Source organism: Ruegeria sp. HKCCD4315, from assembly GCF_013112245.1.
In the GTDB taxonomy this organism is placed as follows: Bacteria; Pseudomonadota; Alphaproteobacteria; order Rhodobacterales; family Rhodobacteraceae; genus Ruegeria.
The window spans coordinates 2,836,114-2,893,784 of record NZ_WVRN01000001.1 but is presented as its reverse complement, the minus strand read 5'-3'; the positions used below and the strand labels follow the sequence as shown (position 1 = coordinate 2,893,784).

At 54.9% G+C, this 57,671-nt stretch carries 44 protein-coding genes and 1 pseudogene (1 of these 45 running past the window's edge); 12 read left to right on the top strand and 33 right to left on the bottom strand.

What is annotated here, in order from left to right; genetic code table 11:
* Positions 1–431 precede the first annotated feature (431 nt).
* Genes argE through GS646_RS14295 form a run of 6 tightly spaced genes read right to left on the bottom strand, consistent with a single transcriptional unit; the run spans position 432 to position 5,937 of the window.
* On the bottom strand, positions 432–1,577 hold the full coding sequence (gene argE, locus GS646_RS14320; RefSeq protein ID WP_171186573.1) for an acetylornithine deacetylase: 1,146 nt from the start codon (positions 1,575–1,577) through the stop codon (positions 432–434).
* A complete protein-coding gene (locus GS646_RS14315; protein ID WP_171186571.1) occupies positions 1,574–2,509 on the bottom strand; it encodes a LysR family transcriptional regulator in 936 nt (311 codons plus the stop codon). The genes argE and GS646_RS14315 overlap by 4 nt, the downstream gene beginning before the upstream one ends.
* A gap of 54 nt (positions 2,510–2,563) precedes the next feature.
* Positions 2,564–3,673, bottom strand: a complete 1,110-nt coding sequence (locus GS646_RS14310; protein ID WP_171186569.1) for an aromatic ring-hydroxylating dioxygenase subunit alpha — start codon at positions 3,671–3,673, stop codon at positions 2,564–2,566.
* 23 nt (positions 3,674–3,696) lie between these two features.
* Positions 3,697–4,371 carry a DUF1028 domain-containing protein gene (locus tag GS646_RS14305; protein ID WP_171186567.1) on the bottom strand — a complete coding sequence of 225 codons (675 nt, stop codon included), beginning with the start codon at positions 4,369–4,371 and terminating at the stop codon, positions 3,697–3,699.
* 5 nt (positions 4,372–4,376) lie between these two features.
* On the bottom strand, positions 4,377–4,793 hold the full coding sequence (locus GS646_RS14300; RefSeq protein WP_171647745.1) for a RidA family protein: 417 nt from the start codon (positions 4,791–4,793) through the stop codon (positions 4,377–4,379).
* Positions 4,783–5,937, bottom strand: a complete 1,155-nt coding sequence (locus GS646_RS14295) for a Rieske 2Fe-2S domain-containing protein (RefSeq protein WP_171186563.1) — start codon at positions 5,935–5,937, stop codon at positions 4,783–4,785. The genes GS646_RS14300 and GS646_RS14295 overlap by 11 nt, the downstream gene beginning before the upstream one ends.
* Positions 5,938–6,141: 204 nt before the next feature.
* On the opposite strand from GS646_RS14295, the gene GS646_RS14290 reads away from it, so the two are divergent.
* A complete protein-coding gene (locus GS646_RS14290; RefSeq protein WP_171186560.1) occupies positions 6,142–7,389 on the top strand; it encodes an NAD(P)/FAD-dependent oxidoreductase in 1,248 nt (415 codons plus the stop codon).
* 750 nt (positions 7,390–8,139) lie between these two features.
* Here GS646_RS14290 and GS646_RS14285 read toward each other — a convergent pair.
* The 12 genes from GS646_RS14285 to GS646_RS14230 form a co-directional block, all read right to left on the bottom strand.
* Positions 8,140–9,084, bottom strand: coding sequence for a primase-helicase family protein (locus GS646_RS14285; RefSeq protein WP_171647747.1), 945 nt, complete (start codon positions 9,082–9,084; stop codon positions 8,140–8,142).
* Positions 9,085–9,186: 102 nt separating this feature from the next.
* On the bottom strand, positions 9,187–9,516 hold the full coding sequence (locus GS646_RS14280) for a hypothetical protein (RefSeq protein ID WP_171186555.1): 330 nt from the start codon (positions 9,514–9,516) through the stop codon (positions 9,187–9,189).
* Between the two features lie 1,054 nt (positions 9,517–10,570).
* Positions 10,571–11,725 carry a Gfo/Idh/MocA family protein gene (locus tag GS646_RS14275; protein ID WP_171186553.1) on the bottom strand — a complete coding sequence of 385 codons (1,155 nt, stop codon included), beginning with the start codon at positions 11,723–11,725 and terminating at the stop codon, positions 10,571–10,573.
* Positions 11,725–12,780, bottom strand: coding sequence for a sugar phosphate isomerase/epimerase (locus tag GS646_RS14270; protein ID WP_171186551.1), 1,056 nt, complete (start codon positions 12,778–12,780; stop codon positions 11,725–11,727). The genes GS646_RS14275 and GS646_RS14270 overlap by 1 nt, the downstream gene beginning before the upstream one ends.
* Before the next feature lie 27 nt (positions 12,781–12,807).
* Positions 12,808–13,866 carry a LacI family DNA-binding transcriptional regulator gene (locus GS646_RS14265; RefSeq protein WP_171186549.1) on the bottom strand — a complete coding sequence of 353 codons (1,059 nt, stop codon included), beginning with the start codon at positions 13,864–13,866 and terminating at the stop codon, positions 12,808–12,810.
* 7 nt (positions 13,867–13,873) lie between these two features.
* Positions 13,874–15,496 (bottom strand): dihydroxyacetone kinase subunit DhaK, encoded by a 1,623-nt coding sequence (locus tag GS646_RS14260; RefSeq protein ID WP_171186548.1) that lies wholly within the window; start codon positions 15,494–15,496, stop codon positions 13,874–13,876.
* An 11-nt stretch (positions 15,497–15,507) separates the two neighbouring features.
* Entirely contained in the window at positions 15,508–16,500 is a 993-nt protein-coding gene (locus tag GS646_RS14255; RefSeq protein ID WP_171186546.1) for an ABC transporter ATP-binding protein, read from the bottom strand.
* The gene (locus GS646_RS14250) at positions 16,493–17,590 is read right to left on the bottom strand and encodes an ABC transporter ATP-binding protein (RefSeq protein WP_171186545.1); all 1,098 of its coding nucleotides are present in this window, start codon (positions 17,588–17,590) and stop codon (positions 16,493–16,495) included. Before GS646_RS14250 ends, GS646_RS14255 begins: the two co-directional genes overlap by 8 nt.
* Before the next feature lie 2 nt (positions 17,591–17,592).
* Complete coding sequence (locus GS646_RS14245) at positions 17,593–17,781, bottom strand: hypothetical protein (RefSeq protein ID WP_155150119.1); 189 nt, start codon at positions 17,779–17,781, stop codon at positions 17,593–17,595.
* Positions 17,778–18,716 carry a carbohydrate ABC transporter permease gene (locus GS646_RS14240; RefSeq protein ID WP_010442361.1) on the bottom strand — a complete coding sequence of 313 codons (939 nt, stop codon included), beginning with the start codon at positions 18,714–18,716 and terminating at the stop codon, positions 17,778–17,780. Before GS646_RS14240 ends, GS646_RS14245 begins: the two co-directional genes overlap by 4 nt.
* Entirely contained in the window at positions 18,713–19,660 is a 948-nt protein-coding gene (locus GS646_RS14235; protein ID WP_093965437.1) for a carbohydrate ABC transporter permease, read from the bottom strand. The genes GS646_RS14240 and GS646_RS14235 overlap by 4 nt, the downstream gene beginning before the upstream one ends.
* Before the next feature lie 79 nt (positions 19,661–19,739).
* A complete protein-coding gene (locus tag GS646_RS14230; RefSeq protein ID WP_171186543.1) occupies positions 19,740–21,059 on the bottom strand; it encodes an ABC transporter substrate-binding protein in 1,320 nt (439 codons plus the stop codon).
* A 399-nt stretch (positions 21,060–21,458) separates the two neighbouring features.
* Between GS646_RS14230 and GS646_RS14225 the strand changes: the two genes are divergently transcribed.
* Entirely contained in the window at positions 21,459–22,238 is a 780-nt protein-coding gene (locus tag GS646_RS14225) for an MOSC domain-containing protein (RefSeq protein ID WP_171186541.1), read from the top strand.
* A 392-nt stretch (positions 22,239–22,630) separates the two neighbouring features.
* On the opposite strand, the gene GS646_RS14220 is transcribed toward GS646_RS14225, so the two are convergent.
* Positions 22,631–23,998 (bottom strand): sensor histidine kinase, encoded by a 1,368-nt coding sequence (locus GS646_RS14220; protein WP_371732087.1) that lies wholly within the window; start codon positions 23,996–23,998, stop codon positions 22,631–22,633.
* Positions 23,995–24,663, bottom strand: coding sequence for a response regulator transcription factor (locus GS646_RS14215; RefSeq protein WP_171186539.1), 669 nt, complete (start codon positions 24,661–24,663; stop codon positions 23,995–23,997). The genes GS646_RS14220 and GS646_RS14215 overlap by 4 nt, the downstream gene beginning before the upstream one ends.
* A gap of 139 nt (positions 24,664–24,802) precedes the next feature.
* On the opposite strand from GS646_RS14215, the gene GS646_RS14210 reads away from it, so the two are divergent.
* The 5 genes from GS646_RS14210 to GS646_RS14190 all read left to right on the top strand — a co-directional run bounded on the left by GS646_RS14210 (position 24,803) and on the right by GS646_RS14190 (position 30,445).
* Positions 24,803–25,891: a tricarboxylate transporter gene (locus GS646_RS14210; protein WP_171096714.1), complete on the top strand. Its 1,089-nt coding sequence runs from the start codon at positions 24,803–24,805 to the stop codon at positions 25,889–25,891.
* Between the two features lie 81 nt (positions 25,892–25,972).
* Positions 25,973–28,003: a tripartite tricarboxylate transporter permease gene (locus GS646_RS14205; RefSeq protein ID WP_171186537.1), complete on the top strand. Its 2,031-nt coding sequence runs from the start codon at positions 25,973–25,975 to the stop codon at positions 28,001–28,003.
* Positions 28,004–28,091: 88 nt separating this feature from the next.
* Positions 28,092–29,180 carry a 4-oxalomesaconate tautomerase gene (locus tag GS646_RS14200; RefSeq protein WP_171186535.1) on the top strand — a complete coding sequence of 363 codons (1,089 nt, stop codon included), beginning with the start codon at positions 28,092–28,094 and terminating at the stop codon, positions 29,178–29,180.
* 51 nt (positions 29,181–29,231) lie between these two features.
* Complete coding sequence (locus GS646_RS14195) at positions 29,232–29,468, top strand: hypothetical protein (RefSeq protein ID WP_171186533.1); 237 nt, start codon at positions 29,232–29,234, stop codon at positions 29,466–29,468.
* Complete coding sequence (locus tag GS646_RS14190) at positions 29,465–30,445, top strand: D-2-hydroxyacid dehydrogenase family protein (protein ID WP_171186531.1); 981 nt, start codon at positions 29,465–29,467, stop codon at positions 30,443–30,445. The genes GS646_RS14195 and GS646_RS14190 overlap by 4 nt, the downstream gene beginning before the upstream one ends.
* 382 nt (positions 30,446–30,827) lie before the next feature.
* Here the strand turns inward: GS646_RS14190 and glyA are convergent, their stop codons facing one another.
* Positions 30,828–32,138, bottom strand: coding sequence for a serine hydroxymethyltransferase (gene glyA / locus GS646_RS14185; protein ID WP_171647749.1), 1,311 nt, complete (start codon positions 32,136–32,138; stop codon positions 30,828–30,830).
* A 100-nt stretch (positions 32,139–32,238) separates the two neighbouring features.
* Here glyA and GS646_RS14180 point away from each other — a divergent pair, with 100 nt between their 5' ends.
* The gene (locus GS646_RS14180; RefSeq protein ID WP_171186527.1) at positions 32,239–33,126 is read left to right on the top strand and encodes a LysR family transcriptional regulator; all 888 of its coding nucleotides are present in this window, start codon (positions 32,239–32,241) and stop codon (positions 33,124–33,126) included.
* Between the two features lie 114 nt (positions 33,127–33,240).
* Here the strand turns inward: GS646_RS14180 and GS646_RS22925 are convergent.
* The 6 genes and pseudogenes from GS646_RS22925 to GS646_RS14155 all read right to left on the bottom strand — a co-directional run.
* A pseudogene (locus GS646_RS22925) lies at positions 33,241–33,573 on the bottom strand (integrase); the annotation flags it as partial.
* Between the two features lie 125 nt (positions 33,574–33,698).
* The gene (locus GS646_RS14175) at positions 33,699–37,073 is read right to left on the bottom strand and encodes a D-Ala-D-Ala carboxypeptidase family metallohydrolase (protein WP_171647751.1); all 3,375 of its coding nucleotides are present in this window, start codon (positions 37,071–37,073) and stop codon (positions 33,699–33,701) included.
* 30 nt (positions 37,074–37,103) lie between these two features.
* Positions 37,104–39,308, bottom strand: a complete 2,205-nt coding sequence (locus tag GS646_RS14170; RefSeq protein WP_171647753.1) for a C1 family peptidase — start codon at positions 39,306–39,308, stop codon at positions 37,104–37,106.
* A gap of 125 nt (positions 39,309–39,433) precedes the next feature.
* Positions 39,434–40,681, bottom strand: a complete 1,248-nt coding sequence (locus GS646_RS14165; RefSeq protein WP_171186522.1) for a hypothetical protein — start codon at positions 40,679–40,681, stop codon at positions 39,434–39,436.
* A complete protein-coding gene (locus tag GS646_RS14160) occupies positions 40,678–42,699 on the bottom strand; it encodes a hypothetical protein (protein WP_171186520.1) in 2,022 nt (673 codons plus the stop codon). Before GS646_RS14160 ends, GS646_RS14165 begins: the two co-directional genes overlap by 4 nt.
* Positions 42,700–43,565: 866 nt before the next feature.
* Positions 43,566–45,254, bottom strand: coding sequence for a winged helix-turn-helix domain-containing tetratricopeptide repeat protein (locus GS646_RS14155; RefSeq protein WP_171186518.1), 1,689 nt, complete (start codon positions 45,252–45,254; stop codon positions 43,566–43,568).
* Between the two features lie 93 nt (positions 45,255–45,347).
* On the opposite strand from GS646_RS14155, the gene GS646_RS14150 reads away from it, so the two are divergent.
* On the top strand, positions 45,348–45,821 hold the full coding sequence (locus tag GS646_RS14150) for an SRPBCC family protein (protein WP_171186516.1): 474 nt from the start codon (positions 45,348–45,350) through the stop codon (positions 45,819–45,821).
* A 565-nt stretch (positions 45,822–46,386) separates the two neighbouring features.
* On the opposite strand, the gene GS646_RS14145 is transcribed toward GS646_RS14150, so the two are convergent.
* Genes GS646_RS14145 through GS646_RS22840 form a run of 3 tightly spaced genes read right to left on the bottom strand, consistent with a single transcriptional unit; the run spans position 46,387 to position 49,071 of the window.
* Positions 46,387–47,715 (bottom strand): HAMP domain-containing sensor histidine kinase, encoded by a 1,329-nt coding sequence (locus GS646_RS14145; RefSeq protein ID WP_171647755.1) that lies wholly within the window; start codon positions 47,713–47,715, stop codon positions 46,387–46,389.
* Complete coding sequence (locus GS646_RS14140) at positions 47,715–48,374, bottom strand: response regulator transcription factor (protein WP_171186512.1); 660 nt, start codon at positions 48,372–48,374, stop codon at positions 47,715–47,717. The genes GS646_RS14145 and GS646_RS14140 overlap by 1 nt, the downstream gene beginning before the upstream one ends.
* A gap of 37 nt (positions 48,375–48,411) precedes the next feature.
* On the bottom strand, positions 48,412–49,071 hold the full coding sequence (locus tag GS646_RS22840) for a PepSY domain-containing protein (protein ID WP_216600450.1): 660 nt from the start codon (positions 49,069–49,071) through the stop codon (positions 48,412–48,414).
* A 192-nt stretch (positions 49,072–49,263) separates the two neighbouring features.
* Here GS646_RS22840 and GS646_RS14130 point away from each other — a divergent pair, with 192 nt between their 5' ends.
* On the top strand, positions 49,264–50,355 hold the full coding sequence (locus GS646_RS14130; RefSeq protein WP_171647757.1) for a hypothetical protein: 1,092 nt from the start codon (positions 49,264–49,266) through the stop codon (positions 50,353–50,355).
* Between the two features lie 231 nt (positions 50,356–50,586).
* Here GS646_RS14130 and GS646_RS14125 read toward each other — a convergent pair whose 3' ends face one another.
* From GS646_RS14125 to GS646_RS14115, 3 genes are all read right to left on the bottom strand, one after another.
* Positions 50,587–50,775 carry a hypothetical protein gene (locus GS646_RS14125; RefSeq protein WP_171186508.1) on the bottom strand — a complete coding sequence of 63 codons (189 nt, stop codon included), beginning with the start codon at positions 50,773–50,775 and terminating at the stop codon, positions 50,587–50,589.
* A 709-nt stretch (positions 50,776–51,484) separates the two neighbouring features.
* Positions 51,485–54,625 carry an efflux RND transporter permease subunit gene (locus tag GS646_RS14120; RefSeq protein WP_171186506.1) on the bottom strand — a complete coding sequence of 1,047 codons (3,141 nt, stop codon included), beginning with the start codon at positions 54,623–54,625 and terminating at the stop codon, positions 51,485–51,487.
* A gap of 4 nt (positions 54,626–54,629) precedes the next feature.
* Positions 54,630–55,730, bottom strand: a complete 1,101-nt coding sequence (locus tag GS646_RS14115) for an efflux RND transporter periplasmic adaptor subunit (RefSeq protein WP_171186504.1) — start codon at positions 55,728–55,730, stop codon at positions 54,630–54,632.
* Positions 55,731–56,138: 408 nt separating this feature from the next.
* On the opposite strand from GS646_RS14115, the gene GS646_RS14110 reads away from it, so the two are divergent.
* Complete coding sequence (locus GS646_RS14110; RefSeq protein ID WP_171186502.1) at positions 56,139–56,477, top strand: hypothetical protein; 339 nt, start codon at positions 56,139–56,141, stop codon at positions 56,475–56,477.
* Positions 56,470–57,671: the 5' portion of an HlyD family secretion protein gene (locus GS646_RS14105; protein WP_171186500.1), read on the top strand. Its footprint extends 25 nt past the window's final position; the window shows 1,202 of its 1,227 coding nt (coding positions 1–1,202); it begins with the start codon at positions 56,470–56,472; its stop codon lies off the right edge, out of view. The genes GS646_RS14110 and GS646_RS14105 overlap by 8 nt, the downstream gene beginning before the upstream one ends.

Below are 57,671 nucleotides of genomic sequence, written 5' to 3'. Positions count from 1 at the left end.
ATTGACAATCTCTTCATTGACCAAACAATAAATGACGGAGCATGCGAACCAAAAAAATTACTCATTAGTGTGCGGTACAACAATTCAGTGTTGGGCAGTCACGAAGTGGCTCTATAAGTTTTAGGCTGTTTTGTCCGCAGAGCTGCCTTTGTAGAAGCCTGCAGCCAATTACTACTTCGAGCCCATACCTACCAAATGCTGCAAACACCATGAACGGCAGCAACTCGCACAAAGCGTTCATCGGCATCAAAGCGTTATCGAAGACGTTTCAGTGAACCGCTACAATCGCTAAGAATGTATTGTGAGCTGTGTTGCTGGGATTATTGGCAACCAAAGTACTGACGCTTTGTGAATAGAAGTCGGCAAAAAATTTTGCTGAATCCTACTAGGGCGAAAATAATGGTTTTGTTGAGGTTAAACATGGCGCTGTTCTAACTTCTGTATAAAACTTGTTTAGCGCCATTTTGGAGCATGACGGAACAGGCATTCAGCTGAAGCATGGAAATGAACTCATCCGGCTTGTGCCCCTGTTCAGCCATTGAGCCAGGACCGCACACGACGGTTGGAATGCCCAGGCTGGAAAGAACGCCTGCCTCCGTGCCAAAGGCCACATGGGTCGTGTCGCCGCCGCACCAGGACCGCGCGAGCGAGACCACCGGGTCGGATGCTGCCATAGACAGGCCGGGATATCCCGCCAAAGCCTGAAGCGAGATTTGCGCGGCAGGCGGAAACTCAGCCGTGACCGCCTCTGCCGCCTGCCGAAGCTGCACTTCGATCTCCTCCGGGTCATCTTCGGCCAGATGTCTGAACTCACAGAGAAGCGTAGCTTTGTCGGGGACGAAGTTCAGCGCTGTTCCGCCGGACAGCTGACCGACATGGAATGTCGTGTAAGGCACGTCATAGGCCGCGTTGCGGGCTCCGGTATCGCGCGCGACCTTCTGCATGCCTCGCATCTTGCCAACAAAATCGACTGCCACATGCAGCGCGTTGACAAAAGTCGGTGCCAGCGCGGAATGACCGACCTCTCCCCGAATGTCCGCACGATAAGCGCGCTTGCCTTTGTGACCAATGGCCACCTGCATCTCGGTCGGCTCACCAACGATGGCCAGTCGCGGACGTCCCAGCAGCGGCGGCAGACGGTCCTTCATCCGCGTAATCCCGACGCAGCCAATCTCTTCGTCGTAGGACACTAAAAGCTTCAACGGCGCTTTCAGGTCTCGGGCGTGCACCGCATCTGCGACGGCCAGCATCTCTGCCAGAAACCCTTTCATATCGGTCGTGCCGCGCCCGAAAAGCCGCTCGCCTTGTCGGGTCAGCTTGAAGGGCGGGACGCTCCAGTCTTGACCTGTAACTGGCACCACATCGGAATGCGCCGACAGCAGCAGGCCGCCGTCAACCGATGGCCCGATCTCGGCAAAAAGGCCCGCTTTCTCCTCCTCCGCATCAACAATGCGCTGCACCCGGAACCCGCGAGAGCGCAGAAAATCCTCGACATAGACGATCATGGCAAGGTTCGAGCGATCGCTGACCGTGTTAAAAGCGACCAATCGCTCTAGCACCTCCAGTGACAGCGTCACGTCAGCGCCTCCCCACTAATGGCGTCGAACGCGCCGGAGCGTACCTGATCCCGCGCATAGTCGATAAACGCCTGCACCGTGCGGGATTTCTCCGCGCCATGCGTGGTCAAAAGGCCCATGCGCAGCGACCGGACGGGCCCCGAGATCGGCACGCAGACCAGCGGGCTGCCATCCGGTGATATATCGCTTTGCGGCCGCACATTCGCGATGGAGTAACCGAAAGCATTGCCCACCATCGACCGCATCACCGCCATGTCACGCGTCCGCTCCACGATGCGGGGCTGTTGTACTGTCGCCGAGAACAGCGACAAGAAGTAATCCGCGCTGATCGGCAGATCGAGCAGGACCATCGGCAACTCCGCCAAATCGGCAATCGACACGGACGCGCGTTCGGCCAGCTCATGCCCAGCATGCAACAAGGCAAACGGAGTGAGACGTACAAGCCCGATGAAGTTCAGATCCGTCGGGATATCCATGTCATAGGTCAGCGCGATATCGATTTCGGAGCGCTGCAAGGCGTGCAAGATTTCCGCTTGGTTCAATTCCTTCTGGACGACCCTGACATCGGGGTAACCGCTTTCAAACCCGCGTCTGAGCCGTGGCAACACGAGTTGCGCGAAGGTCAGTAAACACCCCACCGCCAATGGGCCCCGCGCAACGCCGGAGATGTCAGCGGCTATGTTCGCGATCTCGCGCGCGCCATTCAGGACTTGGCGCGCTTGGTCAGACACCCTCTGCCCGCCTTGGGTGAGCGAAAGGCCCTGAGCGTGCTGACGCACAAAAAGCAAAATGCCCAGTTCGTCCTCAAGCTGGGTGATAGCTGAAGAGATTGATGGCGGCGACACATTCAACCGGTCCGCCGCCCGCGCAATGCTGCCGGTTTCGCCAACGGCGACAAGATACTCTAACTGCCTGAGGGTCAGCCGCGACATGTCAGCGCTCCGGAAGGGTCGCTGGATGAGCGGGTGTCGAGACAGCGCACCCCGTCAAGCCGCGCTAAGGGCAGCATCTTGCCGGGCAAGCCATATCTGAAAGTCCCGGATAGTGCCTTCATAGTCATCCCCGGCCAGCGGACCTTCGATTGCATGGGCAGAATGCAGCGAGACCTGCATGCGCTCAAGCTTTTCCCGGTCCTCCCGATTGACCTCTTCCCAAAGCGCGATGCGCTGCTGGATCGTATCATGATCCAGATTGTCGCGATAAACGGACATGGTCCATTTGACGCGGATCAGGTTGGCGTGGATCGGGAAGATCGACAACGACACCAGCAGACTTGCGGCCTGGCTGGCGACTTGGGTCGGGAACTTGGCAAAAAGGGAAGACCTTTTGCGTTCCGCCTCACTCAGCCCCGGGGCCCCGTCCCCGCGCGGTGTAATGTTGTCGGGGTAATTTGCGGCATAAGACGTATAGCCATCCCCGCTTATCAGCTTGCGGGACAGCCCTGACGGCGTATAGCCATGAAGCGTTTGCGGATGGACCACGCTCAGGTGATAGCCCTCCATGAAGTTCTCAACGAGGCATTTCCAGTTGGTTTGCCAGTCTTCCTCGGCCACATGAACGAGGCGGAAGTCCGCCGTCTCGTAAGGCGCCAGCATGTCGTCGAGTTCGGCGTGCTCAAAAGGTTCCGCGCTTGCGTCAAGGTTCACGTAGATGAAGCCGTTCCAAAGCTGCACCGTGTGTTCCGGCAGCTTGCAGGACTTGGCATCGAATCCGGCATTTTCCATTCGCGGCGCGCGCAGCAGGCCGCCATCACGCCCATACGCCCATGCGTGATACGAGCAGACAAACCGCTTCGTGTTGCCACGCCCCTCCGCCAGCGGCATACCGCGGTGGCGGCAGACATTGGCCAGCACCCGAACGGCGCTGTCATCGCCGCGCACCACGAGCAACGGTTCATTTAAAATCTGCGCGGTAAAGAAGTCACCTGGCTCCGGGACTTCATCAACCCGGCCCAGACAATGCCAGCCGCTGCGCAAAACAGTGCGCGCCTCATGCTCGAACTGGTCCTGCGACGTGTAAAAGCCTCCGGGCATTCCCATAGGCCGGTCCGGAGGCAAAGCAGCCAGTGTTTGAAGTTTATCTCGCAGATAGGTCATACCATCCTCCTGTGTGCTGCTGTTCATGCGTCGCCCGGAACCCCGTAGGAAGGCGCCGCGCCGGGGTCCAGCGCGCGCCGCACGTAATCGTCCAGTTGCGGCTTGTACATATCCCAGGAGGTGGCCATCGCATCGATCGGGCACTGCTCCGTCCAGTCGCAGCGCAGATCGGCCACGGGCCACGCGACCTGATCAACCAGCAGCATGCCAGCAGAGTGCACCGGACCAGCCTCACCGCCTGCGTCGAGGCCTGCGCGCATCGCAGCAATCAGGCGGTCGCCCAGATGTCCGATCGAAGCCTCAAAAGCAGCAACGATTGCAGCCGGTACACCGTCATGGGCCAGCAGGTTACCGCCAGAGGCGACATTGATCCCCTGGGCCTCGTTCCAGTTGCCCAGAACGTTTTTTCCAGAATGAATGGCCGTGCTCCCGGCTGCATCAATTGCCAAGAGCTGTCGGTACTCGATATGCGCAGCTTCGCTTGTGACTGTATGTACCGCATCGGCTGCCGACGCGCCCTGTTCCATCAGATCCAGCGTCACCGGCCCAAGACGCGGGTCGGTCACGTTCTGGCTGGCAACGGCCCCAACGCCCGCGCGCGCATAGGCACAGCGCGCCGCCACGGCGGGCGAGGAGGAGGAAATTGCCATGCCAAACATCCCGGTTTTGGCGCAACGGGCCACGAGTGAAAAAGTCATTGCGCCTAATCCGGGATCACAGCGGTAGCATCAATCTCCACCAACCATTCGGGGCGCGCAAGCCCCTGCACGACAAGCCCCGTGGACACCGGATGCACGCCTTTAATGTATTCGCCCATCGTGCGATAGACCGCCTCGCGGTTCCGCACATCGGTGATGTAGACGACAACCTTGACCAGATGCGCCATCTCGCCACCGGCCTCTTCGATCAACTGCTGGATGTTTTGCATCACCTTGTGGGTCTGCTCCCTTGGGTCATGGCTGTCGATGTTCTTGGCGTCGTCCAGATTCTGCGGGCATTGCCCCCGCATCCAGACGGTGCGCCCGCCGCGTGTGACAACCGCCTGACAGAGATCGTTGTCGAGCGACTGTTCGGGATAGGTATCGGCGGCATTGAAACACCGGATTCGCTCATGAGCCATGTTGCGCCGCGCTCCCTGCATCAATCTTTGCCATCAGATATTGAGCGAAATCGTAATTGGGACGCTCCAGATGGCTGAGGTGTCCGGGCGTGGCGGCATCCGAGCACAGCCCGTTATAGACCTTCTCTGTGCATCCCCGATCCTCGACATTTACATCATCCAGCAGCGCTTTAAGCGCTGTGAAGTTCTCTTGTGCGTTCGGGTCATCAGCAAAATCGTTCGACATGCCGCCGCCAAAACGAATATGTACCTGACCAGGGCCTTTGGGGTGCAGAGACAGATACCAGAAATAGCCCGGTGTCAGCGTGATCATCAAGCTGGGATAGAGCGCCAGAAGGTAGGTCGTGCGCCGCTCATCGCCGTGGAGCCGGTCATTCTCCGGATGCGCCATCGCAATGCGCAACGATTCATCTTTTAGGATCGTATGATAATTGAACGCTGCATGGCCCGGCGGACAGATCATATCCTCTAACCGCGACAGGCCGCCAATCGTCCCGGCATGGCACACCGGCAGATGGTAGCTCTCCATGAAGTTTTCGGCTAGCACCTTCCAGTTCGTGTCCCAGACATGCTCTTCGTAAAACGCTTCCGAGTAGTTGGCCATGTCATAGCCTTCAATCATGCGGGCCACTTCGGACAGTTGCTCCGCCACTGGGGCGGCCTCGGGATCAAGGCAGACAAACACCCAACCCAGCCACTCTTCGCAGCGCACCTGCGGCAGCGCGTAGTGGTCTTTGCAAAACCCCTCGTTCTGGGCCATCGCAGGCGCGCCACGCAACTTGCCGTCAAGGTTGTACGTCCAGGCATGATAGGGGCACACGATCGTCTTGGCATTGCCACGCCCGTGCAAAAGCGTGGACATGCGGTGTAGGCAGACATTGCTCATGGCGCGCAATTCACCGTCGCGATCCCGAAGCACGACGATCGGCTGATCCGCCAATTCGCACGCGACGTAATCCCCCGGTGCCGCCAACGCGTCGGCGCGCCCTACGCAATACCAATCCTTGTGAAAGATATATTCGAGCTCTGCATCGACAAAGCTCTCCTCGGTATAAACCTCTGTTGGCATAGCGCGCGCGCGCTCAAACGGGACCGAGGTATTTTTCCTCAGGGCATCTATTGGATCCACATGGTCTTTCGGCATGAACACACTCCTGATCTGAGCCGTTGGCCAACGCTCCGCGCATAATTTAACGGCTGTGGCGGCAAACAAAGAACAAGTCCAGCTTATCGATGATTAGACAAAAACTAATCGACATAAGGCAAGAGAAAATCAATGTCTGTCCAGGGCGCATGGCGGGACAAGGTCAGCGCCCTAAGAGTGTTCAATGTGCGAAGGGTCTGTAGCATGGAAAAGTTCGACGCTGTTGTTATTGGCGCTGGCCAGGCGGGCATAGCAACCAGCGAACACCTGCGCGCTCAAGGCATTGAGCATGTCGTCTTGGAGCGCGGCCGTATCGCCGAGCGCTGGCGATCCGAAAGATGGGACTCGCTGGTTGCGAACGGTCCTGCCTGGCACGACCGTTTCCCCGGCATGGCTTTCAGCTGCGAAAGCGACAGCTTTCCTGACAAGGAAAGCGTCGCCCGTTACTTTGAAGATTATGCTCAGCTGATCGACGCGCCCGTGCGCACCGGTGTCACGGTGGAAAAAGCCCGCCCCCATGCTGATCGGCCGGGATTTCTGATCGAGACGTCGAGGGGTACACTCGAAGCACGCCACCTCGTCAGCGCCACGGGCCCATTCCAGAAACCCGCCATCCCGCAAATCATTCCGCAGACCACGGACGTCACGCAAATGCACTCGACCGCCTACCGAAACCCCGGCGCCTTGCCGGACGGCGCGGTTCTAGTAATCGGCGGCGGATCGTCTGGCTCGCAGATTGCAGCAGAGCTGCACGAGGCCGGGCGCAAGGTCTTCTTCTCCATCGGCCCGCACGACCGGCCGCCGCGCAGGTACCGTGGCCGCGACAATGTTTGGTGGCTGGGTGTGCTGGGCATTTGGAACCTCGACACTCCGGCACCCGGCACCGAACACGTAACAATCGCCGTCAGCGGTGCGCAAGGCGGAAAAACGGTAGATTTCAGGCACCTTGCAGACCGTGGGATCACGCTTTTGGGCATGTCTTCAGGGTATGAGAACGGTATTTTGCAGATTGCTGACGATCTCAAAACCAACCTCGACGCGGGTGACGAGAACATGCTGTCCTTGCTGAAGGCGGCAGACGCCTACGTGGCACGAACAGGGATGGATTTGCCGGAAGAGCCGGAGGCGTGGACTATTCCAAACGATCCGGATTGTGTCATCAACCCAATCCGTGAACTCAACCTCGCGGATCACGGCATTGGAACAATTATTTGGGCCACCGGTTTTCAGTTCGACTATGGGTGGCTCGAAGCCGACACGTTGGATGAACGGGGCCGCCCGATCCATCAACGCGGTGTCTCGCCGGTTCCCGGGCTATATTTTGTGGGATTGCCCTGGCAATCGCGCCGCGGGTCCTCGTTCATTTGGGGTGTTTGGCACGATGCAAAGTTCATCGTCGATCAAATCGCTATTCAAGAAAACTACTTGGCTTACCGGCCGGCACCTTTGTAATTTTTCGTCGATCCGGTAGAGAAGTTCTATCCTCTCGCAAACATCGACAAAAAACTAGCTGAGCCGCAACCAAGATTTCAGCCAGCTTCGTTACCATTTGAATTGGCAATGCGCCTGAACCGGAGATCTGCACGTGTTATCGGAACGGCAGGTTTGTCCGCATAGTAGTCGTTCAGGACTTTTCAGCAAACGTATGCATAAAGCTCAAAACGGACATGGATGAGCGATTAGCTTGCCGCTGTCTGAGGTTTTGTATTCGGAAAATCAAAAAAATTTCGGTGGTGGGCTTCGGTTGGCAGCTGTGGCGTTTCTCAGGAAATTTAAAAAAAATTTTTCGGAGGGGTGACAGGCTGTGGGTAGGCCCAGCTCCACTGGACCCGGTGTATTTGTCGGGGTGGGGGGGCATTTTCGGGATTTTCTCTGGCCTGATAAAACCCAGAACCGTGGCCTGCCTCTCGATCGAATAAAAACCTCGCTGCATTCTGGTACCAGGTCGATCTCTTTGTGCACCCCGATCGCTATTGGTTTGGGGTTTCGAGGGCCTGCGCGGTTTGCTTGCATCGCTCATGACGGTTCTTGACACCGCCCCAATCGGCGCGCGGCGCATCCACGGGCGCGCGCGCTACAGAAAGGCAGCAGAACAAAGAAAACTTGAGGTTTCTCATAAGGGGACATGCGTGTGTGTTTTAGTAGGTCCATTTCCCCGTAAGAGAGTTGAATATTTTCTGAATTTTCTGCCTTTGTTGCTTTCTAATCGCGCACAGCGCCCCTGAGAAAATCGGTTAACGCTCTTTCTTGGCTCGGCAAATCACCGATAATCACCTGTCGGTCACTGTTGGATTCAGAAACCTCCAAATCGAATGCACCACAGGTACGAAGTTGGTTCCAGAGGGCCTTTCCGTATGGAACGTTGTATCGCTCGTTGCCGTGACAGCGCGCCCATTCTTCATAAACCTCGCGAACTCTCCGCCTAGAAACCGTGAATGAGTGCCCCTCCCAGCCCGTTCCGATTGGGTTATCTTCGCCGTTTGCTTTCGAGAACGATGCCCGCCCAAAATCGTTGGGTAGTTCGCCATCTTCGACGATGCTGGCCCACCACCGCTGCGGCCCCGTGAGTGACCTAGCGCGCTGTTCCAAGGTCGCTTCCGTGATCACGCGGTCAGCCATTGGGTTGAAGCCGGACACGTCGCGGTCGAGCATTTTTTGCAGAAAGTGCGCCGCACCGTCGCCGCGAATGTGGTCGTGCAGAGGCTTGAAGTATTCAGTGTCGTCTTTCCGATGGTCTGCGACCTCGCAGACCATCACGCGGCGGTCGTCCACGTCGATTTGGATTGCATGGTCCCGGTTGGTTGCGGCCACGATGCCCATCGATGAGGCCACAGAAAAGCTGTCTATGCCTTTCGGCTCAATTGCGATGGTTCCTCCCGTCACGCGGCGTTTAAGCTTCTGCGCCGCCCGTTTATCGCCCGCGAACAACGCCTCATCAGCGAACACATAGCAGGCGTTTGCGAGGTGCTTGTTGAACTTGCCGGTCAGTTGCTCCGCGTCATCGACCAGCAGCCCGTGCTGCCCGAAAATCCGCATCATCAGGTCTTCGAGAATGATGCCTTTCCCGGTTCCCTGCCCAGACCGGAACACCAGCATCGTACCCATCACACGGGTCGGGTTTGGGACTTTGAGCGCGAACCAGTCCATAACGTACTCATATAATTCCACGTCGCCTGCGCACAGCACGTCAAAAATGTGGTCGAGGATGATCTGGCAGTCACCATGCTTCGGTACGACGCCGAACCCCTGTCAGAGGTTCAGTACGTCCTCGGATACCGTGCCGGTAGGGTCGAGGGCGACCGACAGGTACGTAGGCCGGTCCAAGCTTTCGAGCCACAGGCGGCTCGCAGGTTCGTTTTCGTTGCCGACCCTTATGAACTCGTTTTCCATCAGCAACGCGAAATCGGCGCGGGTCATCAGGTTCAACACTTTCCGGGTATCGCCGTCCGCGTTGAACGCTTCCTCGGCCCAATACCCCACACGGACTTTCCCGCCCTGGCGGAGAACGAAGTATTCGCCGTCAGCGAACAGTTCGGCCAGCTGCTCGCCTACGCTGGTTCCGTCTCGCGCCGTTATCATGTGTTTGAGAGACTTTTCCAGCGTACCCTTCCGAACGCCTTTCTTTTTTTAACTTGAGCCACAGTTTGTGGAGTGCCGCGTCGCGGTCCACGGCAGAATCCAATTCAGCGATGTCAGCGAGTTTCGCCTGTAGTCGCTCCTTTTTCATATCTTCAAATCCATCATTTTTGCGCGGCGTTCGGCACGGGTTCCGGACCTCGAAAGATGTCCGACCGCGCCCTGCCGAGCTTGTCCTCCATCACTGCAACCACCGGACCAAGCGTGGTAGGTTTTTTTCAAATTCGGTTGGATCGACCTCTTCGGGGAGCGATTCTTGAATAAAGAAGGTTCGTATTCCCGCGTTTTCGTTGAGGTGTTCGGAAGGGCCTCCTTCGAGATGTGTCAATACGAGGTCGTTTATAAGGGATGAAACATCTACTTCTTTGAGGATTCTATTTAGGGCCAGGAGTTGTTCTTTGGCTATGTCCAGTCTGCTTTGAGGAAGCAACGCAGTTAAAGTGAGTAGTGCAATGCTGGTTGCTACAATATAGAAGTGTATTTTTCTCAAGTGATTTAGCATAGAATTGTAAATCTATTGACCCTGCGGCGCATAGTTATGTTTGGCGATTCTAGGGTAGGTGAACTTATTTTCAAAGCGATGTTTGCAAAATGCGTCGTGGCATTCGCACGCGCTACCAAAAGTACGTACGACCTGACAGGTGGGGAAAGAGTTTGCGACGGAACTTTCTGTGACTCTCAAAGTGGAAACTCTGCTGTTGTAGCGAACGACCGCTTCCTCGCCCTAACTTCGGATTGGAGTTGTCCGATTTGAGCTGCTTGCAGTCATTGTAGAGCAAAGCTCAGATGCCCGCTTTGTCCCGCGAGGCTGCCTTTTGTATTCGTTCCACTGAAGGGTCATCACTCAACCAGAGATCGCTTCACATAAAACCACTTCAGTGACGTTCGTGGGTCGTTGTTCCGGAGTGTTCATCTGTTGGCTGCTTGCGCCTCGACTTTTTTTGGCAGATACCCACGCGGCCTTCTGAGGTGTTTGCCCTATGCCCAAAGCCAGATTTTAAGTTAAGCTGACCCAAGCCGCATTCCTTGAAGAGCTTTGCACGCATGCGGCGACAAACTTAACCCCATTGAGCCCGTCATGAATCGTTGGATAAACAACGGACGCGGCAGGTGAACTCCCATTTCGGAAAGCTTGGATGGCTTCAGCAGCCTCCCCATAGATATTCGCGAACCCCTCCAGGTACCCCTCAGGATGTCCTGGCGGAACTCTACTTAACCGATTGGCAGCATCACCAGCCCCGGCGCCATTTCGCGTGATCAGACGCTTGGGCTCGTTGTAGGGCGTGAACCAAAGGTAATTGGGATCTTCCTGAGACCACTCTAGCCCACCTTTTTCACCGTAGATCCGCAAACGAAGTGCGTTTTCATTGCCGGGAGCCACCTGAGAAGACCACAACATACCCCGGGCTCCGCCCTCGAAGCGAAGCAAGACGTGGGCGTTGTCATCGACTTTGCGCCCCGGCACAAAGGCCTGCAAGTCTGCTGCCAGGCTTTCCGCCGTCAGCCCGGTTACAAAGCACGCAAGGTTGTATGCGTGGGTTCCGATGTCACCGGTTGATCCACCCGCGCCCGAGCGTTCGGGGTCGGTTCGCCATTCCGCCTGTTTGAAATCCTGCTGCTCGGTCAGCCAATCCTGCGGGTATTCAACCTGAACCACGCGGATCTTGCCAATATCGCCGTTGGCAACCATTTCACGCGCCTGCCGAACCATCGGATAGCCCGTGTAATTGTGGGTCAAAATGAATAGGGCGTTCGCGTTTTCCGCTGCTTTGACCAGCTTCTTTGCATCGGCAAGGGTCGAGGTGAGTGGCTTGTCACAAATGACATGTATACCGCGTTTCAGGAACTCACGCGCGGCGGCATAGTGGACGTGATTTGGCGTGACGATTGAGACCGCCTCGATCCCAGATTTCAGCCGGGCTTCCCTTATCGCCATTTGTTTATAGTCTTCATAGACCCGTTCGAGCCCCAATGCCTGACCACTTTCAAGAGATTTCTCTGGCGTCGAGGACAAGGCACCGGCAACCAGTTCGAACTTGTCGTCCAGTCGCGCGGCTATGCGATGAACACCGCCTATGAAGGCGTCGTTTCCACCGCCAACCATGCCAAGGCGAATGCGACCCGAGGTTTCTTCACTGCGTCCTGTGACCATCACTCAATCCCCAGCATTTTACGATTGGCGGCTTCGTCTGCACCACCGTCGGCGAAATCATCAAAGGCTTTCTCGGTCACACGGATGATGTGATCTGACACAAACTGAGCGCCTTCACGCGCTCCATCCTCGGGGTGTTTGAGACAGCATTCCCATTCGACCACAGCCCACCCATCAAAGTCATTCGCAGCCATTTTCGAGAAGACGGCACCGAAATCTACTTGGCCATCACCAAGCGACCGGAACCGCCCAGCCCGATCAACCCAGCTTTGATATCCCGAGTAAACACCCTGCCTCCCGGTCGGGTTGAACTCGGCATCTTTGACATGGAACATCCGGATCCGATCTTTGTAGATGTCAATATTGTCCAAATAGTCGAGGCATTGCAGCACGTAGTGCGACGGGTCGTATAGCATGCAGGCCCGTGGGTGATTGCCCGTCCGTTCCAGAAACATCTCGTATGTCACACCATCGTGGAGGTCTTCTCCGGGGTGGATTTCGTAGCAGACATCGACACCGCATTCATCGGCGTGATTCAGGATGGGCACCCAACGGCGCGCAAGTTCATCAAATGCCGTTTCAATCAAGCCCGCAGGGCGCTGCGGCCAAGGATAGACATAGGGCCATGCCAGCGCGCCTGAGAATGTCGCATGTGCCGAAATGCCCAAATTTTTCGAAGCGGACAGCGCCTTTTTGACCTGGTCCACTGCCCATTCTTGACGGGCCTTTGGGTTTCCTCTGACGCTTTCGGCCGCGAAGCCATCAAACGCACTGTCATAGGCAGGGTGAACGGCCACAAGCTGGCCCTGAAGGTGCGTGGACAGTTCAGTGACTTCGACACCATTTTCTCTGGCTTTGCCTTTGAAATCATCGCAATAATCAGTACTGGTCGCGGCCTGCTCGAGGTCGAATAACCGGCCATCCCAACTGGGGACTTGAACACCCTTGTATCCGCAATCAGCCGCCCATTTGGTGATCGTGTCCCACGAATTGAACGGCGCTTCGTCCCCCGCAAATTGCGCAAGAAACAAAGCTGGACCTTTGATCGTTTTCATAAAACTTCCTCCCCAAAACCTAAGCCTCTATGGCGGTATATTTTCCTTCAGATAGATATCGATACGGATACGTTCCTGGGCTTTGTTGAATGGCACTTTATCCGAAGTTGCCCGCAAAAGACGGACGGCAGAACGAACAATGTGCCCAGTGTCTTGCGAGATTAAAGCATCAAATGTGCCAAGCCTAAGCGCCTCACGACTGAGCGGCGTAAGCTCATGAGCTATGATCACCAGATCCTTGCTGAGTTTGTTCTCTGAAAGAAATTGAATCAGGCCTGCGTTGCCCGCTGCTGACGAGTATATTCCGACCAGATCCGGATAGGTTTCAAAGATTTCGGGCATCATCTTGTAAATCAGATCCGGGTCATCGCGGCCCTCGACAGATGCGACGACTTGGAGGTGTGGAAATTCCTCAGCTACAACTAGGTCAAAGCCCTGGCGACGTTCGAGGTGGTCACGCGCCAAACGGGATCCTGTAAGAACCAAGACCTTGCCTTCGCGATGGACAAACCTCCCCATCAATTGAGCGGCGGTTCGTCCTGCCGAAACGTTGTCAATTCCTACAAAATGGTCTCGCTCAGAGCTGGGCAAGTCAGACACCAACGCAACCACAGGAACGCCTTTGTCCCTGAGCCGTTTTACCGCATCGCGAACAGAAGGCGTTTCGGGCCCAAAAACAGCAACCCCATCAACTTCTGAACTGTCGACAGCATTCAAAATATTGACAATATCTTGCGGCTCAAACGGAGCGACTTTCCTTATCGCAATACGAGTCCGCTCGATAAATTGGTCGCGGGATTGTTCTGCGATCTGACTGCTGATTGCCTCCACAAACTCGTTGTCCGTGTCCGGCAGAACAAAGAGGAAGTTGTAAACTCGGTTTCGTGCAAGGTTTGCCGCAGCGGTGTCACGCACATACCCCAGCTCATCAATTGCCTTTTGCACCTTCTGTACGGTTACGGCCCGCACGCCGGGACGTCTGTTCAAGACCCGGTCAACAGTCGCTAGGCTAACACCCGCAACGCGCGCGATGTCATTAACGGTTGGCTTTTTCACCAATTCTAATCTTTGTTTTTGGTCTTCCACGTGTTCTTCAGCCCTCAATCTCCCGCGCTAAGCCTTCAAACAACAAAGCAACAGCCTCAGCGCCGGGATCGTTATGTCCAACAAGGTTTTCTTCGGGAACATAAGCTGCACGGCCTGCCTTCGCACGACGAATATTCGCGGTGTTGTTCGCACCTTCGCGGGCAGCCTGGGCCGCATGTTTCAGACCAGATGGCAGTGCAGTAAGTGCCGGTGCTAGGGCGTCAATCATTGTCCTGTCACCGACCTTGGCGCCCCCAACCTGGCTGACGCGATTCAGTCCTTCAACCAGAGACTTCGATACCGAAGCCCCGCTCGCACAGGCATCTCCGGCTGCGTTGAAGAAAATTGCAAGTATCACGCCGGAAGAACCACCCATGGTTTGGCTTAACTCATTACCCAACGCCGGAAACAGTTGTGTCAAATCGGCAAGCGGCATGCGGTCAAGACTTCCTTGCAATGCTCTTGCGGCAGTCGCCAATGTGCTTCCTGTATCGCCATCCCCGGATTTTGCGTCCAGCTCGTTCAGGCTCTTCTCTGCGTTAATAAGCAGCTCAGACAGCCGGGTGATCGTTTCCCTTGTGGTGGGATTGTGCGAAGGGATTGGATCGATCGGGGTCAGGCCATCAGGCAATGGTGCAACTTTGATCGGGTCGATGGAATTCACCCCGGGCCAAGCGGCCAGATCAACAGACGTTTCAAGGGCTGACAAATCGTCCTGATCCACGGGCAGAATGGATACCGAAAACCCGTGCATATCCAGCGATGTCATCATTGGTGCCGGGCCAATGATATGATGGGCAATACCAGTCTCGAACAAGGCATGCGTGAGGACGGCCATTTCCAGTGGAGTTGTAGAGCCCAGGTTGTTGACCAAGGCTACACAATCCCCGGACCCAACCCGTTGCTTCAGCTTCTCAACTACTGTGGACATAGCCGATACGGCATTTGAGAACTCGACTTGCTGTACACCAGGTTCGCCATGGATGCCCAATCCAAGCTCTGCTTTGCCAGGGGCAATCCGGTCTTCTTTTGGAGAACCCGGAACGGTACAGGTGTCCAAGCTCATTCCGATGCTGACAACCTTTGCTATGGTGTTTCTTGCTGCGGTGGCAACGGTATCTAGGTCAGCACCGCTTTCAGCAAGCGCTCCGGCTATTTTGTGAACGAACAACGTACCCGCCACGCCACGTGGTTGCGGAAGGTCGGGCAGGGCGATGTCATCATCGACAACGACCATTTCAACCTTGCGGCCCAATGCGCGGGCGCGTTCCGCTGCCAGTCCAAAATTCAATCGATCTCCAGTGTAATTCTTGACGATAAGCAGGCACCCTGCCTCACCTGTGACCGCAAGAATACCTGCCAGAACCGCCTCGACCGACGGGGAGGCGAAAACTTCGCCGCAGACCGCGGCTGTCAACATACCGGCACCAACGAAACCCGCGTGGGCGGGCTCGTGACCAGACCCACCGCCAGAAACCAGGGCGACTTTCGATTTGTCCCAATCTGACCGGTAGACAACCTTGATATGCGGGTAGCCGTCCAATCGGGTCAGTCGCCCTCCTGATGACGCGAGGAGACCGTCTATCGCTTCTGTCACCAGGGTTTCTTTTGTGTTGAGGAACTGGGCCATGCTTTTGCTCCTTAATTCACGCGCGCGCCGGACGCGTCAAAATACAACGGGTTGTTGGGGCGGATTTTTATAATCTTTCCAGATGGGTAGTCCTTATGGACATCGATCAGGGTCACCACCGAGTGACCATTCAGATCCAGATGCAGCCGTGTTTGGTCTCCCAGATGCTCGGCGCGTATCACGCGCGCCTCGCTGCCTTCGCCTTCGATGATGTTTTCTGGGCGCAGGCCAATCTGCGGACCTTTGTGATCGCCCCCAAACAAATCGGACGGTAGGATGTTGATCCGTGGCAGACCCAACCTGCTGGCCACGTAAACACTGCCGGGATTTTCATAGATGTCGCGAGGGGTGCCATACTGAACCAGCTTGCCGTTTTCCAAAACGCCGATATGTGTCGCCATTGTCATGGCTTCGACCTGATCATGCGTCACGTACAGTAAGGTCGACCCCAGATCGGCCTGAATCCTTTTAAGCTCGACCCGCAAATCCGCCCGGAGCTTGGCGTCCAGAGAGCTGAGCGGTTCGTCCATCAGGAATATCTGGGGGTCACGCACAAGCGCCCGTCCAATTGAAACGCGCTGCATTTCGCCACCAGACAGTTCAGTCGCTTTGTTGTCCAGCTTGTGCGGAATTTGCAGGATCTCAGCGACTTCGTTAACCTTCCTCGTGATCTCATCCTCTGGTGTCTTCAGGATCGGCGACCGCAAAGGGAAAGACAGGTTCTCGCGCACCGTCATATGCGGGTACAGCGAGTATTGCTGGAAGACCATCGCCACATCGCGCTGGGCAGGTGTATCTATACCGACGTCACGCCCGGCAATGCGTACTGTTCCAGAGTCCAGTTTCTCAAGCCCGGATATCAATCTCAGCGTCGTCGTTTTTCCCGCACCTGTCGGACCCAACAACACCACAAAGGCGCCGTTGGGGATCGTCATTGAGATATCATCCACCGCTTTAAGATTGCCGAATGATTTCGAGATATTCTCCAAAACGACTTCAGCCATTGCTTAGCACCTCGTCGTTCAGGGCGGACCTCAACGCGCGCCCGGTTGATTTTTCAAATAGGGTTACCGCGTGAGAGCGGAACTCCAATCCCACCGTCTCGCCGGGATTTACGACGTCGCGGGCATCAATCCGGGCTTTCAGCTCTCCGTTCGGGCTTTGCAGCGTCACGATCTGGGTGGTTCCCAAGTATTCTGCGGCCAGGACCTTGGCCCGGTATGCGCTCGTATCCGATAGAAAAACATGTTCGGGGCGAACGCCAAAAACCAAGTCACCTTCCGCCCCTTCCATCAGTTTGGGTACGGCTTCGTCGTGACCATTCAGTCGCACCATTTCCGAATCGGGCGCGACCTTTCCCTGAAAAGGCAGGAAGTTCATCGAAGGAGACCCGATAAAATCTGCAACGAACATTGTGGCTGGTTTGTCGTAGATTTCCTGAGGTGTGCCGAATTGCTCGATCACAGCGTTGTTCATCACTACGATCTTATCGCCCATTTGCATGGCTTCTAACTGATCGTGTGTGACGTAAACAGTGGTTGCGCCCATACGGTCATGAAGCGCGCGCAATTCTTCGGCCATATGCTCCCGAAACTCGGCATCCAAGGCGCCCAGCGGTTCGTCCATCATAAACGCTTTGGGTTCGCGAACGATCGCGCGACCCAGCGCCACGCGCTGCCTGTCGCCGCCTGACAACCCTCCTACGGGGCTGTCGAGGATGTCCTTGATCCCCAGAATTCCCGCGACTTCCTCTACTTTGGCTTTGACGGCGCCACGCGGCATGCCCTGCGATATCAGGGGGTAGCTTATATTCTTGCGTACGTTCATATGCGGATACAGCGCGAACATCTGGAACACGAAGGCAATGTCACGCTCTGATGGCGGTCGCTGGCTAATCTCTTCACCGTCCAGATAGATTTCGCCCGACGTTGGAAGCTCCAACCCCGCGATCATCCGCAGCGTCGTCGTCTTTCCGCAGCCAGATGGCCCTAGCAACATGAAAAACTCACCGTCTTCAATCGTGAACGAGCTTTCGCGGACAGCCGTGAAATCGCCGAACATCTTCTTTACGTTTTTGACTACGATCTGGGCCATTTCTACTCCGGGAAATGGCTGACGATGATGAACATGACGGTTCCGATCAGCGTGACGATGAAAGAGTAGGTGAAGGCCCAAAGGACAAAGGGTTGCATCAGCATGAAGACACCCAGTGCAATAAGGATGGTTGCGACCATCTCCCATGGGCCGCGGCGGAGCCGTAGTAATCCGGTAAGAAATTCGCTCATTTGCGTACGGCTCCGAATGTGATCCCGCGCAGCAAATGTTTGCGCATCAGGATGGTGAAAATCATGACAGGGATCAGGAAGATCGTCGCGCCAGCCGCTACAGCAGGCCAGTCCAAGCCGCCAATACCGATGATGGTCGGGATGAAGGGCGGTGCAGTCTGCGCGTTTGCGGATGTTAGCAGTACGGCAAACGCGTATTCATTCCAGGCGAAGATCAAGCAGAAGATTGCAGTTGAGGCTATGCCTGTGGCGGCTTGCGGCAGCACCACTTTGTAAAACGCCTGAAACCTCGTGTAGCCATCTATGAGGGCGGCTTCTTCGTATTCGCGTGGGATTTCGTCGATGAATCCTTTCAGCAGCCAGACCGCCAGCGAAATGTTCACGCCCGTGTACAACAGGATCATCCCAAGATGCGTGTCGCTCAGCCCAAGGTTTCTGAACATCAGGAAGATTGGGATGGCGACGGCAACCGGGGGCATCATCCTCGTACTAAGAATGAAGAACAAAAGATCGTCCTTGAGTGGAACTTTGAACCTGCTGAACGCATAAGCGGCCAGCGTGCCTAGGAAGATACTCAAGAAAGTCGAGCCAAATCCGATGATAACCGAATTCATAAAGCGCTCACCGAACTTCGATGGTCCTACAATCACCATGTCATATTGGCGCACGATCTCATCGGCCCAGTTCTGCGGGGGATTAGCTTCCAAAAACTCCTGCGTTTGCCGTGTGCGCGTGGTGAAGAGATTGACGTAGCCTTCAAGCGTTGGGTCAAAAACTACTTTGGGCGGATAGCTAATCGCGTCGGCGGGCGATTTGAAACCGGTCAGCAAGATCCACACCAGCGGGATCATCGTGATCAGCGCATAAGTTATGACCAAAAAGCCTGCGATCCACTTGGACCGGTTCGAAGGTTCGGTGACGGAAAAACTGCTCATCTCTGTTTCACCTTGTTCAGGGCTTTGACGTAGATCGACGCAAGGCCGAACACGGTGACGAAAAGGATGATCGCATAGGCCGAGGCATAGCCGGTGCGCCACTTCTCAAACGCCTCCCGCTTGAGATTGATTGAGGTGAGTTCCGTTACAGAGCCGGGCCCTCCGCCGGTCAGCTGAACCACCAGATCGAACATCTTGAAGTTCTCGATCCCTCGAAACAGCACTGCGAGCATCAGGAATGGCAGCACCATCGGGATAGTGATCGTGAAGAACTGCCGCAGCTTGCTGGCCCTGTCGATCTCAGCCGCCTCGTAGATGTAATCGGGAATGCTGCGCAGCCCGGCCAAACAGATTAACATCACGAAGGGGGTCCACATCCAGGTGTCGACAATCACTATGGCCCAGGGCGCCAGTGTTACCGACCCGAGCATCTCAAAGCTCGACGGGTCTTTGCCTGTGAACCATGACACGATGTAGTTAAACAGCCCGATTTGAGGTTGATACAAGAACTTCCAGAAGTTCCCGACGACTGCAGGAGACAGCATCATCGGCAGCACGATAATCGTGGTCCAAAGATCGTTGCCCTTAAATTTCTTGTTGATCAACCAGGCCAGAGTAAACCCGATCAAGACCTGGAAAAAGATCGTCCAGAACAGGAAGTGCGCCGTCGCCTGCATATTTAGCCAGGTGTCCGAGTCTGTCAGAATACGCTCGTAATTCCTGAGCCCCACATCTTTGACTTCGCGCCCGATCCGGTTGGCCTTGTAGTTGGTAAAGCTCAGTTGGATGGTCCAGATCAACGGAAAGATGTTGATCGCCAGCAATAGGAAAATCGTTGGGGAGATGAATATCCAGGCGATCGCGCGGTCGGATAAACCTCGGATTTTTCGCGCAACTCGCTCGGGCGTTGCCTCCGCAACGCGATCTACGGTCCGGTCAGACATCTCTTTGCCAGTTCTTGTTGGTTTAGGACTCACGGGTGAAGGTGGAGCGGGATTGCGCCCGCTCCTGCCTGTGTCCGGACTACAGTTTACCTTCGTCTTCGAAGACTTCCGTCCAATCTTCGATCAGAAGATCAAGCGCTTCTTGAGCGGTACCTTGGTCTGCGACCACGTAGTCGTGGATGCGTTTCTGCATGGCCAGCAGGAGTTCCGCATAGGCAGGCTCTTGCCAGAAATCCTGAACTCCAGCCATTGCTTCAAGGAAGTCACCGGCAAACGGTTGGCTGTCCACGAAACCAGGATCTTCCAGCACAGAGTTATGAGCCGAGTAGCCGCCGAGCTCCCACCATTTGGCCTGCACTTCTGGCTGTGCGAACCACTTGATGTATTCAAGGGCGGCGTCCTGTTTGTCAGAGTAGCTGACAACAGAAATGCCTTGTCCGCCAAGCGTTGAACCTGCCTGGTTTTGTGGTGGGTTTACAAAGAAGTCGATCTTGTCACCGCCGGTATTGGGGTCGGCATAGAGACCTGGGAAGAACGCAAACCAGTTCATCGCCATGGCGACCTGACCGGACTTAAAGGCATCCAGGCTCTCACCCATGTAAGAGTTGGTATATCCCGGAGGTGTCGCCGTTTTGTAGAATTCCTTGTAGAACTCCAGAGCTTCAACAGCTTCCGGTGAGTTTACAGCTCCTTCCATGTCATATGAGCCCGGGGTGTTTTCGTATTTGAAACCCCATGGATACAGCGCTCCGGTCACACCCATGGTGATCCCTTCCGAGCCGCGCTCGGTAAAGATTGCTGCACCGTAGACAGTCTTGCCGTCGATTTCACGACCCTGAAAGAACTGGGCGATCTGCAACAACTCTTTCTGAGACTGAGGTTCACGTAGGTCCTGACCAGTCGCCTCCTTGTATGCAGCTTGGATTTCGGGGTTTTCAAACCAGTCCTTGCGATAGAACCAGCCGTTTGCATCGCCCATCGCAGGCAGCGCGTAGTAGTTTGGTGTACCTTTGGGCCAGGTCGAGTAAGCGTAAACAGTGGCCGGTGCGAAATCGTCCATGCTGATGCCTTCAGCATCGAAGAAGTCGTTCAGCTGGACATAATGACCATTCTCAGCGCCGCCGCCGATCCATTGGCTGTCACCGATCAGTAGGTCGCAGAGCTTACCCCCAGAGTTCAGCTCGTTCAGCATACGGTCCGCAAAATTTGGCCACGGAACAAATTCGAAGTTCATCGTGTGGCCGGATTCTGCTTCGAATTCTTTTGATAGTTCGACAAGCGCGTTGGCCGGGTCCCATGCAGCCCAACATAGCGTCAGATCTTCAGCATTTGCCTTGGTAGAAAGAGTAGTAGCGGCAAGGACTATTGCGCTGGCCGAGGCCAGTTTTGTGTAAGTCATCCATTCCTCCCTTTTTGCGCCGTCAATCGAGGATGTGCGAATCGCGGCATACCTCCAAGGCTATTTGAGGTACGCACCTCAAGTCCAGAAATTTTTGAGGTTCGTACCTCAAATGAGCAGGGAATTTCGTTGATCTTGTCGTCTTAACCTATGATTTTAATAGAAATTGTTTGTTTTCTTTGATGCGCATCTATTTTCAGCAGCAAGGTTTTAAATTGCCATATCGACAAAAACTGGCGCGGCCCACTTTGGCGGCCATCATGGTACCAACACGTTTAGCGAACCCGCTGCTGAAGCACTCACAGATTATTTGGTCGATACCTAGGAGAATTGGAGATAGCTTCAAACAGCACGCACCACCCGGGATCGTGCATAACTCGTTTGGTCAGTTGCAAACTTATGAAAACTCTCTCTATCCTCAGATTGAACCGCTACCCAATAAAAGGCTTGAGCGCCGAGCCCATGCAAACTGTAACGCTGCGTGCAGGAGATGGCATTCCAGGTGACCGTCTGTTCGGATTTGCTCGATACAACTCCGGTTTCGACTTGCAGAACCCGCAGCCGCTCCCGAAAGAACGATTTGTCGTTTTGCTGAATGAGGCTGCATTGGCAGGTATTCAGACGAATTTTGATATTGAGACTCAAGTTCTTGCGATCAAAGCAAACGGCAAAACACGTAGCTTTAAAATGTTAGCAGCAGAAGATCGGAGAAATGCGTCAAATTTCCTTTCTTCCGAGATCGGCTTAAGAGATCCCGAACCGCCAAATTTCGTTTCGTCTGCTCCTCATCGGTTTACAGATGTTTCCGTCGTATCATCTAAAATGATGAATGCGATATCCGTTTTAAATCTGGCGTCTGTTGAGAAATTGGGTGAACAACTTAGTGCGGAAATCCACCCAGCACGCTTCCGGGCGAATATTGAGATAGACGGCTTACCCCCGTTTTCTGAGCTGGACGCAGTTGGTTCAGTTCTTAGATTTGGCGATGTCGAGTTAAAGATACTTTCACGTACGAAAAGGTGTGCGGCCACTGATGTGAACCCGGATACGGCCGAGCGGGACTTGAGGATACCCTATCTAATTCGGAAGTTGATGGGACATACGGACATGGGTGTCTATGTCGAGGTGGCTAAAGGCGGAACGCTGAGCGTCGGCCAAACTGGGGAAATGTTAAGTTAATTGTTACTCACCCCGCCAACTCCGACACAAGAACAGTTTAGGAGCATTCGTTGGTTTATTTTTACAAACCCACAACCGGACGCGATCCGTGGTAGATCGCGTATCAAGCAGCTTTGAAGTGTACTAAAGCTTACTTTCAAAATCCAATTTAGGACTGCTCCTCCGATCCGCCATGCCCTCCCAAAACGTCAACTCGACGCTGACCAAAGCATCCTAGCACAATATGCTGCGCTTGCTCCAAGGTCGGCTGTGAGCCCATTTTGACGAATTCTGCGCCTCGTACAAAAGGCCGTAGTCCGTGGAAACCAGAACTTCTACTACAAACGGTAAGAATGGCTTTTTTTGCGATTGGCTCTGGGTTTTAAATTAGATCTCGAAATAATTTTTTAAATTTACAGAGCAACCGGAAACTTAAGCGTAATGCTCGCTCCTCTTTCGACTCGGTTGATTAAGACTGATCCCCCGTGGCGCTGCGCAACTGCAGAGACGATAGACAGCCCTAATCCGCTACCTTCGGAATACTCCAACTGCGAAAACCGACTAAATGCTGCTTCGCTATGGTCGGGCGAAAGGCCCGCTCCGTCATCGGCCACGGTCAAATTTACGTGTTCGTCGACACAGCGCAGCACAACTGAAATACGGCTCAACTTAGGGCCACCGTGTTTGATTGCGTTGTCCAACAGGTTCTTTATAGCCTCAATTAGGAATATCCGATCACCGGATACCGTGACCGCCGTCTCAGGTATCGTGACATCAAACTCGATACCTTTTGCAAGAATTTGAACGCCCATATCCATGCAGGCCTCTTCGACAACCGAGCGGAAATCAATATCAGACATATGATCTTGGTGCGTCGGCTGCCTGAGCCTTTCAAGTGACAACAGCTGTTCGGCCACTGTTGCTGAGTTTTTTGCCGCTACCACAAGCTCTGAGATGCGTTTTTCTCGATCGTCGTCCGTTTTCGCGTTCTGCAGCGCTTCGGCCATCGATTGCACGGCTGCCGCCGGATTTCGCAGCTGATGTGCTGCTTCGGATATAAACACCTGATGGGCATTTATACTTTTTTCAACCTGCCCAAACAGCCGGTTCAAGGTTCTGACAACACCTTGAACTTCGACCGGGACAGGTCGCTTGATTTCACTGAGATCATCCGGTGAACGCAGGTCGATCGCGTCCTGCAAATCCAACAAGGGCCTCAGGCCGCGAGCGACCCCGAACCATACCACAATGGCGAGAGTGGCCAGCAGAATTCCCATCAGAATTCCTGCGCGTAATGACAGTTCATTGGCGAACGCGTTGCGATCCGCCATTCGTTGCCAAACTGTGACCGTCGCATCTCCGATAAGATTTTCTAAAGTCACCCGTTCTGTCATTTTCAGAACGCGCACCGGTTCCTCACGGTAGAGTGCCTCGAAAAAAAACGGCTCGTACGCGTCTTGGACAAACGGGGTCGAGGACGCAGGAGGATACGCATAGCCTGTCACGTAGATGCCACCCGGACCCGTTACATGATAGAATATCTCCCCACCGGACGCATCGCGGATCAAGCTGCGTGTTGTGGGCGACAGAGCGTCACCGCCTGAGATCGCAACATCTCGCGAAATTGCAAGACCAGCAGATAGGAGGCTGTCGTCAAACAACTCCTGGGCTGTTTTCTGCGCGATCATGAAGCGCCAAAGTCCAAGCAGAACCGCAAGTAGCACCAAGGGGGTTAGGATAAGAATAAAAAGCCTTAGCCTGAGCGAGCCGTGATTGATCACTTCTGCACCTCAAGCAGGTATCCCAGGCCACGGGCTGTTTTTATTCTAATACCCAAATTCTGAAGACGTTTTCTCAGCCGCGACACATGAGGCTCGACGGCTGAGGCCTCGACATCGGCCCCTACGCCATAGACATAATCTGTAAGCTGGCCCTTGGGAACAATTCTGCCCCTGCGTTCCAACAAGCATTCAAGTACTGCAATTTCCCGCCGCGGAATATCCAAAACCTCGCCCTGTACACTGACCTGACGCGCAGCGCGGTCGAAATCTAACTTGCCAACGCTCTCTTTTGCTTCGTAGTCGAGATCTTTGCGTCGAGAAAGCGCTCGGATACGTGCTTCCAACTCGTCCATTTCGAATGGCTTAACCAGATAATCATCGGCTCCCATGTCCAACCCCGAAACCCGGTCGCTTGTTTCGGCACGCGCAGTAAGCAGGATCACTGGTACACCGTCGCCACGGTTGCGAAGAGATTTCAGGATCTCCAGCCCTGACTGTCCGGGTAAATTGATATCCAGAACAACCAAATCGGCGCCTTCTTGCGCAAGATACACGTCAGCCTCTTCGCCATCCGCAAGCACTTCTGCTGCATGACCACGGTCACGCAGGCGGTAAGCGATGGCATTGGCGAGGGTCTCGTTGTCTTCGACGATGACGATCCGCATCGGGTCTCCTGCAAGTTTCGCGCAAGGTTGGCGCTCCATGATTGCCAGATGGGAGGGGGAATCAACCCCACAGTTCTATTTACGATCACGGTGGCGCAGAGGGCGCTGGCGTGGTTGTCTGGTCAACAGGGAGGAACCAATGGCCATTTCCAACTTCACCCGTCGCGCCGTCGTGGGGCTGATCGCCGCCGCCGGAATCGCCGCACCTGCCGCTGCCGAGGTCGATTTCTCGGGCAAGACTGTTGAATGGGTGATCCCGTTCTCGGAAACGGGCGGGTCTGCCAAATGGGCCAATTTCTTTGCGCCGCTTCTTTCCGAAGCATTACCGGGTCAACCGACTGTTGTCGTGAAATTCATGCCGGGCGCTGGTTCGACCAAAGGCGCAAACTGGTTCCAAGAACAAAGCCATGACGATGGCACGCTGCTGTTTGGTACCTCTGGCTCTACCCAGTTCCCATATCTGCTAAGCGATCCACGCGTTCGCTATGAATACAATGACTGGATTCCGGTCATGGCGTCGGGAACAGGTGGTGTTGCCTATCTGAACGCCGAAGACGGAGCAAAGTTCGATGGCTCCGCCAATGCGCTGAAAGACACCAACTTCATCTACGGTTCGCAGGGTGCGACGCGTCTTGACCTTGTACCGCTGTTGGCCTGGCAAATGCTTGGCATGAATGTCGAGCCGGTCTTCGGCATCAAGGGTCGCGGAGACGGTCGTCTGATGTTCGAACGGGGCGAAGCCAATATCGATTATCAGACTTCGTCCGGCTATCTGGGTGGTTCCGCCCCGCTGGTTGAATCCGGTCAGGCTGTGCCGATGATGACATGGGGCGCACTGGACGCCGATGGCAACATCGTTCGTGACCCGACCTTCCCGGACATTCCGACCTTCAAAGAGGTCTGCGAGGCGACCGATGGCTGCGAAACAAGCGGTGAGGCATGGGATGCGTGGAAAGCGTTCTTTGTAGCCGGGTTCCCGGTCCAGAAGCTGGCCTTCCTGCCCGGTGATACACCTCAGGAAGTAGTCGACGCATACACCGCTGCGTTCCAGGCTGTGACCGAGCGCGGCGACTTTGCTGACATTTCCTCGAAGCGCGTGGGTAAGTATCCGGTGTTTGTAGGTGACGGTTCCAAGTCGGCGCTGCAAACCGCGACAAACGTCGACGACAACGCCAAGGCCTATGTCCTGAACTGGCTGAAAGAAGCCTACGGTGTCGAGCTGAACTAAGCCGACCATTCACAGCGCGTGCCCAAAGCAAAGGGCGCGCGCTTTTTGAACCCTACCAAAATTGAATGAAAGGCGGCCGCTATGGAGGTTTTCGCCACCGCTCTTCCTGCGCTCAGTGACGCGTGGGGTCTGATCCTGCAACCCATCGTACTGGGGTATCTTATCCTCGGCGTCGTAATGGGGCTGGCCGTGGGCGTTTTTCCCGGGCTAGGAGGCATTGCCGGATTGTCCCTGCTGTTGCCTTTCATGTTTGGAATGGACCCGATCCTTGGGCTAGCGCTGATGATCGGTATGGTCGCCGTTGTTCCGACCTCTGACACCTTCGCGTCGGTTCTAATGGGCATCCCCGGCAGCTCTGCCTCGCAGGCCACCGTGCTGGACGGCTTCCCAATGGCTAAAAATGGCGAAGCAGCCCGCGCGTTGTCGGCCGCCTTCGCCTCATCGCTGTTTGGTGGGCTTGTCGGTGCAACTTTCCTGACCATGTTCATTCTGGTCGCGCGGCCCATCGTACTGGCCTTCGGATTGCCCGAGATGCTGATGATCACCATCCTGGGCCTGTCGATGGTTGCCATTCTGGCGGGGCGCATCCCATTGAAAGGTGTTGCTGCAGCCGGATTGGGGCTGATGGTCGGCACCATCGGAGAGGCCGACGCGGGCGGCTCCTTGCGTATGGCGACCTATGACATTCCCTATCTAACGGACGGTCTGAAACTGGTCATCGTGGGTTTGGGCATCTTTGCCGTTCCCGAAATCGTCTCACTGCTGCGGCAGGATCGATCTATCGCCAAAGGTGCCTCGCTGGGTGCCGGTTGGTTTGATGGGGTCAAAGACTGGGCCGCAAACATATGGCTTTCGGTTCGCTGTTCGATAATCGGGGTGGTCGTTGGCGTCATTCCCGGCCTCGGTGGCTCGGTCGTAGACTGGATTGCTTATGGCCACTCGGTGCAATCCACGAAAGACAAAAGCAAATTCGGCAAAGGCGAAGTGCGCGGTGTCATTGGGCCGGAAAGCTCGAACAACGCCAAGGAAGGCGGCGGGCTGGTGCCGACGCTGCTGTTCGGCATCCCGGGCTCCGGCTCGATGGCGATCTTCATCGGCGCGGTGGCTCTGTTGGGGTCGGGTGATATCGAAGTCGGTCCGAGCATGCTCAAGGACAACCTCGACATCACCTACTCGATCGTCTGGCTGCTGGCGCTGGCCAACGTGGTCGGCACCATCCTATGCATCGCAGCCTCGGGCGGGATCGCCAAGCTGACCACGATCCGTTTCACCTATCTGGCCCCGTTCCTTTTCATGTTGATTAGTTTCGCGGCCTTCCAGTCCGGACAAAACTTCGAAGACCTTCTGGCCCTATTCGTGATTGGCCTGATCGGCATCTTTCTGCGCCGTTTCGACTGGTCGCGCCCGGCCTTTCTGATTGGGTTCGTGCTGTCGAACCCGGTTGAGAAGTTCACCAACCAAGCTTTCCAGATCGCCTCATTCAGGTTCCGAAAGAGCTTTGCTGAAGGCATGGAGTATGTCTTCAGCCCCATCGTAATCGTTCTGATCATCGTCACTGTGGTGTCCGTAATTCTTGGCATTCGGCAGGCCAAAATGATCATGTCCGAGGGTGAAGTCCAATCTGGTAGCAAGCGCGCGCCGCTGGTCTTCCTGCTGGTGATCATGGCTTATCTGATCGTGGCGTTGATCAATGCCAACATGATCCCTGACTACAATATGACTGATAAGATCATCCCACTGGTGATCGGCGGCGTGTCTTTGTTCTGCTGCGTGATCCTGTTGATCCAGATGATGCGGCGACCCGAGGGGGACGCGATCTTTGCTGACAAGGAGCTTGCTGGCGAGGACGCGAACGCGCCGCATGGACTTTGGTCAACGCTCGCGTGGTTTGCAAGTCTGATCGCGGCCACTTGGGTTGTGGGCTTCATCCTCGCCCTGATCGGGTTCCTGATCGCATTCTTCCGCATTCGCGCCGGGTCCAGCTGGCAGATGACCCTGATCCTGACCGCTTGCGGAGTCGGTTTCATGTGCTTCATGGCCGGGGCGTTGAACAGGGATTTCCCTCCGGGTCTGCTGCAAGACATGGTGACCCTGCCTTGGCCACTCAAGTAGGCGCACCACGATTACCCGGCCTGCCAATCTGGCGGTCCGGGCAGCGCTGAAATCAGAAATTTCAACGGTTCGTAAAGGAGGGTTCGAGATGACCCAGACAGCAATCCCGTATATTTTCATGCGCGGCGGCACTTCTCGCGGGCCTTACTTTCGTCGTTCTGATCTGCCAGAGGATTTAGAGACGTTGGCCGACGTGTTGGCTGCTGCCCTTGGGGCGGGTCAAGCGATTAACATCGATGGAATCGGTGGCGGTACAGCGGTGACGACTAAAGTTGCGATGCTTTCAGTCAGCGAGGATGACTGGGCCGATATCGATTATTTCTTCGCGCAGGTTTCGGTTGAGGAGAAATTGGTCGATTTTAAACCCACCTGTGGAAACATCCTTTCCGGAGTCGCTCCGGCTGCGATCGAGATGGGGTTGTTTAAGCCACAGGGCGATGAGACAGAAATTCGCATTCGCGCTGTAAACACGGGTGCGCGGGTCATCGCCCGAGTGCAGACCCCAGGTGGTGAACTGGCCTATGAGGGCGATGCGGAAATTGCTGGCGTTCCTGGCCAATCTGCGCCTGTGCAACTGAGTTTCATGGGTGTTGTAGGCTCGGCAACAGGCGCATTTCTACCTACTGGAAACCTGCGCGAAACAGTGCAGGGGATCGATTTGACCTGCATGGATGTTGCCATGCCAATGGTCATAGCGCAGGCCACAGAATTTGGCCTGACAGGGTATGAAAGCGCCGAAGAACTGGATGCCAACCGCGATTTCTTTGATCGTATGGAAGCGGTGCGGATCGAAGCCGGAAAGTTGATGGGTATGGGGGATGTATCAAAATCAGTGACCCCAAAATTCGGCCTCTTTGCGCCAGCCAAGGAAGGTGGAACCATTGCGGTTCGGTATTTTATGCCGTGGAAGACCCATCCAACAATGGCGGTCACCGGTGCGCAGTGTATGGCATCCTGCGCTTTGACGCCCGGCACGGTGGCTGACGGGCTATTGGATCGCCCCGATGCAAGCCCGGCGGAAGTTATATTGGAACACGCCTCGGGCAAGATCGACGTTTTGGTGGAATTCTCACATAATGGCGGGTTTAACGTAAACTCTGCCGGTTTGGTGCGGACGGCGCGAAAGCTGGCGGATGGACATGTCTATGTACCAGAATCTGTGTGGAACGGGAGTTGATATGGTAAACTCTATTTAGTATACTATGGTATACATTATGAGGGTGCCACGATGGACGACTATTCTGAATGTCTTGATATCGCGCGTCAGGAACTCAGGCTGGCGTGGTCGGCTCTGCGGAGGGACATCGCAGACTACCCGACGCCGATTGCCGGATGTGATGAGCAATTCAACTATTTGCTGGATCAACGCGAAAGGGTTCGCAACGCGCTTGAAGCACTGGACACATGTCATTTCGTGCCGACGCCAAGAAAACTGAGCACCGAGCAGGGTATAGAAAGTCGATGAAAGTGCACGTTCTGGATGATTGGTTTGACACGCTGCAGTGCCTGCCCTGTTTTGAAAAGCTTTCTGACCACGACGTGAAGATCTGGACAGATCATGTCGAGGATACCGACGAGTTGGCCGCACGCTTGCAGGAGGCCGAGGCGCTGGTTTTGTTTCGCGAACGCACCAAGATCACCCGCGATCTAGTTGAAAAACTCCCAAACCTGAAATTGATCAGCCAGCGCAGTGTCTACCCGCATGTAGATGTGCAGGCATGCTCGGATAACGGAGTGCTGCTTTGTTCGAACATGCATGGCGGGACGCCCTCCTATGCCGCAGCCGAACTGACATGGGCGCTGATCATGGCCGGGATGCGTGATTTGCCGGCTCAAATGGCTTCGGTCAAAGCGGGGCATTGGCAGGCCGGAGTTGGCAAAACCCTTAGGGGGCGGCAACTGGGGCTGTATGGATATGGCCGTATCGCTCGTGCGGTTGCCGGCTATGCCGAGGCATTCGGAATGAATGTTGTCTGGTGGTCCTCGGATGAAGGCCGGGCGCGCGCGAAGGCAGATGGTGTTCAGGTCGCTGAAAGCCGCGAGGCATTCTTTGCGCTAAGCGATGTAGTCTCGGTTCATGTGCGTCTGAAGTCAGACACTCACGGTATTATCACAGCGTCTGATTTCGCGCAGATGCGATCGGGGGCGCTGTTTGTAAACACATCCCGTGCAGGTCTTATCGTGAAGGATGCATTGCTTGAGGCTTTGAATGCCGGGCATCCCGGCAAGGCCGCAATTGATGTCTTTGACACAGAGCCACTTACCGACCCGAATGACCCGTTGCTTTCACATCCAAACCTGATTGCGACGCCGCATATTGGTTTTGTGACCGAGGATGAATTCGACCTGCAATTCTCTGACATTTTCGATCAGGTGAACGCCTATTCTGAAAACGCTCCCGTTCACATGATCAACCCCGAGGTTTGGACTAGCGCAAAATAAGGTTGGCGGCGATGGGCGCAAAGATGATTACCGGCAAAACTCTTGTCAGACTGTAAGTGATCACAAATCTAAGATTCGCCCCTGATACGTTGGTGATAATTCGCCTCAACAAATACCCACTTTGCCTAGCAAGCCGACATCGGTCCAATTGCAGAGAATGCTCGCGAAGTCCGCATTGCAGTCCTTCGCCGAACGGGTTTCGAATGGTACGATACTGCAAACACTTTATGATTAGTCAGATCAAAAGAAACTGCTAGCAGCGCTAAAGCGGTTTTATGCGAAGCGATCTCTGGTTGAGTTATGGCCGTTCTGTGGAACGATTATGAAAGGCTGCCTCGCGGACGAAGCAGACATCCGTTCTCCTGCGGCGACTACTACATTTCTAGCCGTGAACGAAGTGCACGCTCGCAAAGTGACGGCGCCAGTCCGCCACTTCGGCGGCGATATCGTCGCCCTTAAGACCGCGCGCAATTAGAGAAGCCAGTCTGTCGGCGTGATGCGACGTCATACCCCATCTTACCAACTCGGGTGTACCGATGCGCAGTCCATTCATGTCACCTTCGATTTCCGGCACCGGCAGGCCAATACCGCACGCCAGGAACCCGGCTTTGCGCAGGGTCTTGGATGCAGCCTGTCCACCGCCAAACCTTTCTGCCAGAACGGCGAACTGGTGAGATGCAGTAAAGCCCTCGCGACCTGCAAAAACTGGAACACCTTGCGCATCGAGACTCTCGGCCATTGCGCGGGACATTGCGATCATCTCGGCAGCGTAGTCCCGTCCGTAGTCGCGCCAATCAAGCATTGTCACGGCAAGTGCGGCTGACTTTGCGGCATCGAAATTTGCCGTCATGCCTGGGAATGCAATGGCATCCAGAGCCTTTGCGATCTCCGCATCGTTTGTAACGATCAGACCACCGGCCGGGCCGCCGAGGCTCTTATACGTGCTCATCGTCATGAAATGTGCGCCCTCGACCAACGGGTTGCGCCAGGCTTTTCCTGCGATGATCCCGCATTGGTGCGCGGCGTCAAACATCACTTTGGCACCGACTTCATCTGCAACGGCACGTACTTCTTTGACCGGGTGCTCAAAAAGGTTGAGACTGCCGCCTATCGTGATCAATTTGGGACGCTCCTCGCGCGCAAGCGTGCGGAGTTGGTCGAGATCAACGGTGTAGCCATCGGCATCGGTTGGTGCATCTATGGTTCGCAAACCAAACAGCCCGGCGCATCCTGCGATGTGATGCGTTACGTGCCCACCGATCGAGGCCGGTGGTGCGATGATCGTATCGCCAGCTTGGCAAGTGGTCATGAAACCATAGAGGTTCGCAATTGCACCGGAAGGTACGCGGATTTCTGCGAACTTTGCGTCGAAAACTTCCGCGCAAAGCTCCGCAGAGATGACCTCGATCTCTTCGATAGCTTCAAGACCCATCTCGTATTTTTCGCCCGGGTATCCAAGCGACGGGCGGGACCCAATTCCCGAAGACAGCAATGCTTCAGCTCTCGGGTTCATCACGTTGGTCGCAGGATTCAGGTTGAAGCATTCTTGCTCGTGGATTTCCCGGTTTCGGTGGGCTAAATGCTCAATCCGATCCAGCAGCGCCTTGGACGAGGTGCGTGACGTTTCGGTCGCGATCTTCTGGACCAGTGCTTCGCTGTCGGCTGGCACCCAGTTTCTCATTTCTATTGTCATCGCATTTCCCCTCTTGGCTGCACCCAGATTGGACAGATCGGAATGACAAGGCAAACCATTTTTGCTATTTCTGGGCGTAGAAAAACTAAGGCTGAGTTCTATGGCTGTTGCACCACGTCGTCCCAAGGGGCCACACCTTAATGCTCTGCGTGCCTTCGAGGCTGCGGCGAGGCTGGAAAGCTTCGTTTCCGCGGCCGAAGAGTTGGGCGTTACGGCCGGCGCGGTATCACAACATATAAAAGCTTTGGAAGTCTGGGCTGGCACTACCCTGTTTGAAAGAGGTGCCCACGGCGTTTCATTGTCCTCCTCTGGTCGCAAGCTAGCAGCAGAGTTCACACATGCCTTTGATCTTCTCGCGGCGGCGACGCAAAGTCTCCGAAACCTGGCCCCCAACCCTGATATCCACATTGCCGCTTTGCCCTCAATTGCGCAGCTATGGTTACCATCGCGATTGGGCAAACTGCGTGAGAAGCGTCCCGACCTGAATGTTTCGGTGACAGCATTGGAGAGCCCTCCCAGCCTATCGAGAGAACTATATGATCTGTCGGTCTTCTTTTCCGTCCCGGCTGGAACACCGGATCAGATTGTGCTGGCGAAAGACGAAATCCTTCCCGTTTGTTCACCGAAAATGGCAGATGTTCTCGATCTAGAGGCCGTGCAATTGCTGCACGATCAGACGTGGGAAGAAGACTGGTCTTTGTGGTCAGAGGCGACGGGTGTTTCAGTTGGTGATCCCCAAAAGGGGCCGCGATATTCGCTATACGCCCTTGCCGTAGAAGAAGCGAAGTCCGGCGCGGGTGTGCTTATGGGGCACAGTTGCCTGGTTGAGCAGGCGCTTCAGACTGGGCAACTCAAGAAAGTTTCATCTGAGAGTATCGGAACAGGTCGGGTGTTGGCCCTAGAGCTTCCACATAGATCGAGACGCCATCCTGAGATTGATGAAGTCGTTAGTCTACTTCGAGAGGAAGGATGGCACTCAGACGGATGAGGCTTGCTGAGATGGCGAGTGTGTCCGCGCTGGGCTTGAACCGCTCCACTGCTACGGTGCGATCTTGGGTCAGATCTGGATTGGCGAACGGCAAGTACCGCCCGCCAACATAGTTCAAACGTCGATTTGCTCGGCGATGTTCAACGCATCTTCAGGTTCGACACCAAGATATCTTATGGCGCTGTCAACCCTTGTGTGTCCGAGCGGCATTTGAACAGCCCTGAGATTTACGGTTTTGATTTCGATCTCCGCCGCCTTGGTCCGGCGCGGCGAATGGGTGCCGTAGCCGCTGGGTTCCCACCCAATCGCAGCGACTCTATCCCGCACAAGTCGGCCATATTGGCGAGTTGAGATATGTGGGCGGTCATGAAACCGCCTGGGAAAAATTAAACTGCGGCCTATCCTTTCCGGCGACTTGATCCCTGCGGAATTGGTGTCCCGCGTGTTGGGTGCCTTTTGGTTCGAGGTTTCAGAGATAGTCCTTCCCCAAAAAAGAGCCCGGCAAGAAGCCGGGCGAGATTGTGTCTGGGATCACCACACAGAAAGATCGTAGTTTAGGTGCAAGCTCAGACTTAGCTTAACGGGATATCTGCGATTAGCGATTTACGTGTATCTGCAAGCCGGGTCTTTACCAGTTCGCGCACGGCATCGTAGATCGTTGTGCTCAGCGACAGGTTTTGTGCGGCCAGCCAGTAATCGAGCTCATTTTTACCCCAGGCAACAAAGAGAATATTCTGCTTTTGATCCTTGTAAGTGAAGTTGAAGGCCCCAAGCGCAATGTTGATCACATCTCCGGCCGCCTCAGCGGCTCCAATCTGGAAATTGCCACCCTTCGTTTGCGAAGTTTCTAGGTCGAACAGTTTGATCTTTCCATCATCATTCGACAAACCGCGCAGGGCCTCGATCGCACTTTTGACAATCTCAAACTGATTTCCCGTTGCGACCTGGGCTAGAGTGGAAAGGATCACTTTGTCAAAGCTGCCACTCCCCTGCATTTTTTGACTGGTGGTAAAGGGTGCTTCTTCGCGGACCCAGCCAAGTAGGCTCAGTATCTCCATATACCGGGCAAACCACGCCTCGCGCTGATTGACCGGATCAAACTGACTGTCCGCAGCACGCTGCGCAAACAACGTTGACAGCAGTACGTCCTCTTTCTGGCCCGGCGTCAGGTTTTCGACAAAGGAAATGACGCTGGACGCGCTGACAGCGGCCGCAAGGGTTTGCTGCTTTTCTGCAAGCTCAGAACTGGGGTCAAAGGCGTTAGAGGACCGGACAACCGGATCGGAAAAAGCCGAGCTTGCGGTTTTGGACCGTCTTCCACGCATCGGGGCTAGTTCAAGGCTGTTCAGCATGGCCAGACGCTCGGTCAGGTTCCGCGGCCCTGCGGGTGCCATCAAGGTTGCGGCGGGCAATGCGCTGTTGCGGAAGGCGGGCGGCCAGGTGGCATTGGTCCCGCGCGTGTCGACATGGGTAAAGCTGTTATAGCGCCCAATCCCGCCTTTGAACAAATGCTCACGGTCGCGCAACACACGCAGCGCTTGCGCCACATCCGGGGCCGACATGCCCCGAACCTGAAAATCAAGCGCGGTGAACTTCATGTGCTGGCTGCCGCTGGCGCCACCTATGCACGCGTTATAGGCCGGTCCCCGATAGGCATTGGTTATCACGATGGGTTTGCCCAGACGTTCGCGCAGATGTTCCAGCACTCGGGCCGTTTCCGCGATATTGGTCCACAGCGCACGCGGCGGGTAGGTGTTCTTGCCCTGACAGTTGCCGCCGGGGGTGCTGTGGGCGCCGCCCAAAATCAGAAACTCGTCAGTGGAAAAATGCCTGAGGCCAAGGGACCGTATGAAGGCGTCGAAGTCGGCATAGTCAGCCCAGGTCAGCGCCGCTTGCGAATCCCGGAACCCCGCGCCGCGATGTTTGGCGGACAGGATTGCGTCTGCCTGTGCCTGATCAATCTGATCCGCTTCTTCACCGTCGCCTTCGGTTTCATCCTCGACCATGGGGGCTGGTACGGTCGGGGTGTGTATGGCACTTGCGGCCCCTCCGGGACGCAGGGTAAAGGGTCTGTCGCCAGTAAAGTCTGGGTCGGATACCAGCTTTTCAAACAGTTGTGGCGTCTGGCTGGGGCTGCCGATTTCGGCGTCTATTTCGGCCCGGAATGCACGGTAATCCCCCGGGAATCGTCCGTTGTTCCAGACTTTTAACAAGGCACCGGTAAATGCGCCATATTGCGCGCCGTCCATTGCAAACTGCTCATCCTTGCAGGCCCCCAGATTGAGAACCGAGGCCTTGACCGGCGTCGACAGTGGATTTGTCATCACGCTTTCTTTGAGGGCCGAGTAAGATCGCGATGCCTCGCGATAGACAGCCTCATGCGCGCGCCAGACCCGGTCTTCGACGTTGAGAGGCATCGCGCGCACCCCAAGCGGTGCATTGATCTGACGTCCGAACAACATGGAGGGACCCGCCGGGCCGAACCTGACCATCGATCCCGAGTGGCAGGTGTCGGGCACCATCAGAACCCGCACGCCCGCCCGGAATTCCGACCACAGCATGTAAAGCTCGTCATCGGCCAATTGGAAATCGTACAGGCACAGCGTTTCATCCATCTTGATGTCGCCATCATGATCTTCGTCCTGATTGAAATCGGGCAGGCGGCCGCCGTGGCCCGAAACCGTCATCAGGAACATGTCGCCGCCTTTCAGGTCACGCGCCGCGCGGCGGATCTGTTCGATCACGTTTTCCCGCGTCGCATCCGAGGTCAGCAGGCGGGTCGGGGTAAAGCCTTCGGCGGTTGCAAGCGTCTCCATCGCTTGCGCATCGGCTTCGCAGGCGGTCAATCGGCCGTCCCACCCGTCATAGTGATCGGGATCGACCGTATTCAGCCCGACATGCAGCGACATACCGTTTGGCTGGCCTCCGGCAATGACCGGCGGAGCGGCCATTGCCCGTGACAGTTCCGACGCCCTGCCAAACGGGCCGCTGATGACCATTGACGGGCCGCTGCGGGAATTGGCAAGAACCTCGATCTCGCGGCGGAATTTCTTTGCCACATCGCCATAGCCTTCGTCGGTCGGATGCAGGCCGTCATGCCAGCGGTGATCGCCCACTACGCCCCTGCAATCCAGATAGGTGACATGCGGCATCGCGTTTGCAAGCCGCCGCAGGCGGCGGTTGAAATTGTCCATCATCCGCGCCGCTATGGCTTTTTGCAAAGACCTGCTGCGGATGCCCCGGCTTTCCATCGGTTTGCCCAGCCAGCGGTCCTTGTTCGGCACCGGATAGTCGTAGCCGTGGCACAGTATCGAGACATGGGGGAATTTGGTCTGCACCTCACGGAACATGCGGCCGTAATGGTGCAGGGCATCGTCCAACAGGCGGTGGAAGGAAGGCAGCAGATAGTCTTCTGGCTGTAGTGCTGGATCGAACTCTTCCAGATGAGAGGCAAGCGCGCCACCGGCAACCAGATCGTTGCCACCGCCGGACAATAGCAGGATTTCCGCCCCTGTTGCCCGAAGGGCCGAGACATATTCACGTTTGTCCGCCATTCGCTTGAGCAAGTCGCCTGCTGCGCCCAGCGAAAACACGGCGTAGTCGTCCATAAGGTGATCAATCGTATCTTTCAGTAAAAGCGGGTACTGAAACCAGCTATCTCCTTCTGAAACGATGATCGGTCCGTCATACCCCTTTGACAGCGCCTTGCGGAACCGGGATTGCCGACGAAGGCGGGCGAACCAGTTGGCAGAATTCATCAAGGCCGCCGTGCGTTGGTCCGCATCGGCACCGCGCGGGGTCTGAACGGTGGACGGGTTGATCTTGAGCTGCGGCGCAAAAGCGCCCGAGGCATCCTGATCCACGGTGAAATACTGGGCCAGTTCGCTTTCTTCAATCGACGGGTCGGCCATTTTCGCCATAAGTTGTTCAACGGATATTTTTGCCATTCTCAGCGTCCTCCATGCTGATGCACCGGGTTACTTGCGTCGGTCCCGGATGGTTTTAAAAATGCTTTCAGTAATTGTGGGGTCCCGCATCAGGTCCGATTGCGTAACCGGATCACCGGATTCCGATTGCTTCGATATGCGGTTGAGTTGGAAAATTGCCGATTGGGCCGGAAAATCCCGATTGCCCGCAATGTCGGCCGCACCCAGAAAATCGCGATGCTGACCCCGCTGAACAGTACCGGTTTCCGACAGGACGTAGTTGGGATCTTCGAAGGCGTGCGCCACCAGATGCAGCAGCGGCTTGCTGTAACGGCCAAAGTGCAGGGTTTTCTCAAGGCTCGGGGCGGGCACGTAAATCCGACCCCGGATGCCTGACAGTTGCTTGTCCGACAAATCGACTCGCGGTGTGACGATTGGGGTTTGCGACCGGCTGGGTGATCGGTCCTTCCCGGTTTGCTCGCCATTCATCGCCTCAAGGCAAGGTGTCAGGTACCGGCTGGCGCGCCGAAGGCCGATGACCGGGTGAACCAGATGCAACGTATCGAACAGGGTCGTGGCATCGTGGTTTGAAAGAAGCTGCCGTTTGGCCGGTCTTTTCTTGTCCTCGGCAATCAACAATAGCATCTCGTGCACGACCAACGCGCCAGCGCCTTCACAGACCAAATGAATTTCGCACTGCGTTTGGTCCTTCAATGCAATCAGATCGCGCAGAAAGCAGGTTACATAGCCCGGCCAGTCATCGTCGGTTTGCGGTGGCTCGGTCGGGTGTTCGGTTGGGCCGCGCAGGGTTTTCTTTGCGCTGGTTTCGATTTCGCGCCAAAAAGCCCGGCCAATGCCGCGCACGCGCTCTTCGATCAGCGCATCCAGATGCTGGGCGCGCTCCCCGGCCTGCTGCGCGCAATCGTCAAAGAGAACGTCAAAAACCTCTAGCGAGGTTTCCGCGAAGCTATTGCACCAGAAAACGGAATAAGGATACAGTTCAAGGTCCTTGATTGCGCGTTTGCGCGACACAGCGGCATCAAAGGCGGGTTTTATCCCCTCCAGACTGCCGGGTATCCAGACCAGCACACCCTTGTAGGGCTGTTCCGACTTCGCAAGTTTTTTCCGTTTGGATTTCAGCGTGTCTTTCAGATAGGCGCAGGTTTTCGCCCAGCCAGAAGGAAACGAGGGATAGGATCCTGTCGATACATGCAGACCATCGTCCAGATGCATGAAATGGCCGACCAGTTCGAAGCAGGGTGTCGAACCGGATTGAATGGGTTGGTACAGCCGGTTTAACCCTTGTTCGCCGATAGAGACGTCAAAGGCCTTTGGTGCAGGCACACCAAGCCGCAGAACCCAAGCGTCAATGATGTTTTTTGCCCAATCGGCATAAGACCAAAGTGCGATGCCCGCTTGTCCACGGTACCCGCCCCAGTCCGAACCCCAGGAATTCAAAACATGAAACCCGTTGCTGTCATATCCTGTCAGAACCACCGCATGATATCCAATCAGGCCTTCTTTGGGGGGCCAAGGGATGATGCCTCCGTTGGCTGCTGTCACATTCAGCCACCCGTCATGGATTTGGGTCGAGACCAATACAGCCTCGGCCTGGTTGAGCGCCGAATGATAGTGGTTGAGCGATGATGCGAGGCGAAAATAGGCTCCTAACCCGATTTCACGCGCCTTTTTCGCCTGGGCGACAGACGGGTAGTAGGTTTGATTGTCTTTGCTTTGCGGGAAATAGCTTGTGCTTTGCCACCTGCTTTCTTCAGTGGCTTGAGTGTCCATGGGCCAGTCCAGACAGGCACCGTGATGGTAAAACCCCTTTATGGCAGAACGGAGCGAGCGTATGCCCGCGACTTCCTGCTGCTCGTTGTTGTCTGGGTAACGGTCATGGAAATAGGCCATCCTGTACAGCATGTCCGCGCTGGCGATATCCGTACGAAGTGTATCCCTTTTCTGCTCCAACTTGGTCTGTCCGTCAGGGCGGCGCAGCAATTGCAAACAGCGTTGAATGTCGATCAGAGCGGCCAGCGAATATCCGACGCAACGCTGTGTGTGCTTTTGATTGCGGACGCCAAAGATCGGCTGCCTCAAATCCGTGCCGGGGATGGGATCCGTTAGTTTGTGGTCAAGTGACACACTGTCCAAAAGGATGGACAGGCCAGGCACAAACAGTTGATCCCTCAAATCGACCCAGTCCTTGCGGACACCGCGCGCTGTAACAAACTTTTTGTCTATAGCACCAGACACAACTCTTTCTCCGATCATCTGAATGCAGAACGAGGACCTTGGCGGTCCGGGAAAATTCATTATCCCTACGAGGCAGCAGGGTTTTTATTCAAAACAGCCTGATAGATAGCGATAAATCTGCCGTTCTATTCCTCGGGATTCACGTCGCCGGTTGGTATGCTGTTAATTCTGAACAATGTTTCAAGGTATTGAGATTGCCGTCTTTCCCCGAACCGCCCGTTGAACATCTGTGCAATCGTGCCGTCGGTGAACATGGAATATAGCGCCAGCGTGAAATCCTCGGGGAAGCCGCTGTTTTCGTTGGAAAGAACTAAGGCATAGGGTTCGTAAGTCCCCTGGGAGGATCGCGTTTCATCTGCGGGGCAGTCATTGTCCGAGTTGTTGGCGCGATAGGCGTCGACCGACGCTCGAACCAGATCGACATCTCCGAAATAACGGTAAATCTTGCCGTTGCAGAACGCCTCGGTGGCCGAGGTATGGGATTCAAAAGCCTGTGTGCAAATGCCGATGGACGAAGGCGCCAATTCGGCGGCCTTGACAACTGACGGTCCGATGGTCGACCCGTCGAGGTATCCCCAAATTTCGAACTCAGGCTGTACCGGGTCCGGCTCCGGCCAGATTTGCGGAGGCCAAACTTTGCGCTTCTGATCTTCAGTAGAGTCTGGCAGCTCCAGATCAGTTGCCATGGCATTCAGGATAGCATCGCAGGCGGTTTTCCAGTCTATGCTTGGCTTTCTGCCAAACAACGACTTATCGGGTCTGCGCAGCCATTCCAAGCCGGTGGGGTTTTCACGCTTGTCACAAAAGACAGGGTCCAACCCCGGAAACTGAACGCATCGACGTTCCAGTTCTTTTGCAAGCTTTTCTCGAAAGACCCTTCTGGGATACCCCAGCTGAAAATACGACCCGTTTGCCAGATAAAGGATGGGTGAAAAAACAAACCGGTGCAGGCCTTCTCCTGTTTGTTCGTCATCTATTTCCGTGAAAGTCTGCATCCGTTTCAGGTTTACGGTGGTCGGATCGCATAACAGATCCACTGTCCCAATCTCGGCGGTGCATGAATCGTAATTTTCGTTCTCATTTGTGCAGTAACTGCCATTGGACAAAAGGTCCGACCGCTGCCCGGCCGAGATTGGCACCGTGTCGAACGGGCGATCTGAACGCACGAGCGCCTCAACACAGATGTCCCAGAAAAGCCCGCGGTACTTTTGGCTCTTTTTGTCTTTCCAGATAAAGGGCGGTACATCGGTGCGCGCACCCATGATGATGCTTCGATCCTCGTTTACAATGGTCTCAGGCTGGGTATCTTGTCCGACTGCAAGCGCAGGCAAGCAGATCAGGCTCAGCAGGGTGATCCGGGCAGTGGCTTTCATTTCTCAGCCCTCGCAACGTCAGAAGATATGCCGTCTGCGGTTTCTTTCGGGGCACGATAGAATGCACGACGGGTAAGAACCTCGGACAGGCAGAACATCACCAAAGCGGCCAGAACAACGGTATAAAGCGTCGCCCAGATCATCAGCCCGGCGTCAATGTGGTCGAACGGTCGCGGATAATCCTGAGACGCTGCCAGAAACGACAGATAGCGCATGACAGGGGTTATGATTAGCATCATGATCACACCAATTGCGACCCAGGCTAGACTGTTCAGAAACGACAGTTCACGCCAGGTTTTGGCATTCGATTTCAGCTGGTCGCTAGAGGGAAGCCCCTTCCGCTGTCTCTGCTCGTACCGCCCGGCATCCGTCCACAATCGTTGCCTGGCATCCAAAAGCACGATCACAAGCACCGCCAGACAGGCAGCCCGGAAGGAAATCGGGCCCATGTATTCAAACCGCCAGCGGATCGAGGTCATGAACTCTTCGAATGTCATGCGCCAGGCTTCTGCTTCGGTGGTTCGGGTTTCCGTGAGCCATATCTGCACGGCGATGTTCAATGCCGTAGAAACCAGGAAAGCAATCAAAAATAGGCTCAAGGCCTGCGGCAGCCATCGCGTCCAGTGGTTGGGATAGCGCATGTTTTCCCACTTTCTCTGGCCGTCCTCAGCGACCGAAGTCATGCGGACCCAGCGAATGGTGATCGCAACGATTGTAGCGATGCAGTAGGTGTTGAATGCATTGATCGAATACAGCCTGATTCTCCAATAGGTATCGCTGCTGAGCAAGCCCCAAGTCAGGTTGAATTCCGCTCGTCCCGGCCACAGTGCGGCCCAAGCGACCGTCCAGATCAGCACAATTGTCAGCGTCCAGAACAGCGCCAGATTGTTACCACGACGCTGCATCAGTGGTTCGGTCTTGTTTTTGTAAAGGACGTCTACGAATTGCCTCAATCTGGCCCGAGCGCGGCGCTGGCTTTCGGTCGGGGCAGGGCGCTGATCATAGGGTTGAATGACGTCCTGTTCGTCGTAAAGGGCGATCAGCACGCAGAAATCGCTGGCCAACTCATCAGCGGCGGTGGCCACGGCATCCCATCCTTCATGTGAAATATCGGGGCTGTTCGCGGCGCTGAACAACTCGTTCTTTCGGCGGCGCAGTTCATTTTCGATTTCCTCAAAACGGTTTTTGTCACCAGCTCCGGTAGTCCGCAGCTTTTCATCCAAAAACCAGGCCGACGCCACAAGGATGACTTCGATATTCAGAATGAAATCATCCAGATTGCCCAGAAAGGGCTTGGCCTTATTGTGCAGATCCATAACCCTTTTGCGTTCGGGTTCTGAAATCAGATATTCGCTGGAGTTGTCCTCTTCACCGTCCGTGAAAAACCGCAAAACCTTGGCGTTTGACCGCAATGCGTCCGAGGTATCGATGACCCAAGTCGGAATTCCTGCAACGCGATGCGCAAACATGCGCAACCATTCATCCACGCGAACCAGCGCCTTAATTGATGGCGCCAGCCCAACCATGACCAGGGCCAGCCCCATGGATACTTCGGGTGCGATATTAATGCCTGAACTAGTGTCCACAGGATCGGAGCTCACAGCGGGTTTAAGACTTTCTATCCAGAATTCGACGGCTGAAGTTCCCATCGGCGCAAAACCCGTCGTCAGTTCGGCTGGGGTATCTGACGCAGGGGACGTGCTTGTGGACGCTTCGGTTGGCAACGTGCTGGCCCCGATCTCGGGCAATAGGCTTTGACCGCCGATCAGAGGCAACAGGACCTCGGCATAGGCACACAGGATCAGATACAGGATGATCAGAGAAAGCGTGTAGATGAAATAGGCATATGTAACCTGCCGACGCGCGCGCAGTTTATCCGGCGTCAGGAACGAGACCAGCCGATCTAAGCGCTTGCCGGTCTCGTACGAAATCCGGTTAAAACGTTCATGGGAAAACGCGATAATTATGCCGACGCCAAAAATCAGCGCGACAATGTCGTGCATACCGTCCGTAGACATGATGTTACGTCGCTATCTTATCGGCACGATTCGCGTGAAGGATCGCACCCAACCTGAGAATGCACCGCAGATGGGGATGCCGCAAACAGCGAAGCGAGCAAAACAACAATTACCAAAGTTAATTTCACAGCAGCAACTCCGTTAAGTCGGAGAAATAAATATTGTTTAATTTAGCTAATAATGCTGATTCTTTCAACTTTTGATTGCGTGCCGCGAATTTTAACCAGATTGGAGTCAGTTTGTTTCACCTCGATGGGTTTTATTTTATAGTGTTTTCAAATGGCTAAAAAGGCATACGCTTTGCGGCAATTGGGGTCGATTTGGCAATGGGATAGATCGCCCGGGTTATTTATCCCAGGAATCAATGCATCCGCATGGTGTAAATCCTGCTGATATGGTCGTCACTTATGGAGTTGAATTGGTTTGCGCATGGCGTTCGCAATTGCCTATCAGGTCAGACCATCGAAAAATAGCAGCAAATAGGCATCGCGGCGTTTCGTTTAACCTGATTTCCCGTTTTGGAAAATCAGGGCTGATTTGCAGACCAGAAAGCGCTTTCCCCCTAACAGACAGGGGCGTTGGGCTTGTTGAAATCCCGCTGGCCCACAAACAGAAGCGGCTGGGCAATGCGCCGCCACCAATTGTAAACATTTAACTCTGTTGGGCGAAGTCTTACCAAGCGGGGCAAACCAGCACTTCGCTGCGTGTACAAAACCGGACCAGGTTGCCTGCAAGAGATTAGCCCAAAGATCGCATCGCTATCTTTATAACGAGCAATAAGGAACTTTAGGAGGGAACACCGCTGCTGTCGTAGACATTCCTTTGAGAGACGTCCACGGTCGCGATTCAACCCGTTCTAGTACGTCTTACTCTGGCAACCCAGCTTCACGCAGGTCGTTCAGCACGCGTTCCAAATCAGAAGCGACGACATATTTTCCTTCATAATTGTGAAGAACGTCCCGCAGGGAATATTCAGGATCGAAATTGATGAGTTGCCCGACCGCTTTTCTCGCCTCGTCTCGATCGCCCCGGCACATCTGGATAATTGCCAGCACACGATAGGCCATTGGAGGTATCTCGGACATGCCGTTCATGGTCTCGAGCGCATCGTCGCAATTTCGTGTGTGCCATTGTACCCAGGCAAGGTTCCATTTGATCCAGTCCTCATGGAGTGGGTCCAGGCGGACGACGCGCAGCATTAGTTGTTCGGCCTCTTCTGCTCGCCCGCCATAGGTCAGTGCTTCGGCAAGTGCTGCCATCGCGCTTGTGTCGTTGGGATTTAGTTCCAGTGCCTTTCGAAAGCGCGCCACCGACTTGTCCAGCGCACCTTCCTGAATATGCATGTAGGCCATCGCCGTATGCGCGTCATAATACTCCGGCGCGACCTGAACGGCTTTGCGCGCGTAGCGCCGTGCGGCATCCAGCTCAACAATCGGGTCCTCGTCCGTCCAACTCCAGCGGTATCTGTTGATATGAACAAACGTCAGCCCGACATACCCGTAGGGCTGCGTCGGATCAGCCTCGATCGCAGCCAGATTGGCCAGACGTGCTTTTTCATTGCCCTCAGGGGTAAAGGAAAAGAGATGTTGACGTGCCTTCCAATTCAAAAGCAAGGCGGTCAACTTCGCTTCGTCGGACTTGATCGCTTTCTGACCTTCGAAGTTGATGACTCGTTGTGCAACGGTCGCGACTGTTTTTTGCACGATCTCGTCCTGCATCGCAAAGACATCGCCAAGGTCGCTGTTGTAGACATTTGACCAAAGGCTGCGACCTTCAACGGCATCAATCAGCTGAACGGTGACGCGCAGCTGATCGCCGCTTTTTTGCTGACTGCCCTCCAGCAAGTAACGAACGCCAAGCGCACGGGATATTTGGCTGACATCAGTGGTGCTGTCGCGAAAGCTGAAGCTCGAGTTTCGGGCGATGACGAAGAGTTCGGAATAGCGGGACAAGTCCACGATAATGCCTTCAGCGATGGCATCGCTGAGGTAGTTGGCATCTGGGCCGACGCTAAGGTCTTGAAATGCCAGAACTGCAATGGATGGCTTGGAAGGCAAGGGCAGTTCTTCTGACGCAGTGTTCCGCCCCCACCCCAGACCCCAGACTGCACCAAGGGCCAGAACCATGACGCCAATGAGGCTGAAGACAGCAAGCCTAGGCCGATCGATGCGCGTGGCCGTTCGGCTCGCGGTTTCCGGCTGAAGCTCATCAGAAGAAATGGAGGTCGGAACCAATCTGTAGCCTTTCTTGGGAATGGTCCGGACGATCCTGTGATCGGCATCGTTCAGGGTCCTGCGGATGTCAGCGATACACTGCGAAAGGCTGTCGTCCGTAACCGCGGTCTTGGCCCAGATGTTCTCAATCAAATCGTCCTTTGAAACCGTCTCGCTCATTCGATCAATGAGGTAGGCCAGAACTTCGGAACTTTGACGACGCAGGTGAACCGGATTCCCGCGTCCATCTAGCAACTCCCCAGCCTCGACGGAAAACACAAAGGCTCCCAACTGTACCTTTCCTGATGATTTCAGATCTTTTTCAGGTCTTTCTCCAGACATTTCAGCCGCCTCCATGGCTCCATCAGCCTGCGAAGACTCTCACCCTGAGGCAAGAAATTTCTCATGCTTCTCAATTTTTGGAAAGGAAACACCATGACATCGATTGCCAGATTCTCAGTCACCGCCGCTGCCTTGCTTTGCGCGACGACAGCCTGGTCGGCGGATTTTCAGGTCAAACGCTCCCTTGAACTCCCGTCCTCAACACCAGGGGTTTGGCATATGATCGGCGACTTCTGCGATATTGATGATTGGCACCCCAATGTATCAGCATGTTCCCTGAAGGTCATGGATGGGTCGCTGGTTCGTGTCTTGAAGATGGATACCGGCGACCAGGTGACCCAAAAACGCATCGCACAAGAGGAAGGCCTTTCTTATACTTACGCGACGGTCAATGCCTCTTTGCCGATCGAGAGATATACGGCAACGTTGTCGATTCAGCCCGGGGAAAAGCTGCTCATTGAGTGGATTGCGAATTTCTCCTCCGATGATCCTGCGATGGAAAACGTTGTTGTAGACGAGGTCGAAACGGGATTGTCGGCGATAGGGAGCATGGTTGCGTCGCGCTGACATTGGAGGCGCAGGCTACAAGAGGAGTCAGGCGGAAGATGACAGAATTCCGACGCCTGACATTGCTAAGTGAATTTGTTTGACCAGATGGCAATTATGATCTGTTTCAAGAGCTGTATTGAAGGTTTGCCGAAGTCCGGACGCAATTTGGCCCCCAGCACGCAGTCTCGGTCCGTGAATTGCCCCCCTCGGCTTGCGGCGCCCTGCACGAACGGTGCCTTTTCACATTGCGGCGCGGCGCGAGTTTTCATGCGGTCGCAGAAAGATTTGTGCCGCTTGTGCACAGAGCAAAAGTCCAAGGCTTTTGCTTTGGGTCCGAAACAGACGTTCTACGCGCGCAGGATCAATGTTCGCGGCCGGAAAGATGTAAGTGATGGTGCGTGAGCTTCGCAGAGGAGCTGACCACTCACCCAGAGATCACGCCACATAACATCGGTTCAGAGATGTTCGCGGCTTGTTGCAACACCGTCAATCATCCCGCGGCTGCGAAACCTGCCTTGCGAGGCTCGGCTCAGCGGCAACCGCACTGCGCCGTGATGCCAGTGGAATAGACAGTGCGCTATTCTCAGGCGGTAATATTCACCTCGCAAGCCAAACCACCTAATCTTCTGGAAGTTCCGAGTTCCAGCTTCCCACCATAGGCCGCCAATAAATCAACAGAAATTGACAGGCCCAAACCAGTTCCCATTACAGAGGTGTCTAAGCGGCTGCCAGAACGAATGGCTTCATCTCGGGCGCTCTCCGGAATACCGGGCCCGTCATCTTCAACGCAAAGTTCGATACCGTTGTCTGTACGCCTTGCAGTAATTTGGAAAGTCGTACGGCTCCACTTAAGGGCATTGTCGAGGAGGTTTCCGATCACTTCCTCAATATCCTGAGGGTCCATGCGGACGTGAAGACCAGCCTCGCAATCCGAAACAAGCGTCTTCCCGTCGCGCTCTGCCATGACCGAGAACAGTCGGGACAGTCGTTCGACCGAATTCGACAAGTCTGTCCTCGAATGCGTTAGCTCTCCGGTGTTTGTTGCGCGCATACGCGCGAGTGAACGGCCAAGTTGCGCGTCAATTCGGGCAAGGGCTTCTTCCGCAGGCTCTGTTTCTACGCCAGCATCTGACAACTCCGACAGCTCGTTTCGTAGGATGGTTGCCGGTGTTTTGAGGGCATGCGCCAAATCCGCAGCTTGCTTTCTTGAGCCGGAGACAATTTCGCGATTTCGATGCAGCAATTGATTGAGATCCTCCACAAGAGGGGAAACCTCACTCGGATAGTCTTCAGGAACCAGATCATCGCCCTGATCCCAACGATGAGCTACATCGGCGCGCAATTTTCTGAGGGGACCGACAATAGCGGACATCAACAAAAGAGAACTGGCCACTCCGATCAAACCCACCAAACCGAAGACCGGTAACAAGTTTCTTTGTGCGGCGCTGCGTTCGTTGATCAACTCGCTTCTGCTTTCGGCGACAGTTACACCCCACTCCGTTCCGTCTTCGAATGTGATCTTTTGATAGGCGCTGCGTAGGGCTTCACCATCTGGACCCGAGGTGTTCCAAATTATTGTTTCGCCACTTGCGCGCGGTGGTTCGGCGATCGTTTCATCGAAAAGCGAGGCAGAAGTATAGATAGCCCCGTTACTGTCCGTTACCTGCCAATACCGTCCCGAGTAGGGCGTGCTATAGGCCGGGTCGAAGATCAACTCGCGCAAGGTTTCTGGGTCATCCGTCGCGACGCTGAGACCAACGACAAGCTGGGTATGGCGGTCCTGCAACGCTCCGTCGAACTGATCCAGAACGCGCGTATTGATGTAGGAAAATACCACCAGCGTGCCGACGCCTACTGACAAAGCACCCGAGGCGATACCTCCGAGTAAGGCCCGTTGGCGCAGCGATAGCATCAGGTAGGATCAATCATGTAACCGCGCCCTCTGACCGTGGTGATCAGATCGGAACCCAGTTTCTTTCGAAGGCGCGTGACGAATACGGCAATGGTGTTGGAATCCCTGTCACCATCATATTCGTAGATGTGTTCGGACAATTCTGTGCGCGACACCATGCGGCCAATGTTATGCGCCAGATAGGTCAGAACCGCGATTTCTTGCGCGGTCAGATCGACCGGTATGCCTCCTACACTGACCCGACCGTTTCGTGTATCCAGTGAAACATCCCCCATTTCTATCACGGGGTTCAACTGGCCGCTTTGTCGCCGCAAAATTGCGCGGACCCGTGCCGCCAATTCCGGCATGTGAAACGGCTTGGTCATATAATCATCCGCACCCGCATCCAGGCCGTCGACACGTTCGCTCCAGCCATCTCTGGCTGTCAGGATTAAGACCGGAGTTTTGACGCCAGCACTGCGCCATTCACGTAATACCGATATACCGTCACGCTCAGGCAGGCCGATGTCGAGGATGATCATGTCGTAAGGCTCAGTTGCCCCCAAATGCAGGGCATCCGAACCATTGTTGGCCACGTCCACGACGTGGCCTTCCGCACCCAAAAGCTTTTTGACTTGCTCGCATAGTTGGGGTTCGTCTTCAGCAAGTAGGATTCGCATATCAGAAGGTTACAGCCAATTCGGGCTCAGCATCACTCTATTTTTTGCCGCCACCATTACCGCCGCCATTACCACCGCCGTTGCCGCCACCATTACCGCCGCTGTTGCCGCCGCCATTACCACCGCCGTTGCCGCCGCCATTACCACCGGCGTTGCCACCACCGTTACCACCGCTGTTGCCGCCACCGTTACCACCGCCGTTGCCGCCGCCGTTACCACCGCCGTTGCCGCCGCCATTACCACCACCGTTGCCGCCACCATTACCACCGCCGTTACCACCCGCGTTGCCACGGTTTCCGCTGTTGCCACGGTTGGCAGAGGCGTTCTGACTGGTGTTGCTATTGGTATTGGTGGAATTTGAGCGCGCGGCCTTGGAAATCTCGCGCCCCACGCTTGAGCGGTTCGAGACGACAGTGCCAGTCCTCGCGTTTACAATGACACTCACGATCTTCCCGCCCGGCTTTTTGACCAGAATGCGGTAATATATTTCGTCCGTTTTAAAAGCACGTGCGTCGACCGGGGTTCCACCGAATGTTTTTTCCACGCCTTTTATGACACGCTTCAGCCGGATTGCGCTTCCAGATAACGTTGCCTTACGCAGCTCAGCTTGTTTGAGTTCGCGTGCGTCTGCCTCCGCCTGTCCTGCGGACATGGCGGTCAAAAAAGCCGCAACCAACAAAAACACTTTGGCCTGCATAGGTCTCTCACACTCTTTCCAACAAGACTACATGGCCGGAGGTGAACCGATGATGAACAACCAGTTAGCGCTGCGTTCAAGCCCCCTCAAGTCAAATGCTGGTAACGAGCGGCGATTCGAATTCGCTTCGACCCGATTGAACGCGACGGCCAGCTTCAGCGAACCGCTGTCGCAACGCCTGAGGAGATTGACATGAAAACAACCACTTGCGGATTAATCAGAGCCTCCACAATTGCCATTGCTTTGCTGGGATCAACGGCCATAGTTGCCACTGTCGCAACTCCTGATTTTGCTTATGCCAAGGAAGGTAAGGGAAATGGTGGTGGAAATGGCAACGGCGGCGGTAAAGGTGGCGGCAACGGCGGTGGCAAAGGTGGCGGCAATGGCGGCGGCAATGGAAACGGCGCCAAAGGGGACAGCGGAGATAGCAGCTCGGCCGGAAACAGTAGCCGCGGGAAAGGAGCCGACAAGAACCGCAGTGGTTCAAAGGCCGGGAAATCCGGGCATGGCACTTCAAAGTCTCAGTCGGCTCAGTCCGGTCAAAGAAAAGGTGGCGGATTTTCACTGAAAGGCCTGTTCAGTGGCAAAGGGAACGCGCGCAAATCGACGTCCACTTCGAATAAAACCACAACAACCCGAACACAAAACAGCAAGACCGCCCACCGGTCCAAGACTGTCGAAGAGTCTATACGTCCAGTTACCCGTCCCAGGGGCAATCGTATTGCGGAAGAACTTGAAGCGCATCCATCTGAACTCGGCGCGCTGAATGCAGCAAACGCAAGTCCAACTGCGCTGGCCAATGCCTCTCCGAATTCCCGAGTTGGTAAAATTGCCGCTTATCGGGATACGGTGCTAGCCGGGGAACCGCTGCGTGAGGACCTGGCAGAAGCGTTGGAGGAACTTGAAGGTTTGGAACCGCCGGAGCGGACCTTAACCGAGATCGAGAATGATCTGGAAGGCGCATTGCGTGATGTTCAGGACAATCGGGACAAAGTTGAAGAGCTTGAACAGGCACTGGAAGACGCTGGCGGCATGGACCCGGACATCGAAGCTGAGCTGGAAGAGGCAAAGGCTGACCTGGATAGCTCCATTGATGCCGCCGAAGAACTGAATGACGAGAAACAAGCGGCCATCGATTACAACGATGCCGTCGAAGACGTGGAAGATCTGACAGAACGCGTCGAAGAGCAAAACCTGGCTGAACGAGAAGCCCTGGAAGCTGCGGCGAACAAGCCCGTCACGGATACAGTTGAAGAGAAAGTCAAATCGCTTTTGGACCTGTAGTCCAAAGCGCGACAAGAACGCGATCACTGTGGGATGCAGTGAAAGACGGGTCAGGCGCTTTCGGGAATTCGAAGCGCCTGACCCAAGTTGGTTGGTCCATCAACGTTGGCTCCTGAACATCGTGGTGTTGAGCAAAAAGTAATCCCGCCCCAAGCCGGGGCGGGATGTAGATTACAATTCCCTATTTTAGGACAAATATCGAGAATTGTTCGTGGGTCTGCTTACTTGCCTTCAGACGTTGCTATGCGCCTCGGATAGCCGTTTGTTTTTTATGATCTCTGTCAGTGCATTTTCGATAGGAGGGAAGCGACCATTGCTCGATTTCATCGTGGTTTGCAGACGCTCTTCAGCAGATTTACCGGAGGTCCGCATCGCAGCTGTTGTGCTGCGGTCTTCAGTCACAAAGGCAGGCTTGATCATGCTATTCCCCATGTTTCCACCAAACGAATTGCGTTTCGTTTGATTTGACCTGATTACAATGACTCAGATTGGTTGAACGCACAGAGAATACATTGTTCATGTTCTGTTAATGTTGTTCACGAAACAAAAACAAAAGAATTTTTATTGAGTGACATTTCTATTGCACGATTCCGATTTTGTGGTTTGGAAGGTCGGTTTATGAAAACATCGTGCCAAGTGAACCACCGTTTCGTAGTAAATGACGCTGGTCGTTGCCAATGCGCTAAAGCCCGACGGAGAGGTTAGCCGCGATATGAAGCTAAGGCTGGCAAGAAAAGGAAAACGCCTAAGGAATTATGGCGTCGTTATTCATCATGCTGACCGCACAGATTGCGAGTGTGAGTATTAACGCTTAACCTCATAAGCTTAGACAAGTTGTCGATACATACACAAAAATGCAGTCATTTCTTATGAAATCTAAATCCGGAAATAGCGCACCGCGATTGGCCAAGATATCAGTTCCACTCGTGCCGCGTGACCAAGCCAAACGATACCGGTTTGGGAATTACATTTGCGATGCGCATGTTCGTATCAACAATCCTAGCTGATATAGCCTGGGGAGAAACGGCTAATATGTGCTTGCCGGAGATTTTTTGCCAGGTGGGCAGAGAGACATACGAGCTTTTTGTGATAACTGCGGTCTGTCACTAAAGTTGCAAGTGCCCTTAGCTTAAAGGGCACTCGAGTCACCAGCCATTTTCTCTTTGCCGTGCACCTTTTCCCTGAACCGCTGCGCAATGATGTAGAGGGACGGGATAACAAATATACCGACAAGGGCGGCGGTGATCATCCCTCCGAAAACCGGCGTACCGACGCCGCGACGGGCGAGCATTGAGGCTCCATCTGCCACCACAAGCGGATATAGCCCCGCGATGAAGGCAAAGCTGGTCATCATGACCGCCCGGAAACGCGCGCGGGCACCCTGAATGGCAGCATCCACTGCGCTCAGACCAGTCCGATAACGGTCCATTGCAAATTCAACGATCAAAATTGCGTTCTTTGCAGCAAGCGCAATCAGAACAACCAGTCCGATCTGGGCGTAAAGGTTGTTCTGGAGACCCAGCAACAACAGCGCGCCCAATGCACCGCAGACTGCAAAGGTGACTGAGAACAGAACCGCAAGCGGTATCGTCCAGCTCTCGTACAGCGCGACAAGAAAGAGGTAGGCAAACAGCAATGCAAGCCCCAGAACGATGGGTGTTTTCCCAGCTGCCTCAATCTCTTGCTGCGCTGTGCCTGTCCAATCGTAGCTATACCCCTCGGGCAGGGTTTTGGCGGCAATTTCCTGCATCGCGGCGATGGCCTCGCCCGTTGACGTACCAGGTGCTGGCCCGCCGTTGATGGTGACAGCCTGAAAGTTGTTGTAGCGGGTCACCATTTGCGGACCCAATACAAGGTCTACATCGGCCACGGCGCGTACAGGTACCATATCTCCGTCGCTGTTTCGTACATGAATGCGGGCAATATCCCCGACATTCGCCCGGTATTTCTCATCAGCTTGCAGATTGACCTGCCACGTCCGGCCAAAGAGGTTCATGTCGTTCACATGATATCCGCCCAGCGTAACCTGCAAGGCCCGGAACAGGTCATCCACATCCACACCAAGTGTCTGTAGCTTTTTACGATCGAGGTCGAGGTTCAGCTTCGGCGATTGTGCAGAGAATGTCGTGTAGACACCGGCCAGTCGGGGATCTGCGTTGGCGGTTGTGACCAGTCCTTTAGCTGCCGCGCTGAGATCCTGAACACTGCCACCATGCAGGTCCAGAAGCTCGAATTCAAACCCGGCACCCGTGCCAAGGCCAAGGATCGGCGGCAGGTTGAACGGAAAGGCGATGGCGTCTTCCAAACCAGCGAATTCGCGCCGAACATGTCTGATCGAGGCTTTGACGGACAAGGCAGGATCAGTGCGGTCTTCGAACGGTTGCATGATTGCAATGCCAAATCCGCTGTTCGATTTGTTCAGGCCATCGACAAAGCTGAAGCCCGTGACCGTCATGACATCCTGCACCCCGGGTGCCGCTTTCATGATGGTTTCGACGTCTTCCATCACTTTGGTTGTACGGTTGATCGAAGACCCTTCGGGTAGCGCCACCTCAACAAAAAAAGCCCCTTGGTCTTCGACCGGCAGAAAGCCTGAAGGTGCGGTTTTGAACAGCCAGCCTGCGCCGAAAAGGGCAAAGCCAAGCAGCAGCACAGCCAGAATTGCGCGACGGGCCAGAATTGTGACCACATAAGCATACCCCTCGCGCGCGTTGTCGATACGGCGCGAGATCCAGGCGAGCGGGCCACGTTTGGGGCCGCTTTCCGGACGCAACAGTACAGCACACAAGGCGGGGCTCAGCGTCAGTGCGTTCAGTGCAGAAATCAGCATCGAGAATGATACGGCAACCGCGAATTGCTGAAACATCGTTCCTGTAATGCCGGGTATGAAAGCAACGGGCACAAACACCGACAGCAGCACACAGGTTATCGCCAGAATTGGGGCAGTAATCTGTTTCATGGCTTCGCCAGTGGCGTCGGCCACGGACATCTCGGGGTTTTCACCCATAACCTTTTCGACGTTTTCGATCACGACGATCGCATCGTCCACAACGATGCCGATCGCAAGCACCAGCGCCAACAATGAAACTGTATTGAGCGAGAACCCAAGTGCCAGAATGAATGTCAGGGCACCCACAAGCGAAACCGGTACGGCGATAAGCGGGATCAGGGCCATCCTCAGGCTGCCCAAAAACAAAAAGACAACGATAACGACCAGGCCAAACGCCTGTATCAGTGTTTTCACAACTTCATCGATACTCGCCCGGACAAAGGTAACCGAATTGTAGGGAACGCTCCATTTGACCCCATCGGGGAAGGCGCTTTGCAGCCCTGTCAGCGCATCGTTGATGCCCTTTGAAGTGTCCAAGGCATTTGCCCCCGGCTCAAGGTAGACACCGATCATCGCTGCTGGTTTGTTGTCAAAGGAGGCAAAGGAATCCCGTGTTTTTGCGCCAAGCTCGACCCGTGCGATATCGCTGACAAGAACGAAGGAACCGTCTGGAAGGGCACGCACGACAACATTCTCGAATTCATCAATGCTGCTCAATCGACCCTGAGTCTGGATATTCAGCTGAAAGGTCGGATCATTTGCCATAGGCTGCGCGCCGACACGTCCCACCGCGGCCTGAACATTCTGAGCATCAAGCGCCGCGATCACATCGTCAACCGTCACGGAAAGACTGGTCATTTTGTCGATGTCGAGCCAGATCCGCATCGAATAATCCAACGCCCCGAAGAGGGTGGCATCCCCCACGCCGGGTGACCTTTTGATGCTGTCGAGCACGTTGATTGTCGCGAAATTCGACAGGAAAAGATCGTCATTCTTCGGATCGTCCGACGTTATGGCGACGACCTGCAGCAACGCCGACGATTTCTTTTTGGTGTTTACACCTGCGCGCGTTACTTCTTCGGGCAATGCGGACATCGCCAAACTGACACGGTTTTGCACGTTGACCGCGTTGATATCGGGATCGGTCCCAGGCTCGAATGTGACCTGCAGGTTATAGCTGCCATCCGCACCGCTTGTGGATTTCATATAGAGCATGTCGCTGACGCCGATCACCTGTTCTTCGATGATCTGGGCAACCGTCGACTCGACAACTTCGGCTCCGGCTCCGGGGTAACTGGTTGTTACCTGAACCTGAGGCGGAACAATGTCGGGAAGTTGTTCCACCGGCAGCTGCGTAATTGAAATCAGACCAGCCAGCGTGATCACGACCGAAATGACGATTGCAAACCGGGGGCGGCGGATAAACAGTTGTGAGATCATGAGATCAGTTTCCACCATCCGTTGATGAGGTGTTTTTGGGTGTCGAAACACTCACCTCGACACCGGCGTGGACCTTCTGCAGGCCATCGGTGATGACCTGATCGCCTTCGCTTAGACCACTTGAAACGACAGCTTCGGTCCCTTCGACCCGATCCAGTTGAATTTGCGTTTTCTTGGCTTTTGCGTCGCTTCCGACCGTGAACACAAAGTAACCAGACTGATCTTTTTGCAAGGCTTTGGCAGGGATCACCAGCGATTTTTCCTGTGAAGGATCGGTAACGACGACCCGCACCAGTTGGTTATCTATCAGTGCCCCATCCGGATTTGGAAAAGACCCACGGACCAGAACAGAATCCGTTCCAGATTGCACCTCGGTATCAATCACGTCGATGCTGCCCGTTTGTCCATAGGTCGTGCCATCGGCAAGAACGAGCTGCAGGTTCAGTGGTTCGGAGGCCGACGCTTTGGCGCGGCGCGAGCGAAATTCAAGCAATTCCGCTTCGGTCACCGGAAAGGTTACATGAATGGGGTCGACACTGGACAGCGACAGCAGTGCTCCGCCTTCGGGGCTGACAAATGCTCCAACGGAAAGATCTGTCAGTCCTACACGGCCGTCAAAGGGCGCGGCTATCTTGGTGTAAGACAGGTTAAGCTGAGCGTTCTGCAGGCTGCCTTGCAATTCAAGAATTTGCCCATCCGCCTGGCCTTGCTGCGCCTCTGCTTTCTGAACGACCGCTTGCGGAGTGTCACCTTTGGCAAGGAGCTTTTGTTGCCGATCAAGCTCGATATCGGCAAGCTTTTTTGCCGCCTGTGCAGCTTGGATCTGACCCTGAATTTCTGTGACCGCTGCCTCGTAAGAATCCGGTTCGATCTCGATCAGGACATCCGCTGCTTTGACGGCTGAGCCGTCCTTGAAATTGATTGATTTCACAAACCCTGGCACCCGCGCAATCAGGTCGACACGATTCACCGCTTCGACCCGGCCAGTGAAGATCTCGGTCAGCGACACCGGTTTCAATTGTGTCGCCGTCACGGAAACTTTAGGCTTCGTTTCGCTGTCCTGCGCAATCACATGAGAGGGATACAGACCGATGTGTAGAATCATTGCGGCGGTTAACAGCCTTAATAACATGGATCATCCTATAGAAGAGTTGCGTCTGTGGGCTCGTTGAAGCCACGGTAACGAAATGCAGTAGAAAATCCAGCAATTGAAACAAAGCATTTTGCCTCGCAACTCAACCGCTTGGATGCCTTTACCAATTAAGCAAAGTGGCTGGGTTTCAAATTACTTTTGCTAATATGTTGAGACCGTTGCGCAACCTATGAGTTCAACAGGTCTTTGATCCTGCGGGTGTTGATCAAGTATTCTCTAATGAGATTTCCGAGAGCGCAGGTAAACCTTCGAGCATTTCCACGGCATGAAAGCCTGAAACAAGATGCCTCGACCAGATTGGTTTTTTTGATTTCAATCAGTTATATTTGAATGTGATCATTTGAAGGCGGGGTGGGACAGGTGAACAGTTCTATTTCTGACGAGGCGATGGCGAGGCTCCCATTATGGGTGACACCTCCGGGGGAGACAGACGGTTTTCTTATCGTTGTTGGGTTGGTTCTCGTCATGGTGCTGCTGGGTTTTGGTGCACTCTACTTTACCGTACAGGCCATTCCCGACCGCATGGCAGCAGGTGCTCATAAGGTCCAAATGCAGTTGGTCGGTGTGCTTGGGTTGATCTCTCTCTTCACCCTGAACAACGCCTTTTGGATCGCGGCAATTCTGATCGCCGCCGTGCCGTTGCATGAAATCTTTCCACTTAAGACCGAAGTAGACGTCTCGGAGAGCGACGATGCTTGAGTTGGTCTTCTCTGCGCTGATCACAATCGTCCCGGATTATTTGTATCGCCGTTACAAACAGGGCAAGCGGTGGGGCCGCGAAATAACCCTGTTCAACGTCTGGTATGAGTTGCGGTGGGGTTTGACCGCCTGTGCAATACTGGCTGTGACGCTGATCACGGTGATCTTCTATTTCCATCCCTCAACGCGGAATGTCTCTGCTGCGTTTCGCACGGTTACCATTCTCTCGGATCGCGCGGGGCGGGTCGCGGAAGTCTACGTTGCCAATAATGACGACGTGAATGCTGGTGAGGCCATTTTCCGATTGGACACCACACGGCAGGAGGCAGCAGCGGAAACGGCTCAGCGTCGTATTGAAGAGATTGAGGCGGCATTGGGCCTAACTGCAACGGAAGTCGCGAGCGCTACCGCGCAGGTCGAGGCAACAGAGGCCGATCTTGCTCAGGCAACGAGCGATTTGGAGCGGCGTCTGGAGCTTGCAGAACGAAACAACACCGTTGTCAGTGAGCAAGAACTGGAACGTTTGCAAACAGCAGTATCCGGTGCGGAGAGTCAGCGCGCGTCCGCTATTGCCGCGCTGGATGGCGCCAAATTGCGCCAGACCACTCTTTTGCCTGCCCAGCTTGAAACTGCACGTGCGGTTTTGAGAGAGGCCGAGAACGAGATATCAAAATCCACCGTGTTTGCCGAGGTGGACGGAACGGTAACGCAGTTTCTCCTAAAGCCCGGTGACATCGTTAATCCAATTCTACGCCCTGCCGGAATTTTGGTGCCCGAGGTCACGGGGCAGGGGCGTTTTATTGCGGCTTTCGGTCAGATTTCTGCCAGTGTGCTAAAGCCGGGTATGCTGGTGGAAATTACCTGTGCGTCTAAACCGTTAACAATAGTCCCAATGGTTGTGGACGACGTGCAGGACGCGATTGCTGCAGGGCAATTCCGACCGGGGGATGCGTTGCTGGATCAGCAGGATCGAGCGCGACCCGGTACAGTTACAGCGTTCCTAGCACCAGTTTTCCCACAGCATCTTGAGAGCATTCCGCCCGGTAGCGCGTGCGTTGGAGTTGCTTATACGAGCCGAGCAAAGGAAATCGACGCCGGTGAGATCACGGGCCTGTCTGCTTTCATCGCAAGGATTGTGGATGGCATGGGTATAGCAAATGCAATTGTCTTGCGTGCACAGGCCATTCTGCTCCC

Coding starts and splice junctions, on each gene's coding strand:
- GS646_RS14115 (WP_171186504.1), bottom strand. CDS start 55,730: ATGATTCTACACATCGGTCTGTATCCCTCTCATGTGATTGCGCAGGAC.
- GS646_RS14280 (WP_171186555.1), bottom strand. CDS start 9,516: ATGATAACGGCGCGAGACGGAACCAGCGTAGGCGAGCAGCTGGCCGAA.
- GS646_RS14195 (WP_171186533.1), top strand. CDS start 29,232: ATGGACGACTATTCTGAATGTCTTGATATCGCGCGTCAGGAACTCAGG.
- GS646_RS14140 (WP_171186512.1), bottom strand. CDS start 48,374: ATGCGAATCCTACTTGCTGAAGACGAACCCCAACTATGCGAGCAAGTC.
- GS646_RS14315 (WP_171186571.1), bottom strand. CDS start 2,509: ATGTCGCGGCTGACCCTCAGGCAGTTAGAGTATCTTGTCGCCGTTGGC.
- GS646_RS14300 (WP_171647745.1), bottom strand. CDS start 4,793: ATGGCTCATGAGCGAATCCGGTGTTTCAATGCCGCCGATACCTATCCC.
- GS646_RS14160 (WP_171186520.1), bottom strand. CDS start 42,699: ATGTCTACGGACGGTATGCACGACATTGTCGCGCTGATTTTTGGCGTC.
- GS646_RS14125 (WP_171186508.1), bottom strand. CDS start 50,775: ATGATCAAGCCTGCCTTTGTGACTGAAGACCGCAGCACAACAGCTGCG.
- GS646_RS14240 (WP_010442361.1), bottom strand. CDS start 18,716: ATGAGCAGTTTTTCCGTCACCGAACCTTCGAACCGGTCCAAGTGGATC.
- GS646_RS14205 (WP_171186537.1), top strand. CDS start 25,973: ATGGAGGTTTTCGCCACCGCTCTTCCTGCGCTCAGTGACGCGTGGGGT.
- GS646_RS14290 (WP_171186560.1), top strand. CDS start 6,142: ATGGAAAAGTTCGACGCTGTTGTTATTGGCGCTGGCCAGGCGGGCATA.
- GS646_RS14230 (WP_171186543.1), bottom strand. CDS start 21,059: ATGACTTACACAAAACTGGCCTCGGCCAGCGCAATAGTCCTTGCCGCT.
- GS646_RS14285 (WP_171647747.1), bottom strand. CDS start 9,084: ATGGACTGGTTCGCGCTCAAAGTCCCAAACCCGACCCGTGTGATGGGT.
- GS646_RS14175 (WP_171647751.1), bottom strand. CDS start 37,073: ATGGCAAAAATATCCGTTGAACAACTTATGGCGAAAATGGCCGACCCG.
- GS646_RS14210 (WP_171096714.1), top strand. CDS start 24,803: ATGGCCATTTCCAACTTCACCCGTCGCGCCGTCGTGGGGCTGATCGCC.
- GS646_RS14165 (WP_171186522.1), bottom strand. CDS start 40,681: ATGAAAGCCACTGCCCGGATCACCCTGCTGAGCCTGATCTGCTTGCCT.
- GS646_RS14180 (WP_171186527.1), top strand. CDS start 32,239: ATGGCTGTTGCACCACGTCGTCCCAAGGGGCCACACCTTAATGCTCTG.
- GS646_RS14255 (WP_171186546.1), bottom strand. CDS start 16,500: ATGGCTGAAGTCGTTTTGGAGAATATCTCGAAATCATTCGGCAATCTT.
- GS646_RS14270 (WP_171186551.1), bottom strand. CDS start 12,780: ATGAAAACGATCAAAGGTCCAGCTTTGTTTCTTGCGCAATTTGCGGGG.
- GS646_RS14155 (WP_171186518.1), bottom strand. CDS start 45,254: ATGTCTGGAGAAAGACCTGAAAAAGATCTGAAATCATCAGGAAAGGTA.
- GS646_RS14145 (WP_171647755.1), bottom strand. CDS start 47,715: ATGCTATCGCTGCGCCAACGGGCCTTACTCGGAGGTATCGCCTCGGGT.
- GS646_RS14310 (WP_171186569.1), bottom strand. CDS start 3,673: ATGACCTATCTGCGAGATAAACTTCAAACACTGGCTGCTTTGCCTCCG.
- GS646_RS14200 (WP_171186535.1), top strand. CDS start 28,092: ATGACCCAGACAGCAATCCCGTATATTTTCATGCGCGGCGGCACTTCT.
- GS646_RS22840 (WP_216600450.1), bottom strand. CDS start 49,071: ATGCAGGCCAAAGTGTTTTTGTTGGTTGCGGCTTTTTTGACCGCCATG.
- GS646_RS14150 (WP_171186516.1), top strand. CDS start 45,348: ATGACATCGATTGCCAGATTCTCAGTCACCGCCGCTGCCTTGCTTTGC.
- GS646_RS14295 (WP_171186563.1), bottom strand. CDS start 5,937: ATGCCGAAAGACCATGTGGATCCAATAGATGCCCTGAGGAAAAATACC.
- GS646_RS14275 (WP_171186553.1), bottom strand. CDS start 11,725: ATGGTCACAGGACGCAGTGAAGAAACCTCGGGTCGCATTCGCCTTGGC.
- GS646_RS14120 (WP_171186506.1), bottom strand. CDS start 54,625: ATGATCTCACAACTGTTTATCCGCCGCCCCCGGTTTGCAATCGTCATT.
- GS646_RS14260 (WP_171186548.1), bottom strand. CDS start 15,496: ATGGCCCAGTTCCTCAACACAAAAGAAACCCTGGTGACAGAAGCGATA.
- GS646_RS14305 (WP_171186567.1), bottom strand. CDS start 4,371: ATGACTTTTTCACTCGTGGCCCGTTGCGCCAAAACCGGGATGTTTGGC.
- GS646_RS14245 (WP_155150119.1), bottom strand. CDS start 17,781: ATGAGCGAATTTCTTACCGGATTACTACGGCTCCGCCGCGGCCCATGG.
- GS646_RS14130 (WP_171647757.1), top strand. CDS start 49,264: ATGAAAACAACCACTTGCGGATTAATCAGAGCCTCCACAATTGCCATT.
- GS646_RS14250 (WP_171186545.1), bottom strand. CDS start 17,590: ATGGCCCAGATCGTAGTCAAAAACGTAAAGAAGATGTTCGGCGATTTC.
- GS646_RS14235 (WP_093965437.1), bottom strand. CDS start 19,660: ATGTCTGACCGGACCGTAGATCGCGTTGCGGAGGCAACGCCCGAGCGA.
- GS646_RS14215 (WP_171186539.1), bottom strand. CDS start 24,663: ATGCGGATCGTCATCGTCGAAGACAACGAGACCCTCGCCAATGCCATC.
- GS646_RS14190 (WP_171186531.1), top strand. CDS start 29,465: ATGAAAGTGCACGTTCTGGATGATTGGTTTGACACGCTGCAGTGCCTG.
- glyA (WP_171647749.1), bottom strand. CDS start 32,138: ATGACAATAGAAATGAGAAACTGGGTGCCAGCCGACAGCGAAGCACTG.
- GS646_RS14225 (WP_171186541.1), top strand. CDS start 21,459: ATGAAAACTCTCTCTATCCTCAGATTGAACCGCTACCCAATAAAAGGC.